Origin of the sequence: Blastococcus tunisiensis (assembly GCF_900112815.1) — a bacterium.
Taxonomy (GTDB): Bacteria; Actinomycetota; Actinomycetes; order Mycobacteriales; family Geodermatophilaceae; genus Blastococcus_B; species Blastococcus_B tunisiensis.
Genome location: NZ_FOND01000025.1, coordinates 1 through 56637 on the forward strand (window position 1 = coordinate 1; position 56637 = coordinate 56637).

55 protein-coding genes, 1 pseudogene and 1 riboswitch (1 of these 57 only partly in view) are annotated in these 56637 nt (G+C 74.3%); of the genes and pseudogenes, 26 read left to right on the forward strand and 30 right to left on the reverse strand.

Annotation, left to right across the window (positions count from 1 at the left end; translation table 11 throughout):
* Nucleotides 1–260: helix-turn-helix domain-containing protein (locus tag BM142_RS25320; RefSeq protein WP_254791131.1), on the reverse strand; the 260-nt coding region annotated here is incomplete at its 3' end.
* A gap of 233 nt (nt 261–493) precedes the next feature.
* Nucleotides 494–892 carry a cupin domain-containing protein gene (locus BM142_RS21525; protein WP_092203138.1) on the reverse strand — a complete coding sequence of 133 codons (399 nt, stop codon included), beginning with the start codon at nt 890–892 and terminating at the stop codon, nt 494–496.
* 437 nt (nt 893–1329) lie between these two features.
* Here BM142_RS21525 and BM142_RS21530 point away from each other — a divergent pair, with 437 nt between their 5' ends.
* Entirely contained in the window at nt 1330–2865 is a 1536-nt protein-coding gene (locus tag BM142_RS21530; protein WP_139228981.1) for a hypothetical protein, read from the forward strand.
* Nucleotides 2866–2944: 79 nt separating this feature from the next.
* On the opposite strand, the gene BM142_RS21535 is transcribed toward BM142_RS21530, so the two are convergent.
* On the reverse strand, nt 2945–3574 hold the full coding sequence (locus tag BM142_RS21535; RefSeq protein WP_092203142.1) for a TetR/AcrR family transcriptional regulator: 630 nt from the start codon (nt 3572–3574) through the stop codon (nt 2945–2947).
* A gap of 99 nt (nt 3575–3673) precedes the next feature.
* Here BM142_RS21535 and BM142_RS21540 point away from each other — a divergent pair, with 99 nt between their 5' ends.
* From BM142_RS21540 to BM142_RS24740, 4 genes are all read left to right on the forward strand, one after another.
* Nucleotides 3674–5020, forward strand: coding sequence for an MFS transporter (locus tag BM142_RS21540; RefSeq protein ID WP_092203231.1), 1347 nt, complete (start codon nt 3674–3676; stop codon nt 5018–5020).
* 67 nt (nt 5021–5087) lie between these two features.
* Nucleotides 5088–6566 (forward strand): GntP family permease, encoded by a 1479-nt coding sequence (locus BM142_RS21545; RefSeq protein WP_092203144.1) that lies wholly within the window; start codon nt 5088–5090, stop codon nt 6564–6566.
* 55 nt (nt 6567–6621) lie between these two features.
* The gene (locus BM142_RS21550) at nt 6622–8196 is read left to right on the forward strand and encodes an FMN-binding glutamate synthase family protein (RefSeq protein ID WP_092203146.1); all 1575 of its coding nucleotides are present in this window, start codon (nt 6622–6624) and stop codon (nt 8194–8196) included.
* Nucleotides 8197–8331: 135 nt separating this feature from the next.
* Nucleotides 8332–8505 carry a hypothetical protein gene (locus BM142_RS24740; RefSeq protein ID WP_175527400.1) on the forward strand — a complete coding sequence of 58 codons (174 nt, stop codon included), beginning with the start codon at nt 8332–8334 and terminating at the stop codon, nt 8503–8505.
* Nucleotides 8506–8590: 85 nt separating this feature from the next.
* On the opposite strand, the gene BM142_RS21555 is transcribed toward BM142_RS24740, so the two are convergent.
* Together BM142_RS21555 and BM142_RS21560 are read right to left on the reverse strand one after the other, a co-directional pair.
* The gene (locus tag BM142_RS21555) at nt 8591–9220 is read right to left on the reverse strand and encodes an FMN reductase (protein ID WP_092203148.1); all 630 of its coding nucleotides are present in this window, start codon (nt 9218–9220) and stop codon (nt 8591–8593) included.
* A complete protein-coding gene (locus BM142_RS21560) occupies nt 9217–10347 on the reverse strand; it encodes an LLM class flavin-dependent oxidoreductase (protein WP_092203150.1) in 1131 nt (376 codons plus the stop codon). Before BM142_RS21560 ends, BM142_RS21555 begins: the two co-directional genes overlap by 4 nt.
* Before the next feature lie 267 nt (nt 10348–10614).
* Here BM142_RS21560 and BM142_RS21565 point away from each other — a divergent pair, with 267 nt between their 5' ends.
* From BM142_RS21565 to BM142_RS21575, 3 genes are all read left to right on the forward strand, one after another.
* Nucleotides 10615–11529, forward strand: a complete 915-nt coding sequence (locus BM142_RS21565) for a hypothetical protein (protein WP_092203152.1) — start codon at nt 10615–10617, stop codon at nt 11527–11529.
* An 88-nt stretch (nt 11530–11617) separates the two neighbouring features.
* Complete coding sequence (locus BM142_RS21570) at nt 11618–12124, forward strand: universal stress protein (RefSeq protein ID WP_092203154.1); 507 nt, start codon at nt 11618–11620, stop codon at nt 12122–12124.
* Nucleotides 12121–13071: an SMP-30/gluconolactonase/LRE family protein gene (locus BM142_RS21575; RefSeq protein WP_092203156.1), complete on the forward strand. Its 951-nt coding sequence runs from the start codon at nt 12121–12123 to the stop codon at nt 13069–13071. Before BM142_RS21570 ends, BM142_RS21575 begins: the two co-directional genes overlap by 4 nt.
* On the opposite strand, the gene BM142_RS21580 is transcribed toward BM142_RS21575, so the two are convergent.
* Nucleotides 13047–13691, reverse strand: a complete 645-nt coding sequence (locus BM142_RS21580) for a TetR/AcrR family transcriptional regulator (RefSeq protein WP_092203158.1) — start codon at nt 13689–13691, stop codon at nt 13047–13049. The two genes, BM142_RS21575 and BM142_RS21580, sit on opposite strands and share 25 nt — an antisense overlap.
* 139 nt (nt 13692–13830) lie before the next feature.
* Between BM142_RS21580 and BM142_RS21585 the strand changes: the two genes are divergently transcribed.
* The 7 genes from BM142_RS21585 (at nt 13831) to BM142_RS21610 (ending at nt 20512) form a co-directional block, all read left to right on the forward strand.
* Nucleotides 13831–15330, forward strand: a complete 1500-nt coding sequence (locus BM142_RS21585; protein ID WP_092203160.1) for a flavin-containing monooxygenase — start codon at nt 13831–13833, stop codon at nt 15328–15330.
* Nucleotides 15330–16172: an SDR family NAD(P)-dependent oxidoreductase gene (locus BM142_RS21590; protein ID WP_092203162.1), complete on the forward strand. Its 843-nt coding sequence runs from the start codon at nt 15330–15332 to the stop codon at nt 16170–16172. The genes BM142_RS21585 and BM142_RS21590 overlap by 1 nt, the downstream gene beginning before the upstream one ends.
* Nucleotides 16173–16210: 38 nt before the next feature.
* Nucleotides 16211–16333: a hypothetical protein gene (locus BM142_RS25425; RefSeq protein WP_256381324.1), complete on the forward strand. Its 123-nt coding sequence runs from the start codon at nt 16211–16213 to the stop codon at nt 16331–16333.
* A gap of 8 nt (nt 16334–16341) precedes the next feature.
* Complete coding sequence (locus tag BM142_RS21595; RefSeq protein WP_217640834.1) at nt 16342–17013, forward strand: class I SAM-dependent methyltransferase; 672 nt, start codon at nt 16342–16344, stop codon at nt 17011–17013.
* Nucleotides 17014–17176: 163 nt separating this feature from the next.
* Nucleotides 17177–17291: riboswitch (cyclic di-AMP (ydaO/yuaA leader) on the forward strand.
* 225 nt (nt 17292–17516) lie between these two features.
* Nucleotides 17517–18290: an aggregation-promoting factor C-terminal-like domain-containing protein gene (locus BM142_RS25550; protein ID WP_092203166.1), complete on the forward strand. Its 774-nt coding sequence runs from the start codon at nt 17517–17519 to the stop codon at nt 18288–18290.
* Nucleotides 18291–18461: 171 nt separating this feature from the next.
* Entirely contained in the window at nt 18462–18842 is a 381-nt protein-coding gene (locus tag BM142_RS21605) for an ArsR/SmtB family transcription factor (protein ID WP_092203168.1), read from the forward strand.
* Nucleotides 18839–20512 (forward strand): SulP family inorganic anion transporter, encoded by a 1674-nt coding sequence (locus BM142_RS21610; RefSeq protein WP_217640835.1) that lies wholly within the window; start codon nt 18839–18841, stop codon nt 20510–20512. Before BM142_RS21605 ends, BM142_RS21610 begins: the two co-directional genes overlap by 4 nt.
* Here the strand turns inward: BM142_RS21610 and BM142_RS21615 are convergent, their stop codons facing one another.
* Entirely contained in the window at nt 20513–21742 is a 1230-nt protein-coding gene (locus tag BM142_RS21615) for a glycoside hydrolase family 3 N-terminal domain-containing protein (RefSeq protein ID WP_092203170.1), read from the reverse strand. It abuts the gene before it with no gap.
* Between the two features lie 148 nt (nt 21743–21890).
* On the reverse strand, nt 21891–22274 hold the full coding sequence (locus tag BM142_RS21620) for a VOC family protein (protein WP_092203172.1): 384 nt from the start codon (nt 22272–22274) through the stop codon (nt 21891–21893).
* Nucleotides 22275–22362: 88 nt separating this feature from the next.
* Here BM142_RS21620 and BM142_RS21625 point away from each other — a divergent pair, with 88 nt between their 5' ends.
* The gene (locus tag BM142_RS21625) at nt 22363–22761 is read left to right on the forward strand and encodes a hypothetical protein (RefSeq protein ID WP_092203174.1); all 399 of its coding nucleotides are present in this window, start codon (nt 22363–22365) and stop codon (nt 22759–22761) included.
* On the opposite strand, the gene BM142_RS21630 is transcribed toward BM142_RS21625, so the two are convergent.
* The 6 genes from BM142_RS21630 to BM142_RS21655 all read right to left on the reverse strand — a co-directional run bounded on the left by BM142_RS21630 (nt 22758) and on the right by BM142_RS21655 (nt 28574).
* Nucleotides 22758–23189 (reverse strand): hypothetical protein, encoded by a 432-nt coding sequence (locus BM142_RS21630; protein WP_092203175.1) that lies wholly within the window; start codon nt 23187–23189, stop codon nt 22758–22760. The genes BM142_RS21625 and BM142_RS21630 overlap by 4 nt on opposite strands.
* A 63-nt stretch (nt 23190–23252) precedes the next feature.
* On the reverse strand, nt 23253–23978 hold the full coding sequence (locus BM142_RS21635; RefSeq protein WP_092203177.1) for a GAF and ANTAR domain-containing protein: 726 nt from the start codon (nt 23976–23978) through the stop codon (nt 23253–23255).
* A gap of 204 nt (nt 23979–24182) precedes the next feature.
* Nucleotides 24183–25127: a sensor histidine kinase gene (locus BM142_RS21640; RefSeq protein WP_092203178.1), complete on the reverse strand. Its 945-nt coding sequence runs from the start codon at nt 25125–25127 to the stop codon at nt 24183–24185.
* Complete coding sequence (locus BM142_RS21645) at nt 25124–25549, reverse strand: STAS domain-containing protein (protein ID WP_092203180.1); 426 nt, start codon at nt 25547–25549, stop codon at nt 25124–25126. The genes BM142_RS21640 and BM142_RS21645 overlap by 4 nt, the downstream gene beginning before the upstream one ends.
* 74 nt (nt 25550–25623) lie before the next feature.
* Nucleotides 25624–27033 (reverse strand): Re/Si-specific NAD(P)(+) transhydrogenase subunit beta, encoded by a 1410-nt coding sequence (gene pntB / locus BM142_RS21650; protein WP_092203182.1) that lies wholly within the window; start codon nt 27031–27033, stop codon nt 25624–25626.
* Nucleotides 27034–27038: 5 nt separating this feature from the next.
* Nucleotides 27039–28574, reverse strand: a complete 1536-nt coding sequence (locus BM142_RS21655; RefSeq protein WP_092203184.1) for a Re/Si-specific NAD(P)(+) transhydrogenase subunit alpha — start codon at nt 28572–28574, stop codon at nt 27039–27041.
* Nucleotides 28575–28973: 399 nt separating this feature from the next.
* Here BM142_RS21655 and BM142_RS21660 point away from each other — a divergent pair, with 399 nt between their 5' ends.
* From BM142_RS21660 to BM142_RS21670, 3 genes are all read left to right on the forward strand, one after another.
* Nucleotides 28974–31049, forward strand: a complete 2076-nt coding sequence (locus BM142_RS21660; RefSeq protein WP_254791133.1) for a putative bifunctional diguanylate cyclase/phosphodiesterase — start codon at nt 28974–28976, stop codon at nt 31047–31049.
* A 73-nt stretch (nt 31050–31122) separates the two neighbouring features.
* Nucleotides 31123–32001: an HDOD domain-containing protein gene (locus tag BM142_RS21665; RefSeq protein ID WP_254791134.1), complete on the forward strand. Its 879-nt coding sequence runs from the start codon at nt 31123–31125 to the stop codon at nt 31999–32001.
* 70 nt (nt 32002–32071) lie between these two features.
* Nucleotides 32072–32848, forward strand: a complete 777-nt coding sequence (locus BM142_RS21670; RefSeq protein ID WP_092203186.1) for an SDR family oxidoreductase — start codon at nt 32072–32074, stop codon at nt 32846–32848.
* Nucleotides 32849–32938: 90 nt separating this feature from the next.
* Here the strand turns inward: BM142_RS21670 and BM142_RS21675 are convergent, their stop codons facing one another.
* From BM142_RS21675 to BM142_RS21690, 4 genes are all read right to left on the reverse strand, one after another.
* A complete protein-coding gene (locus tag BM142_RS21675) occupies nt 32939–34084 on the reverse strand; it encodes an acyl-CoA dehydrogenase family protein (RefSeq protein ID WP_092203188.1) in 1146 nt (381 codons plus the stop codon).
* A 7-nt stretch (nt 34085–34091) separates the two neighbouring features.
* Nucleotides 34092–35267, reverse strand: coding sequence for an acyl-CoA dehydrogenase family protein (locus BM142_RS21680; protein WP_092203189.1), 1176 nt, complete (start codon nt 35265–35267; stop codon nt 34092–34094).
* Nucleotides 35268–35485: 218 nt separating this feature from the next.
* Nucleotides 35486–36658, reverse strand: a complete 1173-nt coding sequence (locus tag BM142_RS21685; RefSeq protein ID WP_092203191.1) for a 4-hydroxybenzoate 3-monooxygenase — start codon at nt 36656–36658, stop codon at nt 35486–35488.
* Between the two features lie 50 nt (nt 36659–36708).
* Nucleotides 36709–37485 (reverse strand): IclR family transcriptional regulator, encoded by a 777-nt coding sequence (locus tag BM142_RS21690; RefSeq protein ID WP_092203193.1) that lies wholly within the window; start codon nt 37483–37485, stop codon nt 36709–36711.
* A 69-nt stretch (nt 37486–37554) separates the two neighbouring features.
* Here BM142_RS21690 and pcaH point away from each other — a divergent pair, with 69 nt between their 5' ends.
* From pcaH to pcaC, 5 genes are read left to right on the forward strand one after another with little or no spacing between them, the layout of a single operon-like run.
* A complete protein-coding gene (pcaH, locus tag BM142_RS21695) occupies nt 37555–38301 on the forward strand; it encodes a protocatechuate 3,4-dioxygenase subunit beta (protein WP_092203195.1) in 747 nt (248 codons plus the stop codon).
* A complete protein-coding gene (gene pcaG / locus BM142_RS21700) occupies nt 38301–38951 on the forward strand; it encodes a protocatechuate 3,4-dioxygenase subunit alpha (RefSeq protein ID WP_092203239.1) in 651 nt (216 codons plus the stop codon). Before pcaH ends, pcaG begins: the two co-directional genes overlap by 1 nt.
* 43 nt (nt 38952–38994) lie before the next feature.
* Nucleotides 38995–40317 carry a 3-carboxy-cis,cis-muconate cycloisomerase gene (gene pcaB / locus BM142_RS21705; RefSeq protein ID WP_092203197.1) on the forward strand — a complete coding sequence of 441 codons (1323 nt, stop codon included), beginning with the start codon at nt 38995–38997 and terminating at the stop codon, nt 40315–40317.
* Nucleotides 40314–41090, forward strand: a complete 777-nt coding sequence (pcaD, locus tag BM142_RS21710; protein ID WP_092203199.1) for a 3-oxoadipate enol-lactonase — start codon at nt 40314–40316, stop codon at nt 41088–41090. Before pcaB ends, pcaD begins: the two co-directional genes overlap by 4 nt.
* Entirely contained in the window at nt 41087–41488 is a 402-nt protein-coding gene (gene pcaC, locus BM142_RS21715; RefSeq protein WP_092203201.1) for a 4-carboxymuconolactone decarboxylase, read from the forward strand. The genes pcaD and pcaC overlap by 4 nt, the downstream gene beginning before the upstream one ends.
* Before the next feature lie 75 nt (nt 41489–41563).
* On the opposite strand, the gene BM142_RS21720 is transcribed toward pcaC, so the two are convergent.
* Together BM142_RS21720 and BM142_RS21725 are read right to left on the reverse strand one after the other, a co-directional pair.
* On the reverse strand, nt 41564–42775 hold the full coding sequence (locus BM142_RS21720; RefSeq protein ID WP_092203203.1) for a cytochrome P450: 1212 nt from the start codon (nt 42773–42775) through the stop codon (nt 41564–41566).
* Nucleotides 42776–42800: 25 nt separating this feature from the next.
* Nucleotides 42801–43733, reverse strand: a pseudogene (locus BM142_RS21725) (PDR/VanB family oxidoreductase); the annotation flags it as partial.
* Nucleotides 43734–43926: 193 nt separating this feature from the next.
* On the opposite strand from BM142_RS21725, the gene BM142_RS21730 reads away from it, so the two are divergent.
* Nucleotides 43927–44694 carry an IclR family transcriptional regulator gene (locus BM142_RS21730; protein WP_092203205.1) on the forward strand — a complete coding sequence of 256 codons (768 nt, stop codon included), beginning with the start codon at nt 43927–43929 and terminating at the stop codon, nt 44692–44694.
* 38 nt (nt 44695–44732) lie between these two features.
* Here BM142_RS21730 and BM142_RS21735 read toward each other — a convergent pair whose 3' ends face one another.
* The 9 genes from BM142_RS21735 to BM142_RS25780 form a co-directional block, all read right to left on the reverse strand.
* Complete coding sequence (locus tag BM142_RS21735; protein ID WP_092203207.1) at nt 44733–45191, reverse strand: MaoC family dehydratase; 459 nt, start codon at nt 45189–45191, stop codon at nt 44733–44735.
* On the reverse strand, nt 45188–46735 hold the full coding sequence (locus BM142_RS21740) for an acyl-CoA synthetase (protein ID WP_092203209.1): 1548 nt from the start codon (nt 46733–46735) through the stop codon (nt 45188–45190). Before BM142_RS21740 ends, BM142_RS21735 begins: the two co-directional genes overlap by 4 nt.
* Nucleotides 46732–47595 carry an amidohydrolase family protein gene (locus tag BM142_RS21745; RefSeq protein ID WP_305764382.1) on the reverse strand — a complete coding sequence of 288 codons (864 nt, stop codon included), beginning with the start codon at nt 47593–47595 and terminating at the stop codon, nt 46732–46734. Before BM142_RS21745 ends, BM142_RS21740 begins: the two co-directional genes overlap by 4 nt.
* Before the next feature lie 17 nt (nt 47596–47612).
* On the reverse strand, nt 47613–48521 hold the full coding sequence (locus tag BM142_RS21750) for an SDR family NAD(P)-dependent oxidoreductase (RefSeq protein WP_092203213.1): 909 nt from the start codon (nt 48519–48521) through the stop codon (nt 47613–47615).
* Between the two features lie 77 nt (nt 48522–48598).
* Entirely contained in the window at nt 48599–50215 is a 1617-nt protein-coding gene (locus tag BM142_RS21755; protein ID WP_254791136.1) for a class I adenylate-forming enzyme family protein, read from the reverse strand.
* Nucleotides 50216–50218: 3 nt separating this feature from the next.
* Nucleotides 50219–51475, reverse strand: coding sequence for an ABC transporter substrate-binding protein (locus BM142_RS21760; RefSeq protein ID WP_092203215.1), 1257 nt, complete (start codon nt 51473–51475; stop codon nt 50219–50221).
* A complete protein-coding gene (locus BM142_RS21765) occupies nt 51472–52629 on the reverse strand; it encodes a branched-chain amino acid ABC transporter permease (RefSeq protein WP_092203217.1) in 1158 nt (385 codons plus the stop codon). The genes BM142_RS21760 and BM142_RS21765 overlap by 4 nt, the downstream gene beginning before the upstream one ends.
* The gene (locus BM142_RS21770; protein WP_092203219.1) at nt 52622–53512 is read right to left on the reverse strand and encodes a branched-chain amino acid ABC transporter permease; all 891 of its coding nucleotides are present in this window, start codon (nt 53510–53512) and stop codon (nt 52622–52624) included. Before BM142_RS21770 ends, BM142_RS21765 begins: the two co-directional genes overlap by 8 nt.
* Nucleotides 53509–55092 carry an ATP-binding cassette domain-containing protein gene (locus BM142_RS25780; RefSeq protein ID WP_092203245.1) on the reverse strand — a complete coding sequence of 528 codons (1584 nt, stop codon included), beginning with the start codon at nt 55090–55092 and terminating at the stop codon, nt 53509–53511. The genes BM142_RS21770 and BM142_RS25780 overlap by 4 nt, the downstream gene beginning before the upstream one ends.
* Before the next feature lie 156 nt (nt 55093–55248).
* On the opposite strand from BM142_RS25780, the gene BM142_RS21780 reads away from it, so the two are divergent.
* On the forward strand, nt 55249–56136 hold the full coding sequence (locus BM142_RS21780) for a PaaX family transcriptional regulator (protein WP_092203221.1): 888 nt from the start codon (nt 55249–55251) through the stop codon (nt 56134–56136).
* Between the two features lie 64 nt (nt 56137–56200).
* Here BM142_RS21780 and BM142_RS21785 read toward each other — a convergent pair whose 3' ends face one another.
* Nucleotides 56201–56637: the 3' portion of an epoxide hydrolase family protein gene (locus BM142_RS21785; protein ID WP_092203223.1), read on the reverse strand. It continues 709 nt past the right edge of the window; the window shows 437 of its 1146 coding nt (coding positions 710–1146); its start codon lies beyond the right edge, outside the window; its stop codon occupies nt 56201–56203.

Genomic DNA, 56637 nt, shown 5'->3' on the forward strand with positions numbered 1-56637 from the left:
TGCAGAACCAGCTTGGCCGGCTTCGGTCGACGGGCCCGTGCCTCGGCGCGGGCCTGGGCGACCGAGGCCCGGTAGCGGCCGCGCGGCCGGCGGTTCACGCAGCCGCCGGCGATCTCCCGGCTGATCGTTGACGGGCTGCGCCCCAGCCGCCGGGCTATTTCTCGCACGCCCAGGCCGGCCGCCCGATCCAGGGCGATCTCCTCCCGCTCGGCGAACGACAGATAGCGGCCACGGGGCTCGGCCAGACTCATCGGCGTCATGCCACCAGCCTCGGCGAACCACCTGCGTCCGGTGGCACCAACCACGCCGACGGCAGCAGCGGCATTCTCGGTCGAGCTTCCAGCGGCGACCAGCCGCCAGAACCGACGATGAACCTGCTTCGGCACATGCACGGTTCCAGCCATCGAGGTCACCTCGTCTCATCGAGGTGTTGCGACGACTCCTAGAACCCAAGCGCTCGGAACCGGGCGTTCGCGCACAGCGTCGGGTGGGGTCAGGACGTCGGCGGCTCGTCCTTGCCCTCCTCCTCGAGCCGGTCGGCCTCCTCCTTGGTCGCGTGCACCGCGCCGTCGGCGTGCTCCGGGGGGCCGTAGACGGTGTAGAGGATCAGCGGGTTCTGGCCGGTGTTGAGGAAGTTGTGCTTCTTGCCGGCGGGCACGACGACGAGGTCGCCCTGGGCGAACGCCTTCTCCGACCCGGAGATGATCGCCTTCCCCGTCCCGCTGACGAAGGTGAGGATCTGGTCCACCTCGTGGACCTCCTCGCCGATCTCGCCGCCCGGCGGGATGGTCATGATGACCAGCTGGGTGTGCTCACCGGTCCAGAGCACACGGCGGAAGTCCGGGCTCTTCTCGGCCTCGGTGGCGATCGTGTAGTGGATGACGGACGCCATGGACGGCGCTCCTCTCGTCGAGAACGGACGTGCCACCCGGGCGGCCGCCGGGTGGAGGGTGCACTGGTCCTGCCCGCCCCGGTCGGCGAGTAGTCGTCGCGGGCGCGCGGAGTCGATCACTCTCCGCCGACCCCACCGTCGAGCCGCCGCCGCGTACGCCCGATCGGGTGACATCCGGACGACGGAACTCTGCTGCGCACGGTGCACCTTCCGGGGATCCGGACCGCCGTTGCTGGTATCGGGCGGGTGAACGGGCTGCTCAGGGCTCCGGGCCGGCAGTCGCGCACTTGTGGCGCCGACCACGGCTGATCTAGCTTCTGCGCCGGTACCACGCGGTACTGAACCGCGTCACCCGCGAGGTCGGGCTCCTTCCGGAAGACCGTGCACCTCTCCCGACGCCGCGCATCGCCGCGCGGCGCCATTCGATAGGAGTTCCATTGTTCAGAGAACGAGATGAGCGGGGTGGCCGGCGTCGGTTCGTCGGCCCGGCCGTCCTGCTCGGCGTCGCAGGAGCGTCCGTCGGCTTCCTGTGGCTGATGGGCACGGTGGCCGACGGCGCCGACGAGGTCGCCGACGGGGCCACCCGCATGAACGCCGGCCAGTCGGAGTTCGCGGAGGGCTTCGACCGGCTGTCCGCCGGCGTCGAGGACCTCGACGCCGGCGCCGGGCAGGCGGCGGACGGAATCGGCGAGTACGCCGCCGGCGTCCGGCAGTACAGCGCCGGCGTGGGCCAGTACGTCGACGGCGTCGCGCAGCTCGCCGACGGCTCCCGGGAACTCGCCGACGGATCGGGGGCCGCGGCCGCCGGGGCGGACCGGCTGGAGAGGGGCGCCCGGGACCTGAACGCCGGCCTGGGCACCCTGTCGAACGGATCGAGCCGGGTCGCCCAGGGGGCGCAGGACGTCGCCGGTGGCCTCGGCCGGCTCGGTGCCGCGACCGCGCCGGCCGGCGAGCTCCGGCAGGGTGCGGCGCGCCTGGCGGCCGGCGCGGCCGAGCTCGAGACCGGGGCGGGAACGATCAGCGCCGGCCTCGGGGAGGCCCAGGCCGGGGCGGCCTCCGCGGCCGGAGCGCTGGGCGTCGCCCGCACCGAGGCCACGGAGGCGCTGACCGCCATCGGCGACGTGGGCACCGCCCTCGGGACCGCCGGCGCCAGTGCAACCCGGGTGACCGAGCTCTCGGCGAAGCTGCAGGGTGGCGAGCCGCTCACGGTGGCCGAGCAGAGCGAGCTGCTCACCCTGTTCGGCTCGGTCCTCGGCAACGTCCAGACCGCCGGCGCCCGGCTGGCGGACGCGGGCCTGGACGTGGGCACCTCCCGTGCCTACGTGGACGGCGTCAGCGCGGGGGTGGTGGACCTGCGTGCCGGCCTCGACGAGCTCAAGGCAGGCGTCGACCAGCGGCTCCTGCCAGGGGCCGGCGAGCTCGCGGTCGGGGGCCGCACCCTGGCCGGTGGCATCGACACGCTGAACGCCGGTATCGGGCAGGCCTCCGCGGGGGCCGCCACGCTGGCGGCCGGAGCCGGCGAGCTCTCGGCCGGCGTGCGCACCGCCGCCTCGGGGTCGGGCACGCTCAGCGCGGGCGCCCGGGACCTGTCCGACGGTGCCGACCAGCTCGCCGCGGGCAGCACCAGGCTCCTGGACGGTGCCGGTCAGCTCACCGCGCGCAACGGCGAGCTGTCCGAGGGTGGCAGCCGGCTCGTCGCCGGTAGCGCCGAGCTGGAGTCGGGCCTGGGGGAGCTCTCCACCGGCACCGGTGACCTGGCCGAGGGTGTCCAGGAACTGGACGCCGGGATGCTCCGGCTCACGGCGGGTCAGGAGGAGCTCTCCGACGGCGCGACCCGGCTCGACGAGGGCGTCGCCCCCTTCGCGCCGGCCAGCCTGGCCCTCCCGCTCGGGATCGCCGTGGTGGTCATCGCGCTGGCCATGGTGACCGTCCGGATGGCCCGCTCGGCGCGGGCGCGCCACTCGGCGGTCTGACCCCACCGCACGACCACTGCGGCCCGCCGTCCTCCGGGACGGCGGGCCGCAGTGCGTCCGGGCACCGGCCGCGGTGCCGTCAGCGACGCTCGAGCAGCCCCACCACGACCGCCGTCGCCGCATCCACGTCCTCGGTGAGGTGCTCGGCGGCGCCCTGCTCGACCCGGGCCAGCAGCAGTTCGTTGATCCCGCCGACCGCGGCCACCACCAGCGGGCGCTCGACCTGCCGCACCTCGTCGGGGCACTGCGCGGCCAGCTCCGCGGCCAGGTCGGTGATCAGGTCGACGTAGCGGTCGATGATGCGGCGCCGCAGCGCCAGGGCCGGCCGGCCGGCGGCCTGGACCTCCACGAGGGCCGCCCAGGCGACCGCGGGCCCGTCCGCCAGCGTCCCCAGGTAGGCGCCGATGCCCGCGCGCAGCCGGTCCCGCCACGGCAGCCCCGCCGTCCGTGCCTCGGCCTGGGCCTCGTGCACCCGTGCGAGCACCGTGTCGTTGGCCCGCGAGTAGAGCTCGAGCAGGCACTCCTCCTTGTCGCGGAAGTGCGCGTAGACCATCGTCTTCGACACCCTGGCCGCGGCGGCGATGTCGGCGATGGTGGTGGCCTGGTAGCCCTTCGTCGCCATGCACGTGGCCAGGGCCCACAGGATGCGGCCGCGGCGGTGGGCGTCGTCCACCCCCGGGTCGTCGGTGGGGTCGACCAGGGTGCGCATCGGACCGGACTCTAGTGGGCACCGGGGGCCCGGGTGAGCGAACTCACCGCGGCGCCCCGGAAGCCCGGACGTCGGCGCGGTGTCCTCCTTGGGGTGACGATGCAGCCGACCGGGAATCCGACGTCCGCCGGGGAGCGGCCACCGGCGCGGGCCTACGTCGTCTGGCTCGTCGCGCTGCTCGCCTACGCCGTCGCCGTGTTCCACCGCGCCTCCCTCGGGGTGGCCGCCGTGGAGGCGCAGGAACGGTTCTCCGCCGGCGCGTCCGTCGTCTCGCTGTTCCTCGTCGTCCAGCTGAGCGTGTACGCGGCGCTGCAGGTCCCCGTCGGGGTGGCCCTGGACCGGTTCGGGTCCCGGCGGATGATCCTCGTGGGAGCGGTCACGATGGCCGTGGGCCAGCTGCTGCTGGCGCTGGCCACCGCGGTGCCGGCGGCCGTGGCGGCCCGGGTGCTGGTCGGCGCGGGCGACGCCATGACCTTCATCAGCGTGCTGCGCGTGGTGTCCCTCTGGTTCCCGGGCCGGATCGTCCCGGTGATCACCCAGCTGACCGGGATCCTGGGCCAGCTCGGGTCGATCGTCGCGGCGTACCCGCTGGTCACGCTGCTGCACGGCACCAGCTGGCGGTCGACCTTCCTGGGCGCCGCGGCCACCGGGATCGTCGTGGCGGTCCTGGTGCTGGTGGCCCTCCGGGACGCACCGGCCGGTACCGGGCCCGCGACCGCGGCCGGGCTGGCGGAGCTGCGCGGCAACCTGGCCGCGACGTGGCGCGAGCCCGGCACCCGGATCGGGCTGTACACCCACCTGGTCACCCAGTTCTCCGGCACGGTGTTCGCGCTGCTCTGGGGCTATCCGTTCCTCGTCGTCGGCCAGGGCCGCTCGCCGGCTGTCGCGGCCTCGCTGCTGACCCTGCTGGTGGTGGTCGGCATGGCGGTGGGGCCGCTGTTCGGCCGGCTGTGCGGGCGCTGGCCGCTGCGGCGGTCGGATCTGGTGTTCGGCATCCTGGCCCTGACCGCGACCATGTGGACCGTCGTCCTGCTCTGGCCCGGGCGGGCACCGCTCCCGCTGCTGATCGCCCTGGTCGTCGTCCTCGGCACCAACGGCCCCGGCTCGATGATCGGGTTCGACTTCGCCCGCACCGAGAACCCCGCCGAGCGGCTCGGCAGCGCCAGCGGCGTGGTCAACGTCGGCGGCTTCCTGGCCTCGCTGCTGACGATCCTGGCGATCGGCGTCGTCCTCGACGTCCTCACCCCGGGGGCGTCGACCGGCTACGACCTCGGTGCCTTCCGGGCCGCGTTCGCCGTGCAGTACGTGTTCTGGGCGGTGGGTCTGGTCGGCGTCCTCCGGCACCGGCGCGAGCTGCGCGGCCGGCTGGCGCGGGACGGGATCGTGCTCGCACCGCTCACGGTCGCGGTGCGCGCCCGGCTGCGGGGCGGCTCCGCATACGGCTGACCCGGCTCGCGTGGCGGGTGCTCCCGGAGGCGCGGAAGATCACGTCCCGAGACCGCTGGGAGGCGCCATGACCGAGGTGGAACCGGCTCTGGGAGCCGGGCCGTTGCTGCTCATCGCCGCGGCGGCGGTGCTGGTGCTCCTGTTCCTCATCATGCGGCTGAAGCTGCACGCGTTCCTCGCGCTGATCCTGGTCAGCCTGCTCACCGCGCTGGCGACCCAGGTGCCGCTCGAGGACGTGGTGAGCACGCTGACCACCGGGTTCGGCTCCACGCTGGCCAGCGTGGCCCTGCTCGTGGGGCTCGGCGCGATGCTCGGACGGCTGCTGGAGTTCAGCGGCGGTGCGCAGGTCCTCGCGGACTCGCTGATCCGCCGCTTCGGGGAACAGCGCGCGCCGCTGGCGCTGGGCGTGGCGGCGTTGCTCTTCGGCTTCCCGATCTTCTTCGACGCCGGCCTGGTCGTCTTCCTGCCGATCGTGTTCACCGTCGCCCTCCGGCTGGGCGGCTCGCTGCTGACCTACGGCCTGCCGGTCGCCGGAGCCTTCGCGGTGATGCACGCGTTCGTCCCGCCGCACCCGGGCCCGGTGGCCGCCGCCGAGCTCGTCGGCGCCGACATCGGCCTGGTGCTCGTCTTCGGGCTGCTGATCGGCCTCCCGACCTGGTTCCTGGGCGCCTACCTGTTCGGCACGTGGGCCGGCCGGCGCTACCAGGTGCCGGTCCCGGACATCCTGGGCTCCGGGGACGAGCCCACCGCGGACGGCGGGGGGAGCTCGGGGGCGCCGGAGCCGGCCGTGGAGGGCACCGCCCCGGCGGTCGCCGACCGCGGTGGGGACACCCGGACCGCGACGCGCGCGCCCGGGCCCCCGGCCTTCGGCACGGTCATCGCCCTGCTGCTGCTGCCCCTGCTGCTGATCTTCCTGAACACCGGGATGAGCACCCTGGCCACGGCCGGCGCCGTCGACGCGGACTCGACCCTGGTGCGGGCCGCGCAGCTGGTCGGCGCGACGCCGGTGGCCCTGCTGATCACCGTGCTGGTCGCCTCCTTCGTGCTCGGCAAGCACCGGGGCACCGACGCAGCGGAGATCGAGTCGGTGGTCAACAGCGCGCTCGGGCCGGTCTGCGCGATCATCCTGATCACCGGCGCCGGCGGGATGTTCGGCGGCGTCCTGCGGGCCAGCGGGATCGGTGAGGCGCTCGCCGACGTGCTGTCCGACATCGGCCTCCCGGTCATCGTCGCCGCGTTCGTCATCTCCGTGCTGCTGCGGGTCGCGCAGGGCTCGGCCACGGTGGCCCTGACCACCGCGGCGAGTCTGATCGCGCCGGTGGTCGAGGCGACCGACGGGCTCTCCGGCCCCGACCTGGCGCTGATCGTCATCGCCATCGCCGGCGGCGCGACGGTCCTCTCGCACGTCAACGACTCGGGGTTCTGGCTGGTCAGCCGGTTCTTCCAGATGGACGAGAAGACCACGCTCAAGACGTGGACGGTGATGGAGACGCTGCTGGGCACCATCGGCTTCCTGCTGGCCCTGGTGCTGAGCCTGCTGCTGTGAGCCCGTGCGCCCGGAGGACGGCTCCGACGGGCGCGGTGGAGGGGGAGGGACGGCCATGAACCGTGTCGCTCGAGCGGCGGCAGCCGGCCTGTCGGCGGTGGCCGCCGTCGCCGCCCGGGACCTGCTCCAGCGCCAGCACTCGCTGCTGCGCAACTTCCCGGTGCTCGGCCATGCCCGGTACCTGCTGGAGTCCATCGGCCCCGAACTGCGGCAGTACCTGGTGGCCGGCGACAACGAGGAGCGTCCGTTCACCCGGGACCAGCGGCGCTGGGTCTACGCGTCGGCGAAGGCGCAGAACAACTACTTCGGCTTCGGCACCGACAACGACCTCGAGTACACGGCGGGCTATCCGGTCATCAACCACCGCACGTTCGGCCGTGCGGTGCCGACATCGCACGTGCAGGCCGGGCAGCGGGTGGAGCTGCCCTGCGCCAAGGTCCTCGGCGCCGCCCGGGGGAGGGCGAAGGCGTTCCGGCCGGCATCGGTCGTGAACATCTCCGCGATGAGCTTCGGCTCGCTGTCCGGGCCGGCCGTCGAGGCGCTCAACCGGGGCGCCGCACTGGCCGACTGCCTGCACAACACGGGCGAGGGCGGGATCTCGGTCCACCACCGCCACGGCGGGGAGCTGGTGTTCCAGATCGGGACCGCCTACTTCGGGTGCCGGGACGACCGCGGCCGGTTCGACCTCGACCGGCTCAAGGAGCGCGTGGCCGACGCCCCGGTGCGGGCACTGGAGATCAAGCTCAGCCAGGGGGCCAAGCCGGGCCTCGGGGGTGTGCTGCCCGGTGCGAAGGTCTCGGCGGAGATCGCCGCGGCGCGGGGGGTGCCCGAGGGGGTCGACTGCGTGAGCCCGTCCCGGCACGCGGAGTTCGACGACGCCGACGGCCTGCTGGACTGGGTCGAGCTGCTGGCCGCCGAGACGGGGCTGCCGGTGGGCATCAAGGCGGCGGTCGGCGACATGCCCTTCTGGGCGGAGCTGACCGAACTCATGGTGGGCACCGGCCGTGGCGTGGACTTCGTGACGATCGACGGCGGGGAGGGCGGCACCGGCGCCGCACCGCTGCTGTTCACCGACTCGGTCTCGCTGCCGTTCCAGCTCGGCTTCAGCCGGGTCTACGCGGAGTTCGCGCGCAAGGGCCTGCACGACCGCGTGGTGTTCGTGGGTGGCGGCAAGCTCGGGCTGCCGGACAACGCGACCGTGGCGTTCGCGCTGGGATGCGACATGGTGAACGTCGCCCGCGAGGCGATGCTGGCCATCGGCTGCATCCAGGCCCAGAAGTGCCACACCGACACCTGCCCGGTCGGCGTCGCCACCCAGAACGACTGGCTCACCCGCGGGCTGGATCCGGCACTGAAGTCGGTGCGGACGGCCAACTACGTGCGCACCCTGCGCCGGGACCTGCTGCGGCTCGCCGAGGCGTGCGGGGTCGAGCACCCCGGCCTCATCGACGCGGACGTGGTCGAGATCCTCACCGGGCGGACGGCGTCGCGGCCGCTGCGCGAGGTCTACGGCTACGAACCCGGCTGGGGCCTGCCGTCGGAGGCGGACCGGGCCGAGATCGCCCGCCTCATGGCGGGCGAGGCGCCCGAGGGCGGGTCGGCCCCGCCGTCCCCCGACGCCGTCGACTGAACCGACGAGCACGGGGGAGGTCTGCGGGCCACGGGTTGGGAACGTCCGGATACGGGAACGGAGCGACGGCCGGGGGACAGCAGGGGAGGGCGTCCGCGCGCCCCGACCCCGGTCGGCCGTCCAGCAGGAGGAACCATGAACCGCACGTCACTGCCCACCCGTCGCCTGCGCTCGGCCGCCGCCGGGATCGCGATCGTGGCGGCCTCGCTCACCATGACCGCCTGTGGTGGCGAGGAGGGCGGCGAGGAGGGCGGCATCGTCCAGGAAGAGGGCGGCGAGGACGACGGCGGCGAGGAAGAGGACGACTGACCTCTTCCGCGGCCACCGGCCGATGCCGGGCGCAGGTACCGGTACCTGCGCCCTCGCAGGTACGGGTACCTGTGCCGGGGTGGGGTCAGGTGCCGGAGCCGCGCAGGAGGTCCTCGAAGGAGGTCGTCGGATCGGCGAACGGGTCCACCGGCCGACCGGAGGCCGGCCGGCCGGACACCAGACCGGCGAGCTCACCGGCGGCGCGGTCGATGCGGCCGGCCAGGGCCCGGTCGACGCCGCCGGCCCCGGCCCAGTCCTCAGTCGCCGCGAACACCGCGGTCGGGACCGAGATCGCCCGCAGGTAGGAGAACAGCGGCCGGACGGCGTGCTCGAGGGCCAGGGAGTGCCGGGCGGTGCCCGCCGTGGCACCCAGCAGCACCGGCCGGCCGGTCAGGGCATCGTTGTCCAGGACGTCGAAGAACGTCTTGAACAACCCGCTGTAGGACGCCGAGAAGATCGGCGTGACGGCGATCAGGCCGTCCGCGCCGGTGACCGTGTCGATGGCCGTCCGCAGGGGCCGGTTGGCGAAGCCGGTGACCAGGTGGTCGGCCAGGTCGCGGGCGTGCTCGCGCAGCTCCACGACCTCGACGGTGGCGCCCTCGCCCCGCTCCGCGAGGGCCGCCACCGTCGCGGCGGTCAGCCGGTCGGCGAGCAGCCGGGTGGACGACGGGGTGCCGAGTCCGCCGCTCACGACGGCGAGCGTCCGCGTGGTCATCGCGCCTGCCCGGTAACGGCGTCGGCGGGGGCGTGCACGGTCGGGTCGCTGCCGCCGCCGACCGCCGCGACCAGGGAGGCGTGGGTCGGCGCCTCGGGGACGTGCGCAGGCCTGCGGGCGGCGAACTCCTCGCGCAGCACCGGGACGACCTCCTCGCCGAGCAGGTCCAGCTGCTCCAGCACGGTCTTCAGCGGAAGCCCCGCGTGGTCGATGAGGAACAGCTGCCGCTGGTAGTCCCCCACGTAGTCGCGGAAGCCCAGGGTGCGCTCGATGACCTGCTCGGGGCTGCCCACGGTCAGCGGCGTCTGGGAGGTGAACTCCTCCAGCGACGGGCCGTGGCCGTAGACGGGGGCGTTGTCGAAGTAGGGGCGGAACTCGGCGACGGCGTCCTGGCTGTTCCGGCGCATGAAGACCTGCCCGCCGAGGCCGACGATGGCCTGGTCGGCGCTGCCGTGGCCGTAGTGCTCGTAGCGGCGGCGGTAGAACTCGACCATCCGCTGGGTGTGCTCCGGCGGCCAGAAGATGTGGTTGTGGAAGAAGCCGTCGCCGTAGTACGCGGCCTGCTCGGCGATCTGCGGGGAGCGGATCGAGCCGTGCCACACGAACGGCGGCACCCCGTCCAGGGGCCGGGGGGTGGAGGTGAAGCCCTGCAGCGGAGTGCGGAACCTGCCCTCCCAGTTCACGACGTCCTCGCGCCAGAGCCGGCGCAGCAGGGCGTAGTTCTCGACGGCCAGCTCGATGCCGTCCCGGATGTCCTTGCCGAACCAGGGGTAGACCGGGCCGGTGTTGCCGCGGCCCATCATCAGGTCGACGCGCCCGCCGGACAGGTGCTGGAGCATCGCGTAGTCCTCGGCGATCTTCACCGGGTCGTTGGTGGTGATCAGCGTCGTGGCGGTCGACAGCTGCAGGGTGGAGGTCTGCGCGGCCACGGAGGCCAGCGTCGTGGTGGGGGAGGAGGAGAAGAACGGCGGGTTGTGGTGCTCGCCGAGCGCGAAGACGTCGAGTCCGACCTCCTCCGCCTTGCGGGCGATGGCCAGGACCGCCTGGATCCGCTCCGCCTCGGTCGGGGTGCGACCGGTCGTCGGGTCCTGCGTGATGTCGCTGACCGTGAAGATGCCGAACTGCATGACCGTCTCCGTTGCTAGTTGAGAGTGCAACTACTGTCCCGCACAACAGGCGGCACCCAGGATCTATGCCCGCGACCCCCGGTCGGACCGGGACGCCCGGCTCGTCGCGGAACGTGACCGGTCCCGCACGATGGGCCGAACTACGCCGGTGGCATCTTCACGGTCCGGTCACGGCGCCCGGCCCCGGGCGTCCGGGTCTGGCACTGTCCGCCGTGGCAGCGGTGCGCGAGGGGGGAAACGATGGTGCGGAGCGGATCCGGTGGTGCGGTGGTCGACGGGCGAGGGGCGCACGGGCGTCCACCCGGTGAGCAGCCGGAGGGGCCGAAGGCCCTCGGCGATCTCGAGGAGCTCATGGACCACCGCCCGGTGTTCCGCGTGCGGCTGCAGGGCTACGACCGCCTCGAGGTGGACAACTACACGGCCTGGGCAGAGAGCGAGCTGGTCACGGTCCGCCGGCAGGTCGACCACCTGCTGAGCCGGTTCGGCGAGTGCTCCGCGGAGCTCGAGATCTCCCGCCGCCTGCTGGCCGCCGCACCCCGGGGCGCGGCGTCCTTCCCCGTCTCCGAGCGCGTGGAGGAGATGCTGCGGCTGGCCTCCGACGAGGCCGCCGCCCGCACCGAGGAAAGCGCCCGCGAGGCCGAGCGGATCGTGGCCGAGGCGCGCACCGAGGCCGACGCCCGGCTGCGCAAGGCCCACGAGATCAAGGAGATGGCGATCGAGGCGGCCGACGAGCTGGTCGAGCACGCCCGCCGGGAACGTGCCTCCGCCGCCCAGGCGGTCGAGCGTGCCGAGGTCGAGGCGGCGGAGATCCTGCGCCGGGCCGCGGCGGAACGGGACCGGCTGGCCGAGCTGGCCGCGGGGGAGCGCGAGCGGGCGGCGGCCGACGCCTCGGCCCGGCTGGCCGCGGTGCAGGCGGAGATCGACCGGGTCCGCGGCCAGCGCGACCAGTCGCGCCAGCTGCTCCGCGACCTGATCGACCGGATCGGCGACGCCCTGCAGGCGGTGGCGGGCACGGTCCCCGAGGACGCCCCGCGCACGCACGTGATCCGCGACAACGTGGCCGCCGAGGGGCAGGGCCAGCGGGACGAGCCGCGTCCCGCTCCGGCCGGCGCGGTCCCCGACGCCCGCGAGGAGCCGAACATGGTCGTGCTGCTGGGCCGTCCCGCCCCCGTCCCGAACTGAGGCCGGAGGCCCGGGACCGGCGCCGGGGCGGCTGGTGAGAGGCTGGACCCAGGCACCGGAGCCGCAGGTGGGACCGAGGGAGGCAGCGATGGACGACGTCTGTGAGGTCGTACGGGTCGAGGGCGGGATCGTCGTCGGGCACGACGGTTCCAAGTGTGCGCAGGAGGCGCTGGTCTGGGCCGGGCGGCTGGCCCGCCGCGCCGACCTCGAGCTCCACGTCGTCCGGGCGTGGGCGATGATGACCGCCCCCCAGCCGGCGAGCTGGACGCCGGGCTACGTGCCCCCGCTCCCGGAGTGGGAGAAGGCCGTGCACGACGAGCTCAGCGCGCACGTCAAGGCGGCCGGCCTCGACCCCGCCGTCCGGGTCACCTGCCACGTGGTGCACAAGGCGCCGGCGCAGGGCCTGATGACGGCGGCGGAGGGGGCGAACCTGCTCGTGATGGGCGCCCGGGGGCGGGGCGGCTTCCGCGGGCTGCTGCTCGGCTCGGTCAGCGACCAGCTCGTCCACCACTCGCCCTGCCCGGTGACCGTCGTCCGCACGGGTGCGACCGGGCGGGAGATCGAGGCGGCCGGCGGCAGCGCAGTCGCGGAGTGACGGCCTTCGCCGGCGCCCGGCTTGTCCCGGTGGGCGGCGAGGGGCCCGAGGACGTCCTGGTCGACCTCGCCGGCCGCGTGCTCACCGGGCTGGCCGACGGGCGGATCGTGCGGATCGAGCCCGGGACGGGCGCCGTCGAGACGGTCGGCCGCGTGCCCGGTAGGCCGCTCGGTCTCGAGCTGCTGGGCCCGGAGGAGCTGCTCGTCTGCGCCTCCGACGCCGGGCTGCTGTCGGTGTCGCTGTCGAGCGGCCGGGTGCGCACGCTCGTCGACCGGTTCGAGGGCCGGCCGCTCGGCGCGGTCAACAACGCGGCCGTCGGCGACGACGGAACGGTCTGGTTCACCGATTCCTCGACCCGCTTCCCGATCCCGCGCTGGCGGGACGACCTGCTGCAGCGGACCCGCTCGGGGCGGTTGCTCCGCCGCGACCCCGACGGTGCGGTCGTCGAGGTGCTCGGCGGCCTGGAGTTCGCCAACGGCGTGGCGCTGGCCGCCGACGGCTCCTTCGTCGCCGTCGCCGAGACCGGGGCACGCCGCGTGCGGCGGCTGTGGCTGAGCGGCCCGCGCCGCGGCAGCAGCGACGTCCTCGCCGAGGACCTCTGGGGCTACCCGGACAACATCGCCCGCGGCTCCGACGGGCTGATCTGGGTCGCGCTGGCGAGCCCGCGCGTCCCCGCGCTGGACGCGGTCCTGCGGCCTCCCCCGGCCCTCCGCGCGCTGGTCCGCCGGCTGCCCGAGCGGCTCCAGCCGGCGCCCGTCCCCACCGTCGGGGTGGTGGCCCTCGACGGCACCGGCCGGGTCGTCTCCGAGCGCACCGGCACGCTGGAGGGCTTCGCGATGCTCACCGGCGTGCGCGAAGCGGGCGGGACGCTGTGGTTCGGCAGCCTCACCGGTGGATGCGTGGGCAGCATCGCGGCGGCGGGTCAGTCCACCGGCGACGCCCCGTAGATCGCCCGCAACCACACCTCGAGCAGCGCCTCGACGATCCCGGTCTCCTCGACGGCCGGCCCGTCGCCGCTGAAGGTCGCGTAGAGGGCGCGTTCGTTCATCGAGGTCAGCAGGATCGCGAGCTCCAGCGCGGGCGGCCCGGGAGGCGCCGTGCCGCGCGCCCGCTCGGCGTCGATGGCCACCGCGCACCGCTGCGTCCAGTCGGCGAACACCCGGGCCCAGAGCTCGCGGATCTCGGTGTTGGTCGCGCGCGCCTCCGCCCAGGCGCGGATGAGCGCCCGGCGGGCCCGGAAGGACTCGTAGTAGGTCGTGATCACGTGCCGCCAGCCCGCCCGCGGCCCCGCGGCCGGCAGGAGGGAGGGATCGAGACCGGCGGCGTCGGCCTCGGCCACCACGCGGTCGAGGAGGGTCAGCAGGACCGCGTCCTTGGACGCGAAGTAGAAGTAGAAGGTCGGCCGCGAGATCCCGGCGCCCCGGGCGAGGTCGTCGACGGAGATCGCGCTCAGCGGCTGCTCGGCGAGCAGGCGTTCCGCGGTGGCCAGGATGGCCAGTTCCCGGTCGTCCCCCGACGGCCGGGCCGTGCGCCGGCCCCGGGAGGGCTCGCCGGTCGCTGGGGTCACCGCCGGAGAATAGCCGCGCCGACCCGTTTCTCAACACCCTGTTGACTCGTTCGACACACCGTCGATAGCGTCCGGTGCTCCGAGTTCCGAGCGCCGGCCCCCTCACCGGCTCCGGCCGGCCCAGCACCGGGAGAACCGCATGGCAGCCCCGCACCGCACCGTCGAGCACGTCGACGTCCTCATCGTGGGCGCGGGCCTGTCCGGCGTCGGTGCCGCCTGCCACCTGCAGACCGAGTGCCCGGACAGGTCCTACGCCGTCCTCGAGTCGCGCGGCGCGATCGGCGGCACCTGGGACCTGTTCCGCTACCCGGGGATCCGGTCGGACTCCGACATGTTCACCCTCGGCTACGCCTTCCGTCCGTGGACGGACTCGCAGGCCATCGCCGACGGCGCCGCGATCCGCGGCTACATCGAGGACACCGCCCGCGAGTACGGCGTCGCGGAGAGGATCCGCTTCCACCACCAGGTGCTCTCCGCCGAGTGGTCGAGCGGCGAGGCCCGGTGGACGGTGACCGCCCGCCGCACCGACACCGGCGAGACGGTGCGGCTCACCTGCTCCTGGCTCTCGACCTGCGCCGGCTACTACCGCTACGACGAGGGCTTCCGGCCGGAGTTCCCCGGCGAGGAGCGGTTCGGGGGCGAGCTGATCCACCCCCAGCACTGGCCGGAGGACTTCGACGCCACCGGCAAGCGCATCGTCGTCATCGGCAGCGGCGCCACCGCCGTGACCCTGGTGCCCAACCTGGCCGGCGCGGCCGCGCACGTGACGATGCTGCAGCGGACGCCCAGCTACGTCATGTCGCTGCCCGGGCGCGACCCGCTCGCCCAGTTCCTGCGCTCGAAGCTGCCGGTACGGCTGGCCTATCCGATCGTGCGCTGGAAGAACGTGCTGGTCTCCACGGCCTTCTACCAGTTCAGCCGGCGCTGGCCCACCGCCGCCCGGACGGTGCTGCGCCGGATGACGCGGAAGCAGGTGCCCGACGTCGACGTCGACACCCACTTCAACCCGCCCTACGACCCGTGGGACCAGCGGCTGTGCCTGGTGCCGGACGGCGACCTGTTCCGCACCCTCCGGCGCGGGCAGGCGACCATCGCCACCGGGCGGATCGAGACGTTCACCCGGACCGGCGTGCAGCTGGAGTCCGGCGAGCACCTGGACGCCGACGTGATCGTCACCGCCACCGGGCTCAACCTGCTGGCCATGGGTGGCATGACGCTGTCCGTCGACGGGGCGCCGGTCGAGCTCGCCGAGACCGTCTCCTACAAGGGGATGATGCTCTCCGGCGTCCCGAACTTCTCGATGGTCATCGGCTACACCAACGCCTCCTGGACGCTCAAGGCCGACCTGGTCAACCGCTACGTCTGCCGGCTGATCGGCTTCCTCGACGCCCGGGGCTACGCCTCGGCCACCCCGGTCGCCCCGCCGGAGGGCGCCGACCAGCCGTTCCTCGACCTCGCGTCGGGCTACGTGCAGCGCAGCCTCGCCGACCTGCCCAGGCAGGGGCGCCGCAGGCCCTGGAAGCTGCACCAGAACTACGTCCGCGACGTCCGGTTGATGCGGCGGGGCTCGCTCGAGGACGAGGGCATGACTTTCCAGCGGCGGGTGTCCGCTCCCACGAACGAGAAGGCGGTCGCCTGATGGGTCCGTACCAGTTCGCCGGCGGCACCGCCGTCGTCACCGGAGCAGCCAGCGGGATCGGGGAGGCGCTCGCGGTCCTGCTGGCCGCGCGGGGGAGTCACCTCGTCCTGGTGGACCGCGACGAGGCCCGGCTGGGCGACGTCGCCGACCGCATCCGGTCCGCCCACCCGGCGCTGGCCCTCACCACCCACGTCGCCGACCTGTCCGACGACGGGCAGACCGACGCGCTCGCCGCCACGCTGGCCGCCGAGCACCCGGGGACCACCCTGCTGGTCAACAACGCCGGCGTGGCCCTGGGCGGGCGCTTCGACCAGGTGACGCTCGAGGAGTTCGACTGGGTCATGGCGGTCAACTTCCGGGCCGTCGTCCGGTTGACCCACGCCCTGCTCCCGGTGCTCAAGGCGCACCCCGGCTCGCACCTGGTGAACGTCTCCAGCGTGTTCGGCATCTTCGCGCCGGCCGGCCAGGCCGCCTACTCGGCCAGCAAGTTCGCCGTCCGCGGGTTCTCCGAGGCGGTGCGGCACGAGCTGGCGGAGAACTCCGTCGGCGTCACCGTCGTGCACCCCGGCGGGATCAAGACGCGGATCGCCGAGAGCGCCCGCACCGGCTCCGGGGTCTCCGTCGAGGAGTACGAGGTGGGTCGCAAGCAGTTCGCCAAGCTGCTGACCATGCCCCCGGAGAAGGCGGCGGCGATGATCGTGACGGCGATCGAGAAGCGCCGCCCCCGGCTGCTCATCGGCTGGAGCGCGAAGGTCCCCGACGTCCTCGTCCGGCTGCTGCCGGGCAGCTACTGGAGGCTGATCGCCCGCCGGGCGGCCCCGGCGAGGCCGCCCGCCGGCTGAGCGGAGATCCGGTTGTGCGGAGCAACAGGACGACAGCTGTGCAGCCCCGCGTGGTCGAGTTCGCTCCCGACGACCACCTCTTCGCCGACTGGTGCGCGGCCTGGGCGGCCGTCCAGCTGGTCGACCCGCCTGTGACGCCGGCCGGGGGAGGGTCGGGTTGACTGGGCCGGTGCCGGCCGACCGTCCCGCTCCGCCCGTCTCCCCGTCGTTCGTGCGCGCCCACACCCGTCCCGCCCGGCCGTCGCTGGTGCCCGAGGTGGTGCTGCACGTGGCCGCGGACGTGGTCGCCCTGTGGGAGGCCATCGAGGTCGAACGCGGCACGCCGCCCACCGAGCCGCCGTTCTGGGCCGCGGCCTGGCCGGGCGGTCAGGCGCTCGCCCGCCACGTCCTCGACACCCCCGCGACCGTGCGCGGGCGCTCGGTGCTCGACCTGGGGTCGGGCAGCGGGCTGGTGGCGGTGGCCGCGGCGCTCGCCGGGGCCGACCGGGTGACCGCCAGCGACGTCGACCCCTTCTCGCACGCCGCGGTCGCGGTCAACGCGGCCGAGAACGGGGTCGCACCGATCGGCCTCCTGGGCGACGTGCTGGGGGAGGAGCCGCCCGCCGTCGACGTCGTCCTGGCCGGTGACGTCTGCTATGACCGGCTGATGAGCGAGCGGGTGCTGCCCTGGCTCGAGACGGCCCGTGCCCGCGGCGCCGACGTCTACCTGGGTGACCCCGGGCGGCCGTACGTGCCCACCGACCGGCTGGAACAGGTTGCCGCCTTCGACGTGCCGGACACCGAGTCGGCGCCCGACCTGCCCGTCCGGCTCCGGCGGACCACGGTCTGGCGGCTCCCGTGACCGGCCGGGGCGAGATGGATCACGCCCCCGATGTCCGCCATGGGATTGTCACGTAACGGTAACGACGGCTACGTTGGCTCGGTCCGGCCGGAACGTCTCGCCCCATCCGGGGCGGCTGCGCCGGACGCCGCCGAGTCGCCCGAGGCGCGGGCCCAGCACGGGACCGAGCCGACGGCGAGCCGGGGACCCACCGCAGTACTGGGGTGAATCCTGCGCCGAGCTCCGCTCGGAGCGGGTAGGGCCGCTTCCCGCCCGAACCCGTCAGCTAACTCGGTAGGCGGCCACGGAGAAGACCGAAGAAGGAGAGCCGCAGCACGGCGTGCCCCCGGGGCCCGTCGCGCACGCAGCAGACCGGACCGATCGCCGGGCGGACCCGCCCGCACCGGTCCGTCCCGCCGGGCGCCGAGCCCGCGGTGCTGCCCCCTCGACCCGCAGTGGTGGATCGCCCGCGTCCCGAGCGCCGGCCGGACCCCACGCCCCGTCATCCGGAGCAACCGCACCTCATGAACCTGCGCACTCTCACGTCCTCGCACGCCTCCCGTCGTGGACACCGCCCGCCCCTCGCCGGCCGCCGCCCGGCGATGTACCTGGCCACCGCCGCCGCCGGGGCGGTCCTCGTCGGCGTGGTCACTGCCGGCGAGCCGCCCGCCGAGGCCGCCCAGCTGGAATCGGTGAGCGTCGCCGAGCAGCTCGGGATCGAGGCGCAGGCCGCCCCCGTGGCCGAGGACGAGCTCCTGGCCCCGCTGGAGCAGCTCGCCGCCAGCCGCAGCGAGCGCGACGCCGAGCGCGCCGCGGCCGCGGCGGCCCAGGCCGCCGCGGACCAGGCCGAGGCCGAGCGCCTGGCCGCCGAGGAGGCCGCCCGCGTCGCCGCGGAGGAGGCCGCCCGCGTCGCGGCCGAGGAGGCCGCCCGCGCCGAGGCCGCCCGCGCCGCCGAGGCCGCCGCGGCCGCCGCGCGCCCCGGCCGGGCCACCGCTGCGCCCACGGCCCCCGCCGGCTCCTACAAGGAGTACGCCATGGGCAAGGTCGGCAGCGCGAGCGAGTTCAGCTGCCTGGAGAGCCTGTGGGGCAAGGAGAGCGGCTGGAACCCGAACGCGCAGAACCCGACCAGCACCGCGTACGGGATCGCCCAGTTCCTCGACTCCACCTGGGCCGGCACCGGGATCGCCAAGACCTCCGACGGCTACCGGCAGATCGACGCCGGCCTGATCTACATCCAGAACCGGTTCGGCTCGCCCTGCGGCGCGTGGAGCCACTCCCAGGCGAAGGGCTGGTACTGAGCAGGGGGGGGCGTCCGGCCCTCCGCGCCGCCCGCACGTCGCCGAGCCCCCCGAACGGGCCGGTGATCCCGGCCCGTCCCGCCTCGCGCGGGGCGGGACGGCGCCGTTCGTGGCGAACGACACTCCTCCTGAGTGACTTGATGAATCGATGAAGCCACTAGGTTGGGTGTCATGCCGTTCACGCCTGGCCGCCCCGTCGCCGAGGCGAAGGCCGACCTGTTCAAGGCGCTCGCACACCCGGCACGCGTCCGGGTGCTGGAGCTGCTGGCCGACCGAGAGCGCACCATCGGCGAGCTGGCCGACGAGACCGGGCTGGAGCTCTCCCACCTCTCGCAGCAGGTGAGCGTCCTGCGCCGGGCCGGCATCGTCGACAGCCGCCGGGTGAAGAGCAACGTGATCTGCGCGCTCCGCGATCCGCAGACCGCCGAGCTGCTGGGCGTCGCCCGCCGGATGCTCAGCAGCAACCTCCGGCACGCGCAGGTGCTGCTGGACGCCCTCGACGACGCCGACGACGCCGTCGCGGCGGCGGCACCCGCACGGGGTGGGGCGTGAGCGCGCCGCCCGCGGTGCGGCCGGGCGGGCCGGCCCTGCGGTCGCTGCTCCCCGGCCGCGCGGACTACGCGGGGCTGGCCCGTTCCTGGCCGCGGGACCTGGCCGCAGGGGTCACCGTCGCCGTCGTCGCCCTGCCGCTGGCCCTCGCCTTCGGCGTCGCGACCGGGGTCGGCGCGGCACCCGGGCTGGTGACCGCGGTGGTCGCGGGAGCCGTCGCGGCGGTCCTCGGCGGGTCGTCGGTGCAGGTCTCGGGTCCGACCGGCGCGATGACCGTCGTCCTCGTTCCCCTGGTCGCCGCCCACGGGCCGGACGTGGTCTACCCGTTGGCCGTCCTCGCCGGGATCGTCGTCGTCGCCGCGGCGCTGCTGCGGCTCGGCCGCCTGCTCGCCTACGTGCCCTGGCCGCTCGTCGAGGGCTTCACGTTCGGCATCGCGGTCGTCATCGCGGCACAGCAGGTGCCGCACGCGCTCGGGGTCGGCGGGCCGGCGGGGGAGAGCGCCCTGAGCGCGGCGGCGCAGGCGGTCGGCGAGTTCGCCGCCGCACCGCACTGGGCCGTCCTCGGCCTGCTCGTGCTCGCGGTGCTGCTCACCGCGGGTGCGCCGAGGGTCCACCGCGCCCTGCCCGGCAGCCTGCTCGCGGTCGTCGGGGTCACCCTCGTGACCGAGTCGGCCGGGCTCGATGTCGCCGTCATCGGTGCGCTGCCGGACGGGCTGCCGCTGCCGTCGCTGCCCGACCTCGCTCTGCTGCCGGACCTGGCCGGCGCGGCGCTCGTCGTCGCGTTCCTCGCCGCGCTGGAGAGCCTGCTCTCGGCGCGGGTGGCCGACGGCATGAGCGACGTGCGGAGGTCCGACCCCGACCGCGAGCTCTTCGGGCAGGGCGTGGCGAACATCGCCTCGGGCCTCTGCGGCGGCATGCCGGCCACCGGCGCGATCGCCCGCACGGCCGTCAACGCCCGCGCCGGCGCGCGCACCCGCGTGGCCGCGCTCGTCCACGCACTCGTGCTGGCGGCCATCGTCCTCGGCGCCTCCGGCCTGGTCGGCCGCATCCCGCTGGTCGCCCTGGCCGGGGTGCTGCTGGTGACCGCCTACCGGATGGTCGAGCGGCACACCGTGCGTGCCGTCCTGCGGTCGACGCGGGGCGACGCGGTCGTCTTCGCGCTCACCGCGGTGGCCACGGTGGCGCTGGACCTGGTCACGGCGGTCGGCCTCGGCATGGCGCTGGCGGTCGTCATCGCGCTGGTCCGGTTCGCCCGCACCGCCGGCGCCGTCCCCGAGGCGATCGAGCCCCGGGAGCTCGACGACGACGAGGAGCGGGAACTGCTCGACCGGCACGTGCTGGCCTACCGGCTCGACGGCCCGCTGATCTTCGCCGCCGCGGCCCACTTCCTCGCGGCCTGCACCGCGACCGCCGACGTGCGGGTCGTCATCCTGCGGCTCGGGTCGGTCACCGCCCTCGACGCCACCGGTGCGCGCACGCTCGGGGAGGTCGTCGCGCAGCTGGAGGAGCGCGGCATCACCGTGCTGGTGAAGTGCGCGAGCGGGGAGCACCTGCGCGTCCTGGGCGCGGTCGGCACGCTGGGGCCGCTGCTCGACCGCGGGCACGTCTTCGCCGAGCTGGCCGACGCCGTGCGGCACGCCGTCGGACACGCGGCGGCCGCCCCCGCCCGCTGATCAGCCCTGCAGGAGCCCGGCGCCGTCCTTGGCGAGGAGGGCGGTGCGCACCGCGTCGTCGACCGTGGCCGCGAACTGCGGATCGGTGCTCTCGCGGGCGAGGACGGCGTCGATCATCTCCGGCACGAGCGCCGGGTCCACGGTGAGCACCAGCGTGCCGCCGGCGGCGAGGAACCGGACGGCGCGCTCGCCGGGCGGGAGGTCGAGGACGGCGCGGGCGTTGCCCAGGTCGTCGGAGATGACCACGCCGTCGAAGCGCAGCCGCTCCCGGAGCAGGTCGCCGATGACGACCGGGGAGAAGGCCGCCTGCGCGGCGGGGTCGATCCGCGGATAGGTGGCCGAGGACACCATGACGAACGGGTCGGCGGGGGAGCGCGCCAGCTCGCCGAAGAGCGTCACCTGGGGGTCGTCGGCGCCGGTGACCGAATCGGTCACGCCGGTGCTGGTGTCGGTGTTCTGCCGCACCGCGCCCAGGCCGGGGAAGTGCTTGAGGGTCGCCGTGACGCCGGCGCGGGACAGCCCGTCCACGATCGTCGCGACCGCTGCCGCCACGGCGTGGGGCGTGCTGCCGTACTGGCGGTCGTACGCGCCGATCGGCTCGTTGCCCGCCGCGGTGCCCGCCGGGACGACGTCGGCGACCGGAGCCAGGTCGAGGTTGATGCCGGCCGCGGACAGCGACGCGCCCATGCCCTCGGCCAGCGCGGCGAGCTCGGCCTGCGGCAGGGCGCCCTGCGCCGTCGCCGGGGGGAGCCGGTCGAAGCCGGGTCCCTGGAGCGACTGGACCGCGCCACCCTCCTGGTCGACCGCCACCCACAGCCCGGGACCGGGGGAGAGGGCCTGCCAGCGGGCGGCGGTCGCCGCGAGCTCGCCGGCCGGGGCCTGCGAGCGGCCGGCCATGAAGAGCCCGCCCACCCCCTGCTGCGCCAGGGCGTCCCCGGCGGCGAGGTCGTCGAGCGGGACACCGGCGACGAACAGCTGGGCCACCTGCGCGCGACGGTCGAGCCCGGCCAGGACGTCGTCCACGCGGTCGTCGGGACCGGGCGGTGCGCTGGTGGGCGCCGCGCTCGTCGTGGTCGCCGCTGCGCCTGGCGCGGGCGCGGGCGCGCCGCCCGAGCCGCAGGCGCCCAGCAGCAGGAGAGCGCAGAGGAGGGCCGGTGCGCGTGCCGGGCGTCCGGCGGTCGGCGTCGCGCTCCCGGGCATCGCGTTCCAGGCCATCGCGCTCACAGGCATCCGCTCACGGGTATGGCCCTCCTCGAGCGATCGCGGGTTCGACGGCGGGTGGCGCACCCGCCGCCAGTGTCCCCGGCCGGTGTGCGCCCGGCGTTCCCCGGCCGCGGCGCCGGGGCGGTGAGCTCCCGGCGGAGGAGTCCGCGGGCCGTCACCGGGTGTCGCGACGGAGGGGGTGGTCGGCGGGCACCTCGACGAGGGCGATGCGAACGCCGTCGGGGTCCTCGATCCACATCTCGACCAGGCCCCACGGCTCCAGCCGGGGCGGCCGGGTAACCGGCACGCCGGTCGACCGCAGCCGGGCCTGCTCGGCGGCCACGTCGCGCACCTGGACCCACAGCGCCAGGCCGCGCGGCGGCTCGTCGGCCTGCCCGGACACCTCCAGCAGGCCGTTGCCCAGGAAGTAGACGACGCCGCGGTGCTCGGGCGGCCCGAACTCCCGGTACACCGCGAGCCCGAGCACGTCGCCGTAGAACGCCCGCGACCGCTCGGGGTCGGTCGGGCGCAGCAACACCCGGCTGCTCAGCACCTCCATGGGCCCATCCTCGCGCACGGCCGCGACGACGTGCTGCCGCGGTCCGGCGGCACTCGCCGTCCCCGGGCGCGGGTAATACGGTCGGGGCATGGGCGGCGAGCAGGAGCGACCAGAATCCCGGACGGCGACCGGCAACCTGGTGAGCCGGTCGATCGACGAGTTCGTGGGCCAGCTGCGCGGGTTCACCGATCGCGCCCGCAACCTCGCCGGCGCCGTCCCCTCGAGGCTGCACCTGCCCGCGCTCCCCAGCCCGCCCGGAGCGATGTCGGCGGCGCAGGTCGGGGCGGTGGCCGCGACGGTCAGGGCGCAGCGGTCGTCGATCGCGGCGATGCGCTCCCAGCTCGACGCCTTCGACCAGCAGCTGGCCGTCTTCGAGCGGATCCTGGACCCGCTGGAGGAGTGGAGCGCCACCTGGGCCCAGCTCGAGAAGGCCGTCGGCGACTTCGTCCGGCCCGCCGACGACGGCCCGACGCCGCCGACGGCCTAACCGTCCTCGTCGCCGTCCCGGGGCCTGCGGCGCAGCAGCCCGGTGACCGAGCCCACCCGGTCCTGAGCCACCCGCAGCCCGTGGATCAGCGGCACCAGGTCCTGCTGGATGCGGCGCAGCGTGTCCGGCACCGTGTCGACGACCGGGTCGTCGAGCACCCGGCCCACCCGCTCGATGCCCGGCTTGAGCGCGCGCACGGGTTCCTCCAGCTCGTCGACGAGGTCCTCCAGCCGCTCGGCGATCCGCTGCGCCGAGGCGATCGTCGCGTGCGCCTTCGTGGTGGCCTCGGTCAGCTCCCGGACGGTGCCGTTGAGGTCGCTCAGCGTGCGCGGCAGCTGGGCCAGCGCCTCCGTCTGGGTCTGCAGCAGGCTCAGCAGCTCGCCGAACCCGGGGATGCGGGGCATGCCCAGCCCGCGGAGAGGATCCACGTCAGCAACCGTCGGTGACGGGGGCGGGCCGCGCAACCCCACCGGCCCGGCCCCCGCGACCGGTCACGCCGACGGGAACTCCCCGGACTGCACGAACCGCTCGGCGACCTCGCGGACCTTGGTGTTGGTCTCCATCGAGATCCGGGCCAGGGCCTGGAACGCCTGGTCCGCGGTCAGCTTGAACCGCTCCATCAGGATGCCCTTGGCCTGGTCGATCACGGCCCGCGAGTCCAGCGCGGCCTCGAGGTGCTCGGCCCGCTCCACGGCGGTCTCGTACAGGTACATGTTCGAGACCGGGACGACGGCATAGCTGGCGAACCGGGACACCAGCTCCCGGGTGCGGTCGACCGGGGCCGTCGACGCCCGGCCGTACACGTTGAGGGCCCCCTGCACCCGCTCCTGCACCGGCAGCGGGATCGACAGGACGGTGTCGCAGCCCCGCGCGGCGGCCGCGGCGGCGAGCTCGGCCCACGCGGTGGCCGCCCGCGTGTCGGGGATCGCGGCGGGCACGCCCGTCCGCGCCGCCGAGAGGCAGGGGCCGTCGCCCAGGCGGTACTGCTCCTGGTCCAGGTCGTCGGCCAGCCGCCCGCTGGCCGCGACCGTGGCCGGGCCGCGCTCGCGCAGGATCGTCACCGAGGTGACCGGCTCGCCGGGGAGGACCCGGCCGGCCAGCGCGGTCACGGTCTGCAGCACCGAGTCGAGGGAGTGCTCGGCGAACGACAGCCGCCCGAGCTCGTCGAAGGCCGACTGGACAGCCGCCGCCGAAGGGTCGTTCTGAGGGCGAGTCACGCGTGGTTCTCCGTGTCGGTGGCACCGGACGAATCGCCGCCGGCGGTCAGTGACGAGACCCCGTGGGTTCCAGGGTCTCGTCGACGCGGGGCGGTGGCCCCGGCTGCACGCCGGCTGTGTGACGTGCTCTGCCCGCGAGCATAGCCACCGCCGTCGCGGGGGAGCGGGAGGCCCGCTGCCCGTCGCCGGGCTCCTGACCTGGGATCACACCCAGGTGGTGACCCGGATCGTGGTGCCCTCCTCGGAGGAGCGCAGCTGCACGAGGTCGCAGAGCTGGTTGACCAGGAAGACCCCCCGCCCGCACTCCTGCTCCAGCGACGGCACGAGCCGGCCGGTCAGGGGGTCGGTCACCTGCCCCGGGTCGACGAACTCCACGACCGCCGCGTCCTGCGTGACCCACATGGCCACCGTGCCGCTGCCGCCGCCGTGCCGCACGCTGTTGGTGGCCAGCTCGGAGGCCGCCAGCTGCAGGGCCTCCACCTTCTCCTCCGGGAGCCCGACGGTGCGGGCGAACTGCGCGACGGTCCGGCGGGTGGCGGGGAGATCGGCGGGGCCGTAGATGCCCCGCAGGACGGCGTCGGTCGGGCGGGGCAGCACGGTCCGGAACATGGCGTCCGCCTCGCCCGGGGCGTACTCCCGGCTGCGCCGGGGGCCGGCCGCCGTCGACCGGAGGGGGTGCGTGTGCAGCGCGCCCCGGGTGACCGAACGGGGGAGGTGCGCCTCGTCGTAGGGGCACAGCAGCCGCCACGACGGCCCGTCGTCGAAGGCCCGGTTGAGCAGCAGCTCGTGCAGCCGGCACTCGGTCAGCTCGGCGGTGCGCCGCCCGGGGTACGCGGGCTCGCCGATGCCGCGCAGCCCCCGCCCGGCGGCCGCGTGCTCGCGGACGGCACGGTCCCAGACCGCGATGATCTGCGCCGGGTTGCCCCCGATCTCGGCCATGTCGAGGAACTCCACCGTCGCGGCGTCGTCGCCGAGGGCGGTGCGGAGCAGGTCCAGCCCGGGCCGTGGCAGGGCGACCACCACCGACTCCCCGAGGCCCATCCCCTCGCGCACGTAGGGGAGCAGCCCGGCGAGGAGGTCGTCGTCCCCCCGGTAGAACAGCGCCTCGTGGCCGAAGCCGGGTGCCGGGTGGTCCAGGACGGGAGTCATGCGACGGCCGCCGCGAAGCGGACCGGGGCCAGCCGGTCGAGGGCCAGGGAGTGCCACATCCGGCGCAGCAGCGCCGACGCGCCCCGCACCTCCAGCTCGATGGAGCGCGCGCCCAGCTCCCGGGCCCACCGGGCGATGGTCCGGGCGCCGGCGACATCGACGAAGTCGGCGCGGCCGAGGTCGAGCACCACGACGCGTCCGTCGACCGGGGAGGAGGTGAGCACGCGGGCGAGCCGGTCGGCGCCGAAGGTGTCGATGGTGCCCGCGAGGACGACACGCCCCTCGTCGAGGAAGACCTGGAAGGGCGGGACGCCACTGCCCGGCGCGCGGTCGACGGCGGGGTCCTCCGCGTCGTCCACCCGGCAGATGTGGTCGGAGGTGCCCGCCGGGGGGATGTCGCTCAGTGATCCGTGTGCGCGCACCTACTGACCGTAGGCCCCTTCACCGACAGAAGACAGGGACGACGGATACCGCACAGGCGGTGTCCATCCCCGGCTCAGAGCGCCCGCAGGATGTCCTCGACCCGTTCGCGGGCGTCGCCGAAGAGCATCCGGCTGTTGTCGCGGAAGAAGAGGGGGTTCTGGACGCCGGCGTAGCCGGTGTTCATGGACCGCTTGAAGACGACGACCTGCCCGGCCTCCCACACCTTGAGCACGGGCATGCCGGCGATCGGGCTGCCGGGGTCCTCGGTGGCGGCGGGGTTGACGGTGTCGTTGGCGCCGATGACCAGGACGACGTCGGTGGCGGCGAGGTCGTCGTTGATCTCGTCCATCTCCAGGACGACGTCGTAGGGCACCTTGGCCTCGGCCAGCAGCACGTTCATGTGGCCGGGCAGGCGCCCGGCGACCGGGTGGATGCCGAACCGCACGTCGACGTCCTTGGCGCGCAGTTTCCGGACCAGCTCGGCCACGGCGCCCTGGGCCTGGGCGACGGCCATGCCGTACCCCGGGGTGATGACCACGGACCTCGCCTCGCGCAGCAGGTCGGCGGTGTCCTCGGCGGTGATCTCGGTGTGCTCGCCGTAGTCGACGTCGGAGGAGCCGACGCTGCCCTCGTTGCCGAAGCCGCCGGCGATGACCGAGATGAAGGAGCGGTTCATCGCCTTGCACATGATGTAGGACAGGTAGGCACCGGAGGAGCCGACCAGCGCGCCGGTGATGATCAGCAGGTCGTTGCCCAGCAGGAACCCCGAGGCGGCCGCGGCCCAGCCGGAGTAGCTGTTGAGCATGGAGACGACGACGGGCATGTCGCCGCCGCCGATCGAGGCGACGAGGTGCCAGCCGAGCGCGAGGGCGATGACCGTGACGACGGCGAGCACCAGCAGGTTCGGCTCGATCACGAACACCGCGGTGAGGGCGACGAAGACGACCAGGGCGGCGAGGTTGAGCAGGTTGTGCGCCGGCAGCATCAGCGGGTTGCTGGGGACCCGCCCGGACAGCTTGAGGAACGCGACGACGGAGCCGGTGAAGGTGACCGCCCCGATGAACACGCCGATGGCGACCTCGGCGGAGTGGATGCCCAGCAGGTTGCCGGCGACCTCGGTCTGCTCGTCGAGATCCGCCTCGACCGAGAGGTAGCCGTTCCAGCCGACCAGCACGGCGGCCAGGCCGACGAAGCTGTGCAGCAGGGCGATGAGCTCGGGCATGCCGGTCATCTGCACCTGGCGGGCCCGCCAGAGGCCGATGACGGCCCCGGCCGCCACGGCGACGAGCAGCAGGACCAGGCCGGAGGTGCTGATGCTGCGGGAGGCCAGGCCGACGGTGGCGGCCAGGGCGATGGCCATCCCGGCGATGCCGTAGACGATCCCGGACTTGGCGGTCTCGTGCTTCGAGAGCCCGGCCAGGCTCAGGATGAACAGCAGCCCGGCGACGATGTAGGCCGCGGACGCGGCGGTGGTGGCGGTCATGTCGGTCAGCTCCTGGTGAACATGCCGAGCATGCGGCGGGTCACGGCGAAGCCGCCGAAGACGTTGATGCTGGCCACCAGGATCGCGAGGAACGCCAGCGTGCTGACCACGGCGTCGCCGTGGCCGATCTGCAGCAGGGCGCCGACGACGATGATCCCGGAGATCGCGTTGGTCACCGACATCAGCGGCGTGTGCAGGGCGTGGTGCACGTGCCCGATCACGTAGAAGCCGACGACGACGGCGAGCGCGAAGACCGTGACGTGCTGGATCAGCTCGTCGGGGGAGAAGGCGGTCAGGCCGAACAGTGCCGCGGCACCGAGGCCGACGAGCGCGAACCGCCGGCCCGGGGTGGCCGGCTTCGGGGGCGGCGCCGGCTCGGCGGGTGGCACCGGCACGGCGGCGACCGGTGCGGCCGACACCTGCACCGGCGGCGGGGGCCAGGTCTTCTCCCCGGCCCGCACCACGGTGATCGCCCGCTGGACGACGTCGTCGAGGTCCAGGGCCAGCTGCCCGTCCTTGGCCGGGGTCAGCAGGGTGAGGAGGCTGACCAGGTTCTGGCCGTACAGCTGGGAGGCCTGCGCCGGCAGCCGGCCGGGCAGGTCGGTGTAGCCGATGATCGACACGCCGCCGGGCGTCACCACGATCTCGTCGGGCACCGAGCCGGCCACGTTGCCGCCCTGCGCGGCGGCCATGTCCACGATCACGCTGCCGGACCTCATGGAGGCGACCATCTCCTCGGTGATCAGCCTCGGCGCCGGGCGGCCGGGGATCAGCGCGGTGGTGATGATGATGTCGACGTCGCCGGCCTGCTCGGCGTACATCTGCGCGGCCCGGCGGTTGAAGTCCTCGCTCATCTCCCGCGCGTAGCCGTCCGAACTCACCTGCTGCTCGGCGTCGGGGACGGCCACGTACTCCCCGCCCAGCGACCGCACCTGCTCGGCCACCTCGGGGCGGACGTCGGTGGCCCGCACGATCGCGCCCAGGCTGCTGGCCGCGCCGATCGCGGCCAGCCCGGCCACGCCGGCGCCCACCACGAGCACCTTCGCCGGAGGCACCTTGCCCGCGGCGGTCACCTGGCCGGTGAAGAACCGGCCGAAGGTGTGCGCGGCCTCGATCACCGCCCGGTAGCCGGCGATGTTGGCCATCGAGGACAGCACGTCCATCGACTGCGCGCGGGAGATGCGGGGGACCGCGTCCACCGCGAGCGCGGTGATGGGCCGGGCGGCCAGGGCGTCGACCAGATCGGGGTTCAGGCCCGGGCTCAGCAGGCCGACCAGCGTGGCGCCGTCCCGCAGCCTGCCGATCTCCTCTCCCGCCGGGGCGTTCACCCGCAGCACCACGTCGGCCCGCCACGCCTCCTCCGCCGTCGTGACGGTCGCTCCGGCGGCGGCGTAGGCGTCGTCCGGGAAGCTGGCGGCAGCACCCGCACCGGCCTCGACGACCACGTCGTAACCCAGCCCGATCAGCTTGCCGACCGTGGCCGGCGTGGCGGCCACCCGTGTCTCCCGGGCGCGGGTCTCCCGCGGAACTCCGATTCGCAACGTGGCGCTCCATTCCTCGCGAGGGAGGCTCCGTCGCCTGCCCTCGGTGGCTGTCGTACGCGGTGCGGTCGTGCCGGTGCCGGTGTCGGCGCTGTCGATCCCGAGGGATCATGCCGGGCCAACGGCTCGGCGCACCGTCAGGATCCGCCGAAGTGACCTGTTCCACACTGCCGCACCGCGGGACCGGCGCGGACCGGCCGGACGACCGCGCCCGGTAGCGGGACCCCGTGTCCCCCCATCGGGGGAGCCGGGCGCGTTCGGGTGCAGGAAGGGGGGTGCACGCGCCGATCCCCTCCTCAGCGGCACCTCGAACCGCCTGCACGGTCTTCCGACGGCGGGCGGCTCGGGCCCGTCAGCTGGAACAGACCGGCGACGCATCGCACCACCGGAGGGAGGACCGTGTCCGCCTGGATCAGCGCGCCCGAGGACGACATGGTGCCGCCGGAGATCATCTCGACGGTCTTCTACAGCGCAACCGTGAGCGACAGCCTCGCCATCCTCGTCGCCGAGACCGTGGGCGGGACGCAGCGCCTCACCTGGGGCAACGAGGGTGCGATGCAGCTGCTGGGCTACGGCCTGGAGGACCTGCGCACGTTGCCGGCCGCGCACCTGTTCCCGACCCTGGGCGGCGGCGAGCTGAAGCTGCTGCTGCGCCGCGAGCGCACCGCCCGGATGACGCTGCCGGTCCGCATGGCCAGCGGGGCCACCGTCGACGCCGTCGTCATCACCACGCCCGCGCCGGGCGGCCGGATGTGGGCGATGCGGATCCTCGACACGACCAACGAGCAGGAGCGCGCGCTGCGCGCCACCGCCGACGCGCACGAACGCCGCTTCTCCGCCCTCACCGAGCGCTCGCCCATCCCGACCCTGCTCTCCGAGCAGGGCATGCGGCTGGCCCACGTCAACGACGCGTTCTGCACCCTCGTCGGGCTGCGGGCCGAGCAGCTGCTCGGCACCGGCTGGATCGAGACCATCCACGAGGACGACCTGGACGGCGTCATCGAGCAGGTCTCCGCCGCACTGGAGGGGGCCGAGGTCGAGACGCAGGCCCGCCTGCTCCGGGCCGACGGCACCGTCCGGACGACGGTCATCCGCTTCGCCCACCTGTTCACCCCGGGCATGGGCGCGGGATTCGTCGGCACGATCGAGGACATCACCGACCGGCTGGCGTTCGAGGCGAAGCTCGCCCACCAGGCCAACCACGACCCCCTCACCGGGCTGCCCAACCGCACCCTGCTCGCCCAGTACGTCGCCGAGAAGTTCCGCGCCGGCACCAGCGGGCTGGCCTGCCTCTTCCTCGACCTGGACAACTTCAAGGTCGTCAACGACTCCCTCGGCCACACGGCCGGGGACGAGCTGCTCGTCGAGGTGGCCGGCCGGCTGGGCGCCACGGTGCGCCCGGGCGACCTGGTCGCTCGGTTCGGCGGCGACGAGTTCGTCGTCGTCTGCGAGAACGTGGACGAGGAGACGGCGGTCGCGCTGGCGGGCCGGGTCTCGGAGGCGCTGGCCCGCCCGATGCGCCTGGGCGGCGTCGACATCCGGCCCTACGCGAGCGTCGGCGTCACGGTGCAGACCGTCGAGCACGCCGCCGCCGAGGAGCTCATCCGCGACTGCGACATCGCCATGTACCAGGCGAAGGCCAGCGGGAAGGGGCGGATCACCGTCCTCGACCAGGAGGCGCGTGCCCAGGCCCGCGACAAGCTGCGGCTGGTCGCCGAGCTCCGCGACGCAATCGAGCACCGCGAGATCGCGATGTACTACCAGCCCATCTTCAGCACCCGTGACGGCCAGCCGGTCGCCGTCGAGTCCCTGGCCCGCTGGGACCACCCCGAGCGCGGCGCGGTCAGCCCGGCGGTGTTCGTGCCGCTGGCCGAGGAGAGCGGCCTCATCACCGGGCTGGGCCGGTTCGTCCTCGACGAGACCTGCCGCCAGCTGGCGGAGTGGGACCACCTGCTGGGCACCGGCGTGGTGGGCCGGGCCAACGTCAACGTCTCCGCGCTCCAGCTGGACGACAACCTGGCCGCGCAGGTCGCCGACGCCCTCGACCGCCACTCCCTGGCGCCGTCCCGGATCTCGGTGGAGATCACCGAATCGGCGCTGATGAAGGACCCGGCGTCGGCCCGTGCGGTGCTGCAGCAGCTGCGCGACCTCGGCGTGGAGCTGGCCATCGACGACTTCGGCACCGGCTACTCCTCGCTGGCCTACCTGCGGCACCTGCCGGTCGACTGCCTCAAGGTCGACCGCTCGTTCGTCGCCGAGCTGGCCGACGGCCACTCCGAGATCGCCTCCGCGGTCATCGCGATGGCCCGCAACCTGAACCTGTGCACCGTGGCCGAGGGGGTGGAGACCGTCGAGCAGGCCGAGGAGCTGACAAGGCTCGGCGCGACCTACCTCCAGGGCTTCAGCCTGGCCGAGCCGATGAGCGGCGGGCACGCCGCCGCCTGGTTCGCCGCCCACTCGGAGGACATCTCGTGACCGAGCTCGCGAGGGCACGCAGAGACACAGCACCGGCGGCCACCTGGCCGACGAGCGCCGGCGAGGAGGACCTGTGACCGTCACCCCGTTCCCCGGGGCGGACATCCCGGCGCCGGTCTTCGACATCGAGGTCATCCTGGCCGGGATCGACACGATGGCCGTCCAGAAGCCGGTCGCCGCCCAGATCATCTCCGTCGCCAACTCCGACGACACCGACGCGAAGACGCTCGCCCGGATCCTGTCGTCGGACATCGCGCTGGCCGGCCGGGTGATGAAGCTGGCGAACTCGGCCTACTTCGGCATGCGCGGTCGGGTCACATCGCTCCAGTTCGCCGTCACCGTCGTCGGCTTCACCACGGTCCGCACCATGGCCACGGTGGCGCTCACCGACCTCGACGACGAGTCCCGCCTGCCCGGCAACTTCTGGGACCTCACGACCAGCCTGGCTCTGGGTGCCTCGACCCTGGCTCCCCGGTTCGGCGAGCGACCGCCGGACTCGCTCTGCCTGGGGCTGCTCGCGCAGCTGGGCGCGGCGCTGCTGCACCACAACGATCCCGAGGGGTACGCCGAGATCGTGGCCGCCCACCCGACGTTCCGCAGCCGGCGGGCGGCGGAGACCCGTCGGTACGGCATCAACAGCCTGCGGCTCACCGCCGTCGCGCTCGAACAGTGGGGCTTCCCGGCGGCGATGACCACCCCGCTCAAGGAGATCGACGACTACCAGACGATGGACGGCGCGTTGCTGCGCGCCGCGTTCGAGGTGGCCGCGCGACTGACCATCGACGACTACGAGGACATCCCGATCGCGCGGTTGACCCTGGGACGGCTCCGCGAGGACGACCTCGTGCCCATCCTGGACCTGGTGCGGAGCGAGGCCGCGGAGCTCAAGTACGCGATGCTCGGCCAGCCCGTCGACGATCCGGAGGGGAACCCGGACGGCTGGGTCTTCTGAGGGGGCCGCGTCTTCTGAGGGGGCCGGCCCCGGCACGACGGCTGCCCGGGCGGTCGGTCAGAGTGACCGGATGACGCCGCCCCGGAGCATCCTGATCAGCGGAGCCGCCCGCGGCATCGGCCGCGCCACTGCCGAGCTCTTCCTCGCCCGCGGCTGGCGGGTCGGCATGTACGACGTCGACGCCCCGGCGGTCGCCGCGGCCGCGGCGGGTTCCGAGCGGGCCCGCCACGGTGCGCTCGACGTCCGGGACGCCGACCAGTGGGAGGCGGTGCTGCGCGACTTCTGCGGGGAGCAGGGTCTCGACGTCCTGGTCAACAACGCCGGCGTGCTGTCCTCGGGACCCTTCGCCGGCAAGGATCCGGGCACCCACCGCCGCACGGTCGACGTCAACGTGGCCGGCGTGGTCAACGGCGCCCTCACCGGGCACCCGTATCTGCGGCGGGCACCGCAGGGTCTGCTGCTCAACCTGTGCTCGGCGTCGGCCCTCTACGGGCAGCCCACCCTGGCGACGTACGGCGCCACGAAGGCGGCGGTCAAGTCGCTCACCGAGGCCCTCGACCTGGAGTGGCGTGCCGACGGGATCCGGGTGCGCAGCCTGCTGCCGCTGTTCGTGGACACCGAGATGGTCACCCGGGACGGGCAGGGCATGGCCCCGCTGAAGCGCCTCGGCGTGCGGCTCACCGCGGAGGACGTCGCAGCCGCCGCCTGGCGGGTGGTGCACGAGCCCCGGCGCCCGCTGCGCTCGCCGCACCGCCCCGTGGGCCGGCAGACGAAGGCCTTGGCGGCGCTGTCGTCGGTCACCCCCGACTGGGCCAACCGCCTCGTCGTGGCCCGCCTCGCCCGCTGAGAAAGGACCCCGTCCTCCCCACCGCTCGCAAGCTCGCGGCGGTGCCCTGGACGGGGCCGGCCGCGAGCCTGCGAGGGCAGGACGCCGTGGTCAGGAGGAGTACGGGGCGCCCAGCGGGTCGACCGTCTCGTGGTCCGCCACGGTGGCGGCCAGCCGGTCGGCGGCCCAGTCGCCGTCGCCGAGCAGGTGGTCGATCGCGGTGAGCCGGCTGGTGTAGTGCCCGACGGAGTACTCCGCGGTCACGCCGATGCCACCGTGCAGCTGGATCGCCTCCTTGCCGATGTGCCGGCCGGCGCGGCTGGTCTGCAGCCGGGCGCGGTCGGCGGCCGCGACGACGTCGCCGCCGGCGTCGGCCACCATCGACGCCCACAGCGCGGTGCTGCGGGCCAGCTCCAGGGACACGTACATGTCCGCGGCGCGGAAGGTGAGCGCCTGGAACTTGTTCAGGGTGACGCCGAACTGCTTGCGGGTCTTCAGGTACTCCGCGGTGGTGCGCAGCGCGGTGTCCATGGCGCCGATGGCCTCGTGGCCGTAGGCGATGCGGGCCTCGGCCAGCGCCCGCTCGATCGCGGCCGTCCGGTCGCCGCTCCCGAGAGCGACGGCGGGGGTGCCCTCGAGCCGCACGTTGGCCGCCCACGTGCCGTCGTGCGTGCGATACCCGGTGCGGGTGAGCCCCGCGGCGTCCCCCTGCACCAGGAAGAGGCCGGTGCCGCCGTCGATCGCCGCGGACACGACCAGCACGTCGGCGCGTGCGCCGCTGGGCACCGGCTCCTTGACGCCGGTCAGCGTCCAGCCGTCTCCGGCCTGCGTGGCGGTGACGCCCTCGGCCGTCGCCGTCCAGCGGGTGCCCGGCTCGGCGTGGGCGAAGACGGCGATCGTCGTCCCCTCGGAGATGGCCCCGATGAGCTCCCCCTTCTGCTCCGCGGTGCCGACGGCGGCGATCAGGCCGCCGGCCAGGACGACGGTCTCGATGAAGGGCTCGGGGGCGAGGACGCGCCCGATCTCCTCGGCGACGATGGCCACCTCGATCGGCCCGGCGCCCATGCCGCCGTCCTCCTCGGCGAAGGGCAGGCCCAGCAGGCCCATCTCGGCCAGCCGCGACCAGGTCTTCTCGTCGAAGCCCGGGTCGGTCTTCGTCACCGTGCGGCGCTGCTCGCTGTCGGAGTAGGCCCGGGCCAGCAGGCCGCGCACGGCCTCCCGCAGGTCGTTCTGCTCGCTGTCGTAGTCGAAGTTCACGGTTGTCTCACAACCCCAGGATCGAGCCGGCGATGATGGTGCGCTGCACCTCGTTGGAGCCCCCGTAGATGGAGACCTTGCGGTAGTTCAGGTACGACGGCGTCGCGACGCGCGCCCAGTCGGGGACGTCGGACCCGTCCTCCGCGAAGGAGGCCAGCGAGAGCGGCCCGGCGATGTCCACCACGAGTTCGGTGGCCGCCTGCTGCAGCTCCGAGCCGCGGAGCTTGAGCACCGACGAGGCGGGGTGCGGCTTGCCGTCGGCGGAGTTGGCGACGACGCGCAGGGCGGTCAGCTCCAGCGCGACGAGCTCGTTCTCCAGCTCGGCGATCCGGGCGGCCATGCGCGGGTCCTCGGCCAGCGGGCGCCCGCCGGACGTGATCGCCTGCGCGTGCTCCTTCGCCTGCGCGATGAGCCGCTTGGTGGCGCCCACCCGCGCGATGCCGACGCGCTCGTTGCCGAGCAGGAACTTGGCGTAGTCCCAGCCCCGGTTCTCCTCGCCGATGAGGTTCTCGGCGGGCACGCGCACGTCCTCGAAGAAGACCTCGTTGACCTCGAAGCCGCCGTCGAGCAGCTCGATCGGCCGGAGCGTGACGCCGGGGGAGTCCATCGGGAAGACCAGCATCGAGATGCCGCGCTGCTTCTTCTCCGCGGTCGGGTCGGTGCGGACCAGGCAGAAGATCCAGTCGGCGTACTGGCCGAGCGTGGTCCAGGTCTTCTGCCCGTTGACCACCCAGTCGTCGCCGTCGCGGACGGCGGTGGTGCGCAGCGAGGCGAGGTCGGAGCCGGCGTCGGGCTCGGAGAAGCCCTGGCACCACCAGATGTCGAGGTTGGCGGTCTTCGGCAGGAAGCGCTCCTTCTGCTCCTGGTTGCCGAACGCGGCGATGACCGGGCCGATCATGCTGGCGTTGAAGGCCAGCGGCTCGGGCACCGACGCCAGCTGCATCTCCTCGCGCCAGATGTGGCGCTGCAGCGGCGTCCAGTCCCGCCCGCCCCACTCCACCGGCCAGTGCGGCACGGCCAGGCCGGCGGCGTTGAGCACCTGCTGGGCCTCGACGTACTGCGCCTTGGTGGGGTGGCGGTGGGCCGCGACGGTGTCGCGGATCTCCTGCGGCACCTGCGTGGTGAAGAAGGTCCGCATCTCCTCCCGGAAGGCTTCGAGCTCCGGGGACAGCTGCAACCGCATCGGTCCTCATTCCTGACGGCGGCGCTACGGGTCGCGCGTTGCCGTCTCGACGTGTACTCGCGACGATCCCACATCGGCTACCGGCCGGTAGCCCTGGCCTCGGGACGGTCGTCCGCGCCGTCGCGGACCGCACAACGACGGCGTCGGCCGGTGCAGCGCAGCGCACAACCACCGGCCCCGTGCCCGGGACGAGCGGCCGGCGGATCCGGCCCGGCCGGTCAGGCGTCGAGCGGCAGGCCGGTGTAGTTCTCGGCCAGCTCGCGGGCCGCGGGCTCGGAGGAGCACACCCGGCGCAGCTGGGAGAGCTGCAGCTCGGCGTCGAAGTCGTCGCCGGAGCGGTGCAGCATCGAGGTCATGTACCAGGAGAAGTGGGTGCACCGCCAGACGCGGGCGAGGGCGCGGTCGGAGTAGCTGTCGACCAGGTCGGACCGCTGCTCCGTCAGCAGCCGGACGAGGGCGGAGGCCAGCAGGGTCACGTCGGCCACGGCGAGGTTGAGCCCCTTGGCCCCGGTGGGCGGCACGATGTGGGCGGCGTCGCCGGCCAGGAAGAGTCGTCCCCGGCGCATCGGCGCGCTGACGAAGGAGCGCATCGGCAGCACCGACTTCTCGGTGATGGTGCCGGTGCTGATCTCCCAGCCGTCGAGGGCGAAGCGCGTCGCGAGGTTCGCCCAGATCCGGTCGTCGGACCAGTCCTCGATCTTCTCCGAGGGGTCGACCTGCAGGTACAGCCGGGAGACCTTCGGCGAGCGCATCGAGTAGAGCGCGAACCCGTCGGGGTGCCAGGAGTAGATGAGCTCGTCGGTGGCCGGGGCGGCGTCGGCCAGGATGCCGAGCCACGCGTAGGGGTAGGTGCGCTCCCAGACCCGACCGGCCCGGGCCTGCTGGACGACGGGGCGCGACGGGCCGTGGAAGCCGTCGGTACCGGCGATCACCGCGCACTCGAGCACCTGCGGCGTGCCGTCGGCGTCGGTGAAGTGGATCCGCGGGTGCTGGGTGTCGACGTCCTGGAGCACGACCCCGGAGACGTCGAAGAGCAGCGGCGGGCCGCCGTCCAGCTGCGCCGCGATGAGGTCCTTGGTGACCTCGGTCTGCCCGTAGACCCAGACGGTGCGGCCGCACAGCTCCGGGAAGTCCAGCTTGTGCCGGGTGCCGGGGTACTGCAGGTAGATGCCGGAGTGCTCCAGCCCCTCGCGGCGCAGCCGGTCGCCCAGGCCGACGTCGGTCAGCGTGTCGACCGTGTGCTGCTCGAGGATGCCGGCCCGGATCCGGGCCTCGACGTACTCCCGCGAACGGCTCTCGAGGACGACGTTGTCGATGCCCTGCAGCGTCAGGAGCCGGGACAGGAGGAGACCGGCCGGACCGGCCCCGATGATGCCTACCTGGGTGCGCACGTACCGAGTGTGACCGCCACGACGGCCGGCTGGGAACGCCGAGCTTCCGCTCAGTGGAAATCGTGCGCGCGGGCCAGCTCCCGGCCGATGCCCCGGGCGGCGACCTGCAGCACCGGGACGAGGCGGGGCAGGTCCCGGCGGTGCGGCGGCACGACGATGCCCAGCGCCGCGACGACGACGGGGCCACCGCGTCGCTCGACCTGCACCGGCACCGCAAGCGACGCCGCCCCCGCGGACATCTCCTCCGACGTCCGGGCGTACTGCCGGCGGCGGACCTCGGTCAGCTCCCGGCGCAGCCGGCCGGGCTCGACCAGCGTGTGCCGCGTCTGGCGGGCGGGGGAGCGCAGCGCGAGCTCCACGACCTCGGGAGGGGCCGCGGCCAGCAGCACCTTGCCCACCCCGGTCGCGTGCAGCGGCAGCCGGCTGCCCACCTGGCTGACGATGGGCACCGACTCGCGGCCGGAGATGCGTTCGACGTACAGCGCCTGCAGGCCCTCCCGGACGGCGAGGTGCACGGTGTCGCGGATCGTGGTGTGCAGGTCCTGCAGGAAGGGCGCGGCCACCTGGCGCAGCTCCATCTGCACCGGTGCCAGCAGGCCCAGGTCCCAGAGCTTGCGGCCGATCTCGTAGCGGCCGTCGGGCCGCCGGATCAGCGCCCCCCAGTCGGCCAGCTCGCCGAGCAGCCGGTGGGCCGTGGCGAGCGGGGTGCCCGACCGCTCCGCGATCTCGGAGAGGGACAGCCGCGGGGCGGCGCTGTCGAACGCGTCGAGGATCCCCAGGGCGCGCGAGGTCACCGAGCGACCGGGCGTGCCGCTGTGGCCGGCCATCGACACTCCTTCCGACCAGTGGAAGTCTGGACTTGGGGCAGCGTAGCCGCCCGCCGTACCGTCCGGGGCATGACCGGGACCACCTCCGGTAGTCGGCTGCACCTGCCGCGCTACCTGCGCGAGGACGACTCGCTGCGCACCCCCGTCGGGTTCCCCGACTACAAGAGCACCGGCCTCCGCGCCCCGCTGCGGACGCCGGTCGACCTGCCGCAACGGCTGACCGAGGTCACCGGACCGGTGCTCGGCGAGGACCGGGTGAAGGCCGAGGACGCCGACCTGACGCTGCGCAACGGTGGCGAGGCGGTCGGCCAGCGCATCCTCGTGTACGGGCGGGTGCTCGACAGCGACGGCCGCCCGGTGCCCGACGCGCTGGTCGAGGTGTGGCAGGCCAACGCGGGCGGGCGCTACCGGCACGTCGTGGACGTCTTCCCGGCGCCGCTGGACCCGCACTTCGACGGGCTGGGCCGGGTGATGACCGACAGCCTCGGCCGGTACGAGTTCATGACGATCAAGCCCGGCGCCTACCCGTGGGGCAACCACCACAACGCCTGGCGGCCGGCGCACATCCACTTCTCGCTGTTCGGGCGGGCGTTCACCCAGCGCCTGGTCACCCAGATGTACTTCCCGGACGACCAGCTGTTCGGTCAGGACCCGATCTTCAACGCGATCCCGGCCGCGGCGCGGCACCGCGCGATCAGCCAGTTCAGCCTCGAGCGGACCGTGGACAACTGGGCGCTGGCCTTCGAGTGGAACATCGTGCTGCGCGGCACCGACCAGACCCCGTTCGAGACCGAGGACGACGGAGACGTGGCGTGATGACGACGGACCCGCTGCACGTCCCGGACGTCTCCGAGCCCTACCAGCCGCTGCCCGGGCGCACCCGGCACACCGGCTTCCTGACCGGCCCGCTGCGGCTCGGCACCAGCCCGAGCGCGACCGTCGGGCCGTACCTGGCCATCGGCCTGACCTGGCCGGACGGCATCTGGGCCGCGGAGGAGGGCACCGAGGGCGGCGTGTGGCTCCGCGGCCGGGTGTTCGACGGGGCGGGTGACGTCGTCCCCGACGCCATGGTGGAGACGTGGCAGGCCGACCCGGACGGCGGCTTCCCCTCGCCCGAGGACCCGCGCGGTGCGGCGACCTACCCCGGCTTCCGCGGCTTCGCCCGCGCGCAGACCCTCACCGGTGAGTTCGGCATCTTCACCCTCAAGCCGGGCCGGGTGCCCGACGGCGAGGGTGGGTTGCAGGCGCCGCACGTCGACGTCTCGATCTTCGCCCGGGGCATCCTCGACCGGGTGGTCACCCGGATCTACTTCGCCGACGAGGCCGACGCCAACGCCGAGGACGTCGTCCTGCGCGGGCTGCCCGAGGACCGGCGGCGCACGCTGGTCGCCGAGCGGACCGACGACGGCTACCGGTTCGACGTCCACCTCCAGGGCGATCAGGAGACGGTGTTCTTCGCGGTATGACGCTGCGGGCACGGTATGAAGTCCTCGTGACCGGGACCCACGCGTGAGCGGACTGTTCGACGGGACCTTCGCGCGGGGCGGCGCGGCCGCGGCCGTGTCCGACCCGGCGTGGATCGACGCGCTGCTCGACGTCGAGGCGGCGCTGGCCCGGGCGGCGGCCCGCACGGGCCTGGTCCCGGCGACGGCCGCCGACGCCGTCACCCGGGCGTGCGCCGAACCGGCCGGGCTGGACCTCGCCACGGTCGTGGCACGGGCCGCCGACGCCGGGAACCCGGTGCCGCCGCTGGTGCGGGTGCTGCAGGACGCCGTCGGGCCCGACGCGGCCCGGGCGGTGCACGTCGGTGCGACCAGCCAGGACGTGCTCGACACCGCCCTGGTCCTCGTCGCCCGCCGTGCGGTGTCGGCGATCGACCGGGACCTCGCCGTGGCGGCCGAGGCCGCCGCGGAGCTGGCCCGGGCACACCGCGACGACGTCGTCATGGGCCGCACGCTCCTGCAGCAGGCGCTGCCGACGACCTTCGGCCTCAAGGCCGCCGGCTGGCTGACCGGCCTCGAGGGCGCCCGTGCCCGCCTGCTCGCCGTGGACGCGTCCCTGCCGGTGCAGTACGGGGGCGCCGTCGGCACGCTCGCCGCGAGCGAGGGCTCCGGCGTGGACCTGCGCGGCGCGCTGGCCGCCGAGCTGGGGCTGGCCACCACCCCGCTGGCCTGGCACACCGTGCGCCTGCCCGTCGCCGACCTCGCCGGCGCCCTCGGGACGGCGGCGGGGGTGCTGGCCACCGTGGCCGTCGACGTCGTCCTCATGGCCCAGACGGAGGTGGGCGAGGTCAGCGAGGGCGGCGCCCGCGGCGGCTCCTCGGCGATGCCGCACAAGCACAACCCGGTGGCCGCGATCTCGGCCCGTGCCTGCGCGCGGCGGGCCCCCGGCCTGGTCGCGACCCTGCTCGGCGCCATGGAGCAGGAGCACGAGCGCTCCGCCGGCGCCTGGCACAGCGAGTGGCCGACCCTCGGCGACCTGCTGGCCACCGTCGGCTCGGCCGCCGCGTGGCTGGGGGAGTGCCTGGCCGACCTCCGCCCCGACACCGCCCGGATGGCCGAGAACGTCGCGGCCGCGCGGGACCCGGAGCTGGCCGGAGCCGTGGCCGACGCCCTCACCGCCTCCCTCGGCCGGGGAGCCGCGCACGACGCGGCGGCCGAGGCGGTCCGCGAGGCCCGTCGCACCCGGCGGCCGCTGGCCGAGGTGCTCGCCGACCGACCGGACGTCGACGTCCGATCCCTCCTCCCGGGCGCACCGGACGTCGGCGAGGCGCCGGCCCAGGTGGACGCCGTGCTCGCCGACTACGACCGCCGTACGGGAAGGACGTCGTGACCGCCGTCGAGGTCTCCTGGTCCGAGGCGGGGCCGGCCGACGCGCCGGTCGTCGTCCTCTCCAACTCCCTCGGCGCGAGCCGGGCCATGTGGGACCCGCAGGTGCCGGCCCTGGCCGAGCGGTTCCGGGTCATCACCTACGACACCCGCGGGCACGGCGCGTCGCCGGTGCCGCCGGGCCCGTACTCCCTCGACGACCTGGTCGACGACGTGCTGGCCCTGCTCGACCGGCTCGGCGTCGAGCGGGCGCACCTCGCCGGCCTGTCCCTCGGCGGGATGATCGGCATGCGGCTGGCCGCGCGCGAGCCCGGTCGGCTGGATCGGCTGGCGCTGCTGTGCACGTCGGCGCTGCTCGGGCCGCGGCAGAACTGGCTGGACCGCGCGCGGACCGCCCGCAGCGAGGGCACCGCGTCGCTGGCCCCCGTCGTCGTCAGCCGGTGGTTCACCCCCGGGTTCGCGGCCACCGACCCGGCGACGGTCGACCGGATGCAGGCGATGATCGCTGCCCAGCCCGGCGAGGGCTACGCCGGCTGTTGCGAGGCGATCGCCGACATGGATCTGCTCGCCGACCTGCCGTCGATCAGCGCCCCGACCCTGGTGATCAGCGCCCGCGAGGACCCGGCGACGCCGCCCGAGCACCAGCAGGCGATCGCCGAGGGCATCCCGGGCGCCGAGCTCCTGACGGTCAGCCCGGGCGCGCACCTGGCCAACGTCGAGCAGCCGCTGCGGGTGACCGGGGCGCTGCTCGAGCACTTCGACGGAGGAACCCGATGAGCGAGCCGACCACGGACGACGCCCGCCGCGAGGCCGGGATGCGGACCCGGCGGGAGGTGCTCGGCGACGCGTGGGTGGACCGCGCCGTCGCGGGCACGACGCCGTTCACCGCCGCCTTCCAGGACTTCATCACCCGCACCGCCTGGGGTGATCTCTGGCAGCGCCCGGGCCTCGCCCGCCGCGACCGCAGCCTGATGACGCTGTCGATCACCATCGCGCTGCGGCACTGGGAGGAGTTCGCACTGCACGTGCGGGCGGCGAAGAACAACGGGCTCACCGACGAGGAGATCGCCGAGGTCATCCAGCACGCGGCGATCTACGCCGGCGTCCCGGCGGCCAACCACGCGTTCAAGGTGGCCGCGCCCATCCTCGAGGAGCTCCGCGGCACCACCGCCTGAACCGGGCCCGCGACGACGGTCCCCGACGGGTCGGCCCGCCGCCATGGCGACGGTCCGCGGCTCGTCGGCAGCCCGTCAGTCCACGTGGAGCCGCAGGGGGATGCTCTCCCAGGAGCGCAGGGTGTTGTTGAGGTGCCGCGCGGTCGGGCCGGCCAGCTCGATGGAGCGGACCCGGCGGGCCAGTGCCGTGAGCAGGGCCTCGGACTCCAGCCGGGCCACGTGCTGCCCGGCGCACTGGTGGATGCCCATGCCGAAGCCGACATGGCCGGACGGGTCGCGGGACAGGTCGAAGGAGTCCGGGTCGTCCCACCGCCGCGGGTCGCGGTTGGCCGCACCCAGGAACATCAGGATCTTGCTGCCGTCGGGGACGACGTGGTCACCCACCCGCACGTCGGTGGTGGCGGTGCGGAAGAAGGTCTGCACCGGCGACTCCCAGCGCACCGCCTCGTCGAACGCCACCCGCGCCAGCGAGGGCTGCTCGCGCAGCCGTTCCCACTGGCCGGGGTGGGTGGCGAAGGCGTAGAGGACGGCGGACAGCCCGTGCACCGTGGTGTCCACCCCGGCGGTGAGCAGCGAGCGGACGATCAGCGGTGCCTGCTCCGGGGTGATCTCGCCGCGGTCGCTGGCCGCCCAGATGGAGGCGCCGAACCCCTCGGGCGCCAGGGCCTCCCGGCGGCACACCGACGCCACCCAGCCGGACAGCTCGGCGACGCGGGGTGCGCCCCTGGCGACGAGGTCGTTGTCCGGACCGAAGGCGTTGAACGCGTGGTCGCCGTAGGGGAGGAGGTTCTCCCGGCCCTCCTGGGGCAGCCCGACCGCGTCCGGGAAGACGCGGAGCGGGAAGGCCGACGTCAGGACGGGGACGGCGTCGAACTCCGTGCCGGCGGACAGCACCTCGTCCACCAGTACCTCGGCGTCGGCGATCCAGCGGTCGCGCAGCCTGCGCAGCGCCCGCGGGCTGAGCACCGAGGTCAGCACGCGGCGCGGGGCGTCGTGCTTCGGCGGATCGGCCTCCAGCAGCAGGCTCGGCGGTCGCCAGGGCTTCTCGAACCGGAAGTTGGACAGCCCCACCCCGGCGCCCGACTGGAACTCCTGCCAGTCGACGAGCGCGGCGTGCACCTCCGCGTACCGGGCCATCGCGTACACGTCGTACCTGCTCAGGTGGACCATCGGGCCGGCCTCGCGCAGGGCGGCCTGCAGCGGGAGCGGGTCCTCGAGCACGGCGTGGTCGAAGGGGTCGGCGTCGCTCGTCGGGAGGCCGGTGCTCGAGCCCAGGGTGGCGGTCATGGGAGCTCCTCGGGAGGGTGGGGGTTCACAGGTCGAGGACGAGCCGGTCACTCCGGGACCGGGAGACGCAGATGTACATCGTGTCGCCGGCGGCGCGTTCCTCGTCGTCCAGGAGCGAGTCGCGGTGGTCGGGGTCGCCGGCGAGCACACCGCACTCGCAGGTGCCGCAGATGCCCTGCCGGCACGAGGACAGGACCTCGACGCCGGCCTCGCCGACCGCGTCGAGCACCGACACGCCGGGCGGCACCGTGACGGTGACCCCGGTACGGGCCAGCTCGACCTCGAAGGGCGTGGTCCGCACCGGAGCGCCGCGCTCCTCGGCGAGGAAGCGCTCGGTGCGCAGCGCGTAGCGCGGCCAGCCGGCCGTGACCGTCTCCATGGCCGCCAGGAGGGGGGCGGGGCCGCAGGAGTAGAGCCGGACGCCGGGGCGGGGGTCCCCGAGGAACCCGGCGAGGTCGAGCAGCCCGAACTCCTCCTCCGGCCGCACCAGCACCCGGTCGCCGTACGCGGCGAGGTCGTCGAGGAACGCCATGGAGGCGCGACGGCGGCCGCCGTACAGGAGCCGCCAGTCCGCACCGAGCAGCTCGGCCTGGTGCACCATCGGCAGCAGCGGCGTGATGCCGATCCCACCGGCGACGAACAGGTAGCTGTCCGAGGGGACGAGCGGGAAGTTGTTGCGCGGGCCGCCCACGCCGACGACGTCACCGACGGCCAGCTCGTCGTGCACGAAGGCCGAGCCACCTCGCCCGACCGGCTCCCGGAGCACGCCGACCCGGTAGGTGAAGGGGTCCCAGCGGTCACCGCAGAGGGAGTACTGGCGGGTCAGCCCGTTCGGCAGGGCCAGGTCGACGTGGGCACCGGGTGTCCAGTCGCGCAGCCGCCCGCCGCTCGGTGCGGCGAGCTCCAGGGTGAGGACGCCGTCGGCCACGGGTGTCTTCCGGACGACGCGCAGCTCGGCCACGTCCGGCGTGGCCGGGACCTTCCGGTGTCCTCCGGCCGTGGCGGTACCGCGGTCGTCGTCGATCCTGCTGCCCAGCACGTGGCCTCCTCGTCGCTCGACCCGAGGATGCGGGCGGTTCGAGCCCGGGCGAAGCGTATTCTCGCTCAATGAGACGGGGGCCACAGTTCCCGGCGCGGGAGGGGGACGCGGCGTGGCGCGGAGCAGCGCGGGGGAGTCGGTCCTCACGCGCGCCGTCCGGATCTTCGAGGCGTTCGGTCCGGACGCCACCACGCTCCAGGTCACCGAGCTCGCCCGGCGGGCGGACCTGCACGTCGCCACCGCCTCCCGGCTGGTCGCCGAACTGGTCTCGCACGGCCTGCTCGAGCGCGGGCCCGAGCGGGAGGTGCGGATCGGGGTGCGGATGTGGGAGCTCGCCTCGCGGGCCTCGCCGACGCTCTCGCTGCGCGAGGCGGCGATGCCCTTCCTGGAGGACCTGCACGCCGTGGTGGGGCACTCCGTGCAGCTCGGCGTGCTCGACGGCGACGAGGTGCTCTTCGTCGAGCGGCTCACCGCGCGCGACGCCGTGGTGAACTACTCGCGCATCGCCGGCCGGCTGCCGCCGCACATCACCTCCTCGGGCCACGTGCTGCTGGCCTACGGCGCCCCGGACCTGCTCGAGCGTGTCCTCGCCCGGCCGCTGGAGCGGTACACGCCGCACACCGTGGGCACGCCGGAGGAGCTGCGGGCCTCGCTCGCGCAGGTGCGACGGCAGGGCTTCGCGCTGCTCGCCGGGCACGTCCACGAGGACGCCACCGGCATCGCCGTCCCGGTGCGCAACGGGCTCGGGGAGGTCGTCGCCACGATGTCGGTCGTCGTCCCGAACGACGACCGGGCGACGGCGCAGGTCCCGGCCCTCATGGCCGCCGCCCGGGGCGTCACCCGCGCGCTGTGCGGCCCGCGCGCGGACCGGCCGCACTGACCGCGCCCGCGCGCGGGTGACGCCATCCGGGACGCGGGTCAGCCGCCGTACATGCGGAAGACCGGCTCGGCGATGCACACCGGCTTGGCGGCCCCGTCGGCCTCGATGACCGCGGCGACGGTGACCTGCAGGCCGCCGGCGACCTCCTCGACGTCCTGCAGCGTCGCGGTCAGCCGGATCCTCGACCCGACCGGCACCGGCGCCGGGAAGCGCACCTTGTTGAGCCCGTAGTTCACCCCCATGGTGGCGTCGGTGACCGTGAGGACCTCCGACCACATCGGGATGAGCAGCGAGAGGGTCAGGTACCCGTGCCCGATCGGGCCGCCGAAGGGGCTCTCGGCCGTGGCGCGCTCGACGTCGACGTGGATCCACTGGTGGTCGCCGGTGGCGTCGGCGAAGGTGTTCACGCGTTCCTGGGTGACCTCGACCCAGGAGCTCCGGCCGAGCTCCTGGCCCTTCAAGGACGGCAGTTCGGCGAGCGTGGTGGTGGTGCTCATGCGGGGGACTCCTCCTGGGGGACGTACTGGGAGCGCAGATCGGGCTTGCGCACCTTGCCGGTGGCGGTCTTCGGGAGCTCGTCGGCGAACTCCACGTGCTTGGGCACCTTGAACGCGGCCAGGCGCGTGCGCAGCTCGGCGCGCAGCCGGTCCGGGTCCGGGTCGCTGCCCGGGGCCGGGACGACGACGGCCAGGCCGACCTCGCCCCAGTGCGGGTCGGGCACCCCGATGACGGCGACCTCGAGGACCTCCGGCAGCTCCAGCAGCGCGGACTCGACCTCGGCCGGGTAGACGTTCTCGCCACCGGAGATGATCATGTCCTTGTAGCGGTCGCGGATGTAGAGGTAGCCGTCCTCGTCGGTGGAGCCGGCGTCGCCGGAGTGGTACCAGCCGTCGACGATCGCCGCGGCGGTCGCCTCCGGCTCGTTCCAGTAGCCGGCCATGATGTTCGGCCCCGACAGCACCACCTCGCCGACCTCGTGCGGATCGCACTCGGTGCCGTCGGGGCGCACCACCCGGACGTCGACGAAGAACTGGGGCTTGCCGGCCGAGCCCACCTTGGCCACCGCGTCGACGCTGTCCAGCATCGTCCCGGCGGGCGCCGACTCGGTCATCCCGTACGCCTGCTGGACGGTGATCCCGCGGTCGAGCCAGGTGCGCAGCAGGGGCAGCGGCAGGGGTGCGCCGGCCGCACCGATGGTCCGCAGCGCCGACAGGTCGACGGCGCCGAAGTCCGGCCGGCGGCTGAGCGCGTCGAGCATCGTCGGGACGGCGAAGAACGACGTGACCCGCTGATCGACGATGACGGCGAGCGTCGCCGGCGGGTCGAAACCGCGGACGAGGACGGCGCAGCCCCCGCGCAGCAGGGTCGGGTTCACGGTCCCGTTGAGCCCGCCGATGTGGAACAGCGGCGCCAGCCCCAGGGTGCGCTCGTCGGGGGTGACGTCGAGCCCGAACGCCTGGTTGATGCAGGACCACGTCATGTTGCCGTGGGTCAGCACGGCGCCCTTGGGCCGGCCGGTGGTGCCGGAGGTGTACATGATCAGGCACGGGTCGTCGGGGGTGACCGGCTCGTCGCGGGGCTGCGGCTCGGCGTCGGCGAGCAGCTGCTGCCAGTCGAGGGAGTCCGCGCCCCCGGCGAGCGGCGTCTCACCGGCCACCCAGGTCCGCACCGCGGGCAGCTCGGCCCGCAGCGTGTCCGCCGTCGTCCCGTGCTCCCGGCCGTGCACGACGAGGCTCGTGCCGGAGTGCTCGAGGACGTACCGCACCTCCGGCGGCGTGAGCCGGGCGTTGACCGGTACCCAGACGGCGCCGAGCTGCCCGCACGCGTAGAGCGTCTCCAGCGCGGCGGGGTGGTTGGCGCCCAGCCACGCGACCCGGTCGCCCCGCCCGACGCCCAGCGCGCTCAGGGCCGCGGCGGCGCGCCGGACCCGGTGCGCGAACTCCCCGTGGGTCGTCGTCGCCCCCTCGAACCAGATCGCCGGGCGGTTCGGGGAGATCCGCAGCCGCCGCTCGGGCCACGAGCCCAGGCCGGCGTTCCTCATCGCAGCGCCAGCGCGCGGACGGCGTTCTCCTTCATGATCAGCGGCTTGACCTCGGGCTTGATCTCGAGCTGGTCGAAGTCGCGGATCCAGCGCTCCGGGCGGAGCAGCGGGTAGTCGGAGCCGAACAGGACCTTCTCCTTCAGCATCGTGTTGGCGGCCCGGACCAGCTGCGGCGGGAAGTACTTCGGCGACCACCCCGACAGGTCGATGTAGACGTTGGCCTTGTGGGTGGCCACCGAGATGGCGGCGTCCTGCCAGGGGACCGACGGGTGCGCCATGATGACCGTCAGGCCGGGGAAGTCGGCGGCGACGTCGTCGAGCAGCATCGGGTCGGAGTAGCGCAGCTTGATGCCGCGCCCGCCCGGCAGCCCGGAGCCGATGCCGGTCTGCCCGGTGTGGAACAGCGCGGGCACCCCGAGGGCCTCCAGCTCGGCGTAGAGCGGGTAGTGCCGGCGGTCGTTGGGCTCGAAGCCCTGCAGGCTCGGGTGGAACTTGAAGCCGCGGACGCCGTGCTGCTCGACCAGCCGGCGGGCGGCGCGGATGCCGGCCGCGCCGCGCGCCGGATCGATGGAGCCGAACGGGATGAGCACGTCGGGGTACTGCGCGGCGGCGTCGGCGATCTCCTCGTTCGACAGCGTCATCTGCCCGGTCGCCGCCTCCGCGTCGACGGTGAAGACGACCGCGGCCATCCGCGTGCCGCGGTAGTCGGCGGCGATCTCGTGCACCGTCGGGTTGTACGGGTCGCCCTTGAAGTACTTCGCCGCCGCCGCGTTCAGCTCGTCGTCCAGGGCCAGGTGCCCGGAGGCGTCGGCGTGCACGTGGACGTGCACGTCGATCGCGTCCAGGGCGTCGAGGTCCAGACCTGCCGGGACGCCGCTCATGCCGGTGGCTCCGGCAGCTGCTGGCCCACGGTCTGCTGGGCGGGCGCGAAGGTGCCCGGCCAGATCCCGGCGATCGCCTCGGCCGACCAGCCGGTGCCGTCGGCGAACTCCACGACGGCCTCGGTCGGGTGGCTCCACAGCGCCAGCCGGTCGCCACCGATGCCCACGGCCTGGCCGGTCACGTCGGCGGCGGCGTCGGAGGCGAGGAAGGCGACCAGACCGGCGGCGTCCTCGGGAGAGCCGAAGCCCAGCTGCTGGCGGGCGAAGGGGGGAAGGGGTTCCCCGGCCTGCAGCGCGTCGACGTAGGGCTTGAGGAAGGGCACGGTCTCGGTCATCGCGGTGGCGGCGACCGGGACGATCGCGTTGACGGTGATCCCGGCCCGGGCCAGCTCCATCGCCCAGGTCCGCACCATGCCGACGATGCCGGCCTTCGCCGCGGCGTAGTTGGTCTGCCCGAAGTTGCCGACCTGACCGGTGGGGGAGCCGACGCAGATGATCCGGCCGCCCTCGCCCTGCTCCCGCATGCGGACGGCCGCGGCGCGGGTGCAGGTGAACGTGCCGCGCAGGTGCGTGGTGATCACCGCGTCGAAGTCCTCGTCGCTCATCTTCCACAGCGTCGTGTCGCGCAGGATGCCGGCGTTGTTGACCAGCACGTCGAGCCGGCCGAACTCGGTGACGGCCCGGTCGACCAGGGCCTGGGCGGCGTCGCTGGAGCCCACCGGCACCACCTCGGCGACGGCCGAGCCGCCGGCGGCGGCGATGGCTCCGACCGCGTCCTCGGCGACGGCCGGGTCGACGTCGTTGACCACGACGGCGGCGCCCCTGCGGGCGAGTTCGGTCGCGTAGGCGAGGCCGAGGCCCCGGCCACTCCCGGTGACGATGGCCACCTTGCCGGAGAGATCCACTGCAGTACTCCTCTGGGTGCGGTGCGGCCCGCCGGGAGGCGGCCGCGGGGGGAACGTGCGCTCGGTGGCGCCGGAGGTCAGGGACGTGCCGGCCCGCCGGCGGGGTGCAGCTCCGGGTCGGCGGCGGCCATCCGGCGCAGCTCGGCCCGCTGGATCTTGGTGGAGGCGGTCATCGGCAGGTCGTCGACGATCCGCCACGCCCGCGGCACCTTGAACGGCGAGAGCCGGTCCCGGCAGTGCCGCTCGAGCTCGACGGGATCGACGTCCGCCCCGGCCGAGGGGACGACGAAGGCGACGACGAGCTCGCCCCAGCGCTCGCTGGGCGTGCCGACGACGGCCGTCCGGGCGACCGAGGGGTGGCCGGCGACGGCCTCCTCGACCTCCTCCGGCGACACGTTCTCGCCGCCGGTCTTGATCATGTCCTTGAGCCGGCCGACGATCCGGCAGGCGCCGGTGGCGTCCATGACGGCCAGGTCGCCGGTGTGCAGCCAGCCCTCGCGGTCGATCGCCTCGGCGGTCGCCACCGGGTCCTGGTGGTAGCCGGGGGTCAGCCGTGCCCCGCGCACCCACAGCTCGCCGGGCTCACCCGGCACCGCGGGGGTGCCGTCCGGTGAGGCGATCCGCACATCGGTGCCGGCCAGCGGCCGGCCGACGGTCGTCCGGCGCACCTCGTCGGGGTCCGTGGGCGCGGAGAGCAGGGCCGAGCCGCAGGTCTCGGTCATGCCGAACGTGGTGATCAGCGGCGCCCCGAAGACCGACTCGACCCGGTCGACGAAGCCGGGCCGCACGGTCTGCCCGCCGGTGAACACGACCTGCAGGCTGCTCAGGTCGGCGTCCTGGATCTCCGGACGGGTCATGAGCAGGTCGAGCAGGGTGGGCGCCGCCGACAGCAGCGTGGCGCGCCGCTCGGCGAGCAGGGCTAGCACCCGGGCCGGCTCGAAGGCCACCACCACGTGCTCGGCGCGCTGCCACAGCGCACCCATGGTGCCCAGCACGTTGCCGGCGGTGTGGAAGAGCGGCATCGGGTTGATCCAGACCCCGCCCTCGGGCAGCCCGATCCGCTCCCGGAAGGCGTGCGAGGTGGCCACCATGCCCGCGTGGGTGATCAGCACGCCCTTGGCGCGGCCCGTCGTGCCGGAGGTGAACTGGATCTGCGCGAGGGCGTCCGGCGCGACCGTGGGCAGCTGAGCGGGACGCCCGGCGAGCAGCGCCCGCCAGTCCCCGGTGCACCGGTGCACCTCGGTCAGGGCGGGCAGCCCGTCGCGCAGCTCCTCGGCGACGTCGGCGGCCGGGTTGCCCGCGGCGTCCTCGGCGGCGTAGATCGCGGCCGCGCCGGAGAGCCGCAGGGCGTGCTCGAGCTCGGGGGGACGCGACCGCGGGTTGACCGGGACCAGGACCATGCCGGCCAGCGCCACCCCGAGCTGCAGCAGGACTGCCTCGGGCCCGTTGACCAGGCAGGTGGCGATCCGGGACCCCGGGTCGTGGCGGGCCAGCAGCCCCGCGGCCACCCGCTCGGCGTCGGCGAGCAGCTCGGCCGCGGTCCAGCCTGCCTCGTCGGCGGCGGTGACCGTGCGGAGCAGCGGATCGGCCGGGCCGAGCCCCGCGGCCCGGCGGAGCACGTCACCCACGACGCGCTCCGCCGGACCGGCGGCTGGAGGTGCGAGGAGCTCGCAGCGCTCCAGGGGGTCGGGCACGGGTCAGCCGAAGGTGTAGCTCTGGGCGCTCGGGCCCTCGACCGTGCCCAGGACCTCGAGCCCGCCCGGGGCGTCGGCCGAGGCGCGGGAGACGTAGACGGTGCGGGTCGGCGGCTCGGTCACCTCGGTGTAGTCCAGCGGCGTGGCGAACAGGCCCTCGGTGTCGAGGTCAGAGGTCTGCCGCATGGCCGCGACCACGCCCTCCGGCGTCAGGTCGCCCTCCTCGCAGGCCCGCTCCAGCGCGGTGGTGAGCAGCCGGGCCTGGGCGGACGCGAGCGGCACCTCCCAGCCGAGCTCACCGTCGGGGTCGGCGGCCTCGTAGAGCTCGCGGGCCTCCTCGACCCCCGGCTCGTCGAGGCTGTAGGGCGCGATGCTGGTGACCGTGTAGAAGTTCTCCAGCAGCGCCGGGCCGGCCGTGGTCTCCAGCAGCGACGGGCCGAAGGTGGGGGTGTTGCCGACGATCGGCACGTCCATCCCCTGCGAGGCCATGACGCCGGCCAGCGAGGCCAGCTGCGCGGGTGCGGCGGCCAGGATCACTCCCGACACCCCGGCCTGCTGCAGCGCGGAGACCTGGGCCGAGAGGTCGGTGTCCCGCGGGGTGATCTCCTGCGGCACGATCTCCAGTCCGCGCTCCTCGGCGGCGTGCTGCGCGCCCTCCAGGGAGTTGCTGCCGTAGTCGCCGACGAAGTAGACGACGCCGATCTTGTCGCCCTCGGCCAGGCCCAGCTCGTCGACGAGGTAGTCGACCGCGTTGGCGCCCTCGATGCTGTACGTCGTCCCCGGGATCTGGGCGTTCTCGTACTCCAGCGCGACGCCCGCCCAGCCGTGCCCGCCGAGGTACATGCCGTCGGCCTCGGCCAGCGGCAGCACCGCCGCGGACGTCGGCCCGCCCAGCACCTGCTGGAGGGCGACGATGTTGGGGGCCATGCTCCGGTACAGCGAGACCGCGCGCTGCGGGTCGTAGCCGTGGTCCTGGACCTCCACCTCGACGTCGCGGCCGCAGACGCCGCCCTCCTCGTTGAGCCGGTCGTAGAACGCCTGGGTCTGGGTGACCTGGACCGCCGCGCCGGCGGCGAACGGGCCGGAGAGGTCGGTCAGCATGCCGACGGTGATGGTGTCGTCGGTGACGCCGCTGCCCGTCTCGACGTCGCCCTCCGCGCTGCCCCCGCCGCCGCCGGCGTCGGGGTCCTCGGTGGAGCAGGCGGCGAGGAGGGCGATGGTGCCGGCCAGGGCCAGCGTGGTGCGGGTCCGGTGCTTCATGAGGTGGTCTCCTTCGACCTGGGAGGGACGCCGGGGTGCGCGGGTGCGGGGTCGGTGCTGTCGGGGGGAGGGACGGGTGGGGGGCCGCCGGTGTCCGGCGGGGAGTGGTCCCGCCGGTGCCGGAGGCGGCTCGCCGCGCCGGCCAGGCCGCCGCGGAGGAACAGGAGGACGGCGATGATCGCCGCCGCGTAGAGCAGCCGGGCCAGGGTGGCCGCCTCCAGGCCACCGGAGCCGGGGCTGGCGAGGAACGGCAGCTCCGAGCTGTACTGGACGAGCACCAGCGGGAGCAGGACGACGAACGTGGCGCCGGCCGCGGCGCCGGCGATGGACCCGACCCCACCGAGCACGATCATGATCAGGAAGTCGATCGACAACTGGAGGCCGAAGAGGTCCGGCGCGATCCGGCCGTAGGCGAGGGCCATGAGCGCACCGGCGATGCCGGCGTAGGCGGAGGAGAGGACGAACGCCGTCACCTTGGCGCGGGCCACGTGGACGCCCATGGCCGCCGCGGCGGCCTCGCTGTCCCGGACGTTGGCCAGCGCCCGGCCGGTGCGGCTGGCCTTGAGGTTGCGGCCGAGCCAGGCGGCGAGCAGGACGACGGCGAGGAACAGGTACCAGAGCCGGTGCAACCCCTCGAACTCCACGCCGGCCACGGCCACGTAGTCGGGGTCGCTGTTGCTGAAGCTGAAGCCGGGGACGGCGAAGGGGGCCACCGTGCGGCCGTTGAAGCCGCCGGTCACCGTCTCGAGGTTGACCATCAGGTGACGGGCGAGGAAGACCAGCCCGACGGTGGCCAGGCCGAGGTAGATGCCGCGCAGCCGGCCGGAGATCGGGCTGAACAGCGCCCCGGCGAGCGCGGCGACCACGCCGGCGAGCACGAGGGCCAGGACCGGGGGCAGCCCCAGCCCGGCGGCCCGGCCACCGATCTCGCCCGCCGTCCAGGCGTAGGTGTAGGCGCCGAGCGCGGCGAAGAACGCATGGCCCAGCGACAGCTGCCCGGCCACGCCGACGAGCAGGGTCAGCCCGATGGCCCCGACGACGGCGGCCATCGCGAACAGCCCGGCCTGCAGCCAGAAGTCGGTGGCCAGCAGCGGCAGCAGCGCCGCGACGAGCACGCCGAGCGCCAGCGGGAGCCGGCGGAGGAGGTCAGACACGGACGGCCTCCTGGCGACCGAAGAGCCCGGAGGGCCGCACGAGCAGGACGAGGATCATGACGGCGTAGGGGACGACCTCGCCGAGGCCGCGGCCGAGGAAGTGCAGGTCGGACTCGTAGCCGACGGCCAGCGCGGTGACGACGCCGATGATCAGGCCCCCGACGATCGCCCCCACCACCGAGTCGAAGCCGCCCAGCACCCAGGCCGGGATGGCGGCGAAGGCGGTGAGCGCGAGCGTCGGCGCGATGCCGGGGGAGGGGAAGGAGGCGAGGAAGATCCCGGCGATGGCCGCGAGCGCGCCGGCCAGCGCCCAGCCGGCCGCGCCGGTGCGGGTGAGCCGGATGCCCATCAGCGACGCGGTGTCGCCGTCGGCCGCGGCGGCGCGCATGGCGACCCCTGCGCCGGTGCGCGCGAACAGGAACCACAGCACCCCGAAGACGACCACGGCCAGACCGGCCGCGATCGCCCGGCTGGTCGGCAGCGTGATCCCGCCGAACGTCACCACATCGGCGCCCCAGGGGGCGCCGATGGGCAGCACCCGGTTGCCGATCCGCCGGGTCAGCTCGGTGAGCAGCAGGATGTCCACGCCGAGCATGAGGATCGCGGCGGTGCCCGGATTGGCCTCGGCCAGGTTGCGCACCAGGACGGCGTTGATCAGCACGCCCAGCAGCGCCGCCCCCGCGATGCCCACCAGGACGGCCGCCCAGAAGCCGATCGGGTCCTGCAGGACCGCGACGAGGTAGGCGCCGGTCAGGAGGACCGAGCCGTGGGCGAAGTTGAGCACGCCGGTGGAGGTGAACACGATGACGAAGCCGACGGCGATCAGGCCCAGGATCAGGCCGTAGGACAGCCCGTTGGCCAGCTGGGTGAGGAAGTAGCTCATGCCGCCGCCGTTCCGAGGTAGGCCCGCAGGACCTCCGGGTCGCGCTGCACGTCCTGCGGGGTCCCTTCCGCGATGTGCTTGCCGAAGTCGAGGACCGTGACCCGTTCGGCCAGGCCCATGACGAAGGGCATGTCGTGCTCGACCAGGAGGACGGACAGGCCGAGCTCCTGCTGGACCGCGCGGATCGCGTCGGCCATGACCGTCGACTCGCCGTGGGTCATGCCGGCGACCGGCTCGTCCAGCAGCAGCAGCGTCGGCTCGGCGGCCAGGGCCCGGCCCATCTCCACCCGCTTGCGGTCGCCGTAGGACAGCGTGTGCACCGAGCGGTCGAGCAGGTCCTCGATGCCGAGCAGGGCGGCGATGCGGCGGACGGCCTCCCGCTCCGCGCGCTCCTCCCGCCGCGCCCGCGGCAGCCGGAGCGCCTGCGACACCGTCCCCGTGCGCATGAGCCGGTGCCGCCCCACGAGCAGGTTGTCCTCGACGCTGGCCTCCAGCGACAGCGAGATGTTCTGGAAGGTCCGGGCGACCCCGAGGTCGGCGATCCGGTGCGACGGGAGCGCGCTGAGCACCGCGTCGCCGTAGTGGACCGTGCCGCTGGTGGCCCGGTAGGCCCCGCCCAGGACGTTGATGCAGGTGGACTTGCCGGCCCCGTTGGGTCCGATGAGGGCGTGGATGGTGCCCGCCTCGACGGTGAAGGAGACGTCCGAGAGAGCCGTGATGCCGCCGAACCGGACGGTGAGGTCCTCGACGCGGAGCTGCTGCGCCCGCGCCGTGGAGGACCGCTGGAGACCGGTCGTGGTCTCGGCCCGTTCCTCGCCGGGCGCGGTCGGGGCCGGCTCGGAGGTGCCCACGCCGAGGTAGCGGTCCCGGATGTCGTCGGTCGCCGACAGCTCGGCGGAGGAGCCCTCGGCGGTGACCGCGCCGACCTCCAGGACGTAGGCCCGGTCCGCCACGCGCAGGCCCATCGCCGCGTTCTGCTCGATCAGCAGCACCGAGGTCCCCTGGGCGTGGATCTGCGCGATGATGTCGCCGATCTGCTCGACGAGCTGGGGCGCGAGGCCGAGGGACGGCTCGTCGAGGAGGAGGAGCTTGGGCGAGGTCATGAGCGCCCGGCCCATCGCCAGCATCTGCTGCTGCCCGCCGGACAGCAGGCCGCCGCGCTGGCTGCGCCGCTCGGCGAGGATGGGGAAGAGGTCGTAGACCCGCTCGGAGGCCTCCTTGCGGGCCGCGGCGTCGCGGACGGTGTAGCCGCCGGCGCGCAGGTTCTCCTCCACGGTGAGGTCGCGGAAGATGCGCCGCCCCTCGGGCGCCTGCACGAGCCCCGCCCGGACGACCCACGAGGTGTCGCGCCGCGCGAGGTCCTCGCCCTCGAAGCGGATGGTGCCCGCGGTGACCGCGCCGCCGACGCTGCCGAGCGAGCGGGAGATGGCCCGCAGCAGCGTGGTCTTGCCGGCGCCGTTGCTGCCGAGGACGGCCACGACGGAACCGGTGTCGACGCGCAGGGAGACCCCGCGCAGCGCCTGCACCGCGCCGTCGTAGGCGACGGCGAGATCGTCGACGATCAGGATCGGATCGGGCACGGAGACCTTCCAGCCGGTGGTACGGACGGCCCGCGTGCGCGGGCACGACACCCCCGTCGTGGTGGGAGTCACAGGAAAGGTAGAAGCAGTAGTGACGTACGTCAATGACTTGTCTAATATTCGCGCCGAGGCCCGGCGCCTCGACAGGAGGCGGGCATGACGGCAGTGGACGATCTCGCGGCGGACGGCGCCGGGAGCGACGAGGAACGCGTCCCGGCAGCGGAGGGCCCGCCCGGCGGGCACCGCCCGCAGGAGCTGCTCTTCAGCTTCTTCGGCGGGGTCGTGCTGGAACGCGGGGACACCGATCCCATCCCGTCGGCGGTGTTCCTGCGCCTGCTCAGCAGCCTCGGGGTGGCCGAGGCGGCGGGCCGGGCCACGCTGGCCCGGATGACCCGGAAGGGACTGCTGGACCGGACGCAGGTCGGCCGGACGGCCTACTACCGGCTCAGCGACGAGGCCACGACGGTGGTGCGGAAGGCGGCGGAGCGGGTCCGGGCGGCGGCACCCTTCGAGCACCCCGACGGCGAGTGGACGCTGTTGAGCTACTCCATGCCCGAGAGCCGCCGCGACCTGCGCCACCGGGTGCGCGCCACGCTCACCTGGGCCGGTTTCGGCGGGCTGCGCGACGGCGTGTGGATCGCGCCGGGGACGGTCGACGTGGGCGAGGTGCTGGCCGACGCCGGGCTCGACGAGGTGGGGGAGCTCGCCGAGTGGTTCGCCGCCTCGGCGCTGCCGGGCGTGCGGGTGGACGCGTTCATCCGCCGGGCCTGGCCGGTCGACCGGATCCGCGAACGGCACGAGGCGTTCATCAACGCCTGGTGGGCCGGGCCGGCCGGCGGCGAGGACCCGCTCGGCGAGATCACCCTGCTCGGCGCGGACTGGCTCCAGCTCCTGCGGGCCGACCCCGGGCTCCCCGCGCGCTACCTGTCCGCGGACTGGCCGGCGGCGCAGAGCGCCGCGGTCTACCGCCGCTGCTACGACACGCTGCTGCCGGCGGCCGAACGGAGCCTGGACCTCGAGCTGGGTCGCGTCGTGGCCGGCTGAGACCCCGATCGCTTCGGCATCCGCGTGACGGCCGTCATGCTCGGTTCCAGCATCCGGTCGGCTGTTACCGCAGCGGTCGGAAGAACTCCCGGACGTCTCCGACGAGCAGGTCCGGCTGCTCCATGGCGGCGAAGTGCCCCCCGCGCTCGTGCTCGCGCCACAGCCTCAGGTCGGTGTACTGGCCGCGGGCCCACTCCTCGGTGGGCTGCAGGATGTCGTGGGGGAAGAGCGAGACGCCGGTGGGGACCGCCACGACCGGGGCCCGGGAGGCGGGGCTGCGGGCCATCTCCCAGTACATCCGCGCCGAGGAGCCGGCCGAGTCGGTGAACCAGTAGGTGGACACCTGGTCGAGGATCCGGTCGGCACCCAGGGCCGCCACCGGGTCGCCGGCGCAGTCGGACCAGGACCAGAACTTCTCCAGGATCCACGCGCACTGGCCGGCCGGGGAGTCGGCCAGCCCGTAGGCGAGGGTCTGCGGCCGGGTGCGCTGCTGCATGTTGT

Coding starts and splice junctions, on each gene's coding strand:
- BM142_RS25550 (WP_092203166.1), top strand. CDS start 17,517: ATGAACCTGCGCACTCTCACGTCCTCGCACGCCTCCCGTCGTGGACAC.
- BM142_RS21615 (WP_092203170.1), bottom strand. CDS start 21,742: ATGCCTGTGAGCGCGATGGCCTGGAACGCGATGCCCGGGAGCGCGACG.
- BM142_RS21760 (WP_092203215.1), bottom strand. CDS start 51,475: ATGAAGCACCGGACCCGCACCACGCTGGCCCTGGCCGGCACCATCGCC.
- BM142_RS21740 (WP_092203209.1), bottom strand. CDS start 46,735: ATGAGGAACGCCGGCCTGGGCTCGTGGCCCGAGCGGCGGCTGCGGATC.
- BM142_RS21625 (WP_092203174.1), top strand. CDS start 22,363: ATGGGCGGCGAGCAGGAGCGACCAGAATCCCGGACGGCGACCGGCAAC.
- pcaC (WP_092203201.1), top strand. CDS start 41,087: ATGAGCGAGCCGACCACGGACGACGCCCGCCGCGAGGCCGGGATGCGG.
- BM142_RS21570 (WP_092203154.1), top strand. CDS start 11,618: ATGGACGACGTCTGTGAGGTCGTACGGGTCGAGGGCGGGATCGTCGTC.
- pntB (WP_092203182.1), bottom strand. CDS start 27,033: ATGACCGCCACCACCGCCGCGTCCGCGGCCTACATCGTCGCCGGGCTG.
- BM142_RS21560 (WP_092203150.1), bottom strand. CDS start 10,347: ATGCAGTTCGGCATCTTCACGGTCAGCGACATCACGCAGGACCCGACG.
- BM142_RS21670 (WP_092203186.1), top strand. CDS start 32,072: ATGACGCCGCCCCGGAGCATCCTGATCAGCGGAGCCGCCCGCGGCATC.
- pcaG (WP_092203239.1), top strand. CDS start 38,301: ATGACGACGGACCCGCTGCACGTCCCGGACGTCTCCGAGCCCTACCAG.
- BM142_RS21720 (WP_092203203.1), bottom strand. CDS start 42,775: ATGACCGCCACCCTGGGCTCGAGCACCGGCCTCCCGACGAGCGACGCC.
- BM142_RS21545 (WP_092203144.1), top strand. CDS start 5,088: ATGACCGAGGTGGAACCGGCTCTGGGAGCCGGGCCGTTGCTGCTCATC.
- BM142_RS21770 (WP_092203219.1), bottom strand. CDS start 53,512: ATGAGCTACTTCCTCACCCAGCTGGCCAACGGGCTGTCCTACGGCCTG.
- BM142_RS21780 (WP_092203221.1), top strand. CDS start 55,249: ATGACGGCAGTGGACGATCTCGCGGCGGACGGCGCCGGGAGCGACGAG.
- BM142_RS21690 (WP_092203193.1), bottom strand. CDS start 37,485: ATGGCCGGCCACAGCGGCACGCCCGGTCGCTCGGTGACCTCGCGCGCC.
- BM142_RS21585 (WP_092203160.1), top strand. CDS start 13,831: ATGGCAGCCCCGCACCGCACCGTCGAGCACGTCGACGTCCTCATCGTG.
- BM142_RS21540 (WP_092203231.1), top strand. CDS start 3,674: ATGCAGCCGACCGGGAATCCGACGTCCGCCGGGGAGCGGCCACCGGCG.
- BM142_RS21590 (WP_092203162.1), top strand. CDS start 15,330: ATGGGTCCGTACCAGTTCGCCGGCGGCACCGCCGTCGTCACCGGAGCA.
- BM142_RS21550 (WP_092203146.1), top strand. CDS start 6,622: ATGAACCGTGTCGCTCGAGCGGCGGCAGCCGGCCTGTCGGCGGTGGCC.
- pcaH (WP_092203195.1), top strand. CDS start 37,555: ATGACCGGGACCACCTCCGGTAGTCGGCTGCACCTGCCGCGCTACCTG.
- BM142_RS21525 (WP_092203138.1), bottom strand. CDS start 892: ATGGCGTCCGTCATCCACTACACGATCGCCACCGAGGCCGAGAAGAGC.
- BM142_RS21735 (WP_092203207.1), bottom strand. CDS start 45,191: ATGAGCACCACCACCACGCTCGCCGAACTGCCGTCCTTGAAGGGCCAG.
- BM142_RS24740 (WP_175527400.1), top strand. CDS start 8,332: ATGAACCGCACGTCACTGCCCACCCGTCGCCTGCGCTCGGCCGCCGCC.
- BM142_RS21640 (WP_092203178.1), bottom strand. CDS start 25,127: ATGACTCCCGTCCTGGACCACCCGGCACCCGGCTTCGGCCACGAGGCG.
- BM142_RS21535 (WP_092203142.1), bottom strand. CDS start 3,574: ATGCGCACCCTGGTCGACCCCACCGACGACCCGGGGGTGGACGACGCC.
- BM142_RS21555 (WP_092203148.1), bottom strand. CDS start 9,220: ATGACCACGCGGACGCTCGCCGTCGTGAGCGGCGGACTCGGCACCCCG.
- BM142_RS21605 (WP_092203168.1), top strand. CDS start 18,462: ATGCCGTTCACGCCTGGCCGCCCCGTCGCCGAGGCGAAGGCCGACCTG.
- BM142_RS21680 (WP_092203189.1), bottom strand. CDS start 35,267: ATGCGGTTGCAGCTGTCCCCGGAGCTCGAAGCCTTCCGGGAGGAGATG.
- BM142_RS21620 (WP_092203172.1), bottom strand. CDS start 22,274: ATGGAGGTGCTGAGCAGCCGGGTGTTGCTGCGCCCGACCGACCCCGAG.